Source organism: Leisingera coralii, assembly GCF_049056525.1.
Lineage (GTDB): Bacteria > Pseudomonadota > Alphaproteobacteria > Rhodobacterales > Rhodobacteraceae > Leisingera > Leisingera coralii.
On sequence record NZ_JBHUPT010000073.1, the window covers coordinates 1 to 47,908 of the forward strand.

The 47,908-nt window shown below is 64.0% G+C and carries 41 protein-coding genes and 1 pseudogene; 27 read left to right on the plus strand and 15 right to left on the minus strand.

Going from position 1 to position 47,908, the window contains the following annotated elements:
- Positions 1–135: 135 nt before the first annotated feature.
- Together ACFMBG_RS20445 and ACFMBG_RS20450 are read right to left on the minus strand one after the other, a co-directional pair.
- Entirely contained in the window at positions 136–909 is a 774-nt protein-coding gene (locus ACFMBG_RS20445; protein WP_421056523.1) for an inositol monophosphatase family protein, read from the minus strand.
- A 362-nt stretch (positions 910–1,271) separates the two neighbouring features.
- The gene (locus ACFMBG_RS20450) at positions 1,272–2,069 is read right to left on the minus strand and encodes a helix-turn-helix transcriptional regulator (protein ID WP_421056524.1); all 798 of its coding nucleotides are present in this window, start codon (positions 2,067–2,069) and stop codon (positions 1,272–1,274) included.
- 97 nt (positions 2,070–2,166) lie between these two features.
- Here ACFMBG_RS20450 and speB point away from each other — a divergent pair, with 97 nt between their 5' ends.
- Both speB and ACFMBG_RS20460 read left to right on the plus strand, forming a co-directional pair.
- Positions 2,167–3,138, plus strand: a complete 972-nt coding sequence (speB, locus tag ACFMBG_RS20455) for an agmatinase (protein ID WP_421056525.1) — start codon at positions 2,167–2,169, stop codon at positions 3,136–3,138.
- Between the two features lie 25 nt (positions 3,139–3,163).
- A complete protein-coding gene (locus tag ACFMBG_RS20460) occupies positions 3,164–4,249 on the plus strand; it encodes an extracellular solute-binding protein (RefSeq protein ID WP_421056526.1) in 1,086 nt (361 codons plus the stop codon).
- A 34-nt stretch (positions 4,250–4,283) separates the two neighbouring features.
- On the opposite strand, the gene ACFMBG_RS20465 is transcribed toward ACFMBG_RS20460, so the two are convergent.
- Positions 4,284–4,925: a TetR family transcriptional regulator C-terminal domain-containing protein gene (locus tag ACFMBG_RS20465; RefSeq protein WP_421056527.1), complete on the minus strand. Its 642-nt coding sequence runs from the start codon at positions 4,923–4,925 to the stop codon at positions 4,284–4,286.
- A gap of 249 nt (positions 4,926–5,174) precedes the next feature.
- On the opposite strand from ACFMBG_RS20465, the gene ACFMBG_RS20470 reads away from it, so the two are divergent.
- The 7 genes from ACFMBG_RS20470 to ACFMBG_RS20500 all read left to right on the plus strand — a co-directional run bounded on the left by ACFMBG_RS20470 (position 5,175) and on the right by ACFMBG_RS20500 (position 14,084).
- Positions 5,175–6,038, plus strand: coding sequence for an ABC transporter permease (locus ACFMBG_RS20470; RefSeq protein ID WP_421056528.1), 864 nt, complete (start codon positions 5,175–5,177; stop codon positions 6,036–6,038).
- The gene (locus ACFMBG_RS20475; RefSeq protein ID WP_421056529.1) at positions 6,035–6,886 is read left to right on the plus strand and encodes an ABC transporter permease; all 852 of its coding nucleotides are present in this window, start codon (positions 6,035–6,037) and stop codon (positions 6,884–6,886) included. The genes ACFMBG_RS20470 and ACFMBG_RS20475 overlap by 4 nt, the downstream gene beginning before the upstream one ends.
- A 14-nt stretch (positions 6,887–6,900) precedes the next feature.
- On the plus strand, positions 6,901–8,001 hold the full coding sequence (locus tag ACFMBG_RS20480; RefSeq protein ID WP_421056530.1) for an ABC transporter ATP-binding protein: 1,101 nt from the start codon (positions 6,901–6,903) through the stop codon (positions 7,999–8,001).
- A gap of 19 nt (positions 8,002–8,020) precedes the next feature.
- Positions 8,021–9,091, plus strand: a complete 1,071-nt coding sequence (locus ACFMBG_RS20485; RefSeq protein WP_421056531.1) for an ABC transporter substrate-binding protein — start codon at positions 8,021–8,023, stop codon at positions 9,089–9,091.
- A gap of 74 nt (positions 9,092–9,165) precedes the next feature.
- Positions 9,166–11,241 carry an oxidoreductase gene (locus ACFMBG_RS20490; protein WP_421056532.1) on the plus strand — a complete coding sequence of 692 codons (2,076 nt, stop codon included), beginning with the start codon at positions 9,166–9,168 and terminating at the stop codon, positions 11,239–11,241.
- Complete coding sequence (locus tag ACFMBG_RS20495; protein WP_421056533.1) at positions 11,241–12,440, plus strand: aromatic ring-hydroxylating oxygenase subunit alpha; 1,200 nt, start codon at positions 11,241–11,243, stop codon at positions 12,438–12,440. Before ACFMBG_RS20490 ends, ACFMBG_RS20495 begins: the two co-directional genes overlap by 1 nt.
- 72 nt (positions 12,441–12,512) lie before the next feature.
- A complete protein-coding gene (locus tag ACFMBG_RS20500) occupies positions 12,513–14,084 on the plus strand; it encodes a trimethylamine methyltransferase family protein (protein ID WP_421056534.1) in 1,572 nt (523 codons plus the stop codon).
- Between the two features lie 292 nt (positions 14,085–14,376).
- Here ACFMBG_RS20500 and ACFMBG_RS20505 read toward each other — a convergent pair whose 3' ends face one another.
- Positions 14,377–15,585, minus strand: coding sequence for a mandelate racemase/muconate lactonizing enzyme family protein (locus tag ACFMBG_RS20505; protein ID WP_421056535.1), 1,209 nt, complete (start codon positions 15,583–15,585; stop codon positions 14,377–14,379).
- Positions 15,586–15,597: 12 nt separating this feature from the next.
- Positions 15,598–17,256 (minus strand): GMC family oxidoreductase, encoded by a 1,659-nt coding sequence (locus tag ACFMBG_RS20510; protein ID WP_421056536.1) that lies wholly within the window; start codon positions 17,254–17,256, stop codon positions 15,598–15,600.
- Between the two features lie 104 nt (positions 17,257–17,360).
- On the opposite strand from ACFMBG_RS20510, the gene ACFMBG_RS20515 reads away from it, so the two are divergent.
- Complete coding sequence (locus ACFMBG_RS20515; RefSeq protein ID WP_421056537.1) at positions 17,361–18,251, plus strand: LysR substrate-binding domain-containing protein; 891 nt, start codon at positions 17,361–17,363, stop codon at positions 18,249–18,251.
- Here the strand turns inward: ACFMBG_RS20515 and ACFMBG_RS20520 are convergent.
- On the minus strand, positions 18,223–19,155 hold the full coding sequence (locus tag ACFMBG_RS20520) for a LysR family transcriptional regulator (RefSeq protein WP_421056538.1): 933 nt from the start codon (positions 19,153–19,155) through the stop codon (positions 18,223–18,225). The two genes, ACFMBG_RS20515 and ACFMBG_RS20520, sit on opposite strands and share 29 nt — an antisense overlap.
- Positions 19,156–19,250: 95 nt before the next feature.
- Between ACFMBG_RS20520 and ACFMBG_RS20525 the strand changes: the two genes are divergently transcribed.
- Together ACFMBG_RS20525 and ACFMBG_RS20530 are read left to right on the plus strand one after the other, a co-directional pair.
- On the plus strand, positions 19,251–20,081 hold the full coding sequence (locus tag ACFMBG_RS20525; protein WP_421056539.1) for an aspartate racemase/maleate isomerase family protein: 831 nt from the start codon (positions 19,251–19,253) through the stop codon (positions 20,079–20,081).
- Positions 20,082–20,094: 13 nt separating this feature from the next.
- Positions 20,095–20,847, plus strand: coding sequence for a sulfotransferase-like domain-containing protein (locus ACFMBG_RS20530; RefSeq protein ID WP_421056540.1), 753 nt, complete (start codon positions 20,095–20,097; stop codon positions 20,845–20,847).
- A gap of 61 nt (positions 20,848–20,908) precedes the next feature.
- On the opposite strand, the gene ACFMBG_RS20535 is transcribed toward ACFMBG_RS20530, so the two are convergent.
- The 3 genes from ACFMBG_RS20535 to ACFMBG_RS20545 form a co-directional block, all read right to left on the minus strand.
- Positions 20,909–22,024: a cystathionine gamma-lyase gene (locus ACFMBG_RS20535; protein ID WP_421056541.1), complete on the minus strand. Its 1,116-nt coding sequence runs from the start codon at positions 22,022–22,024 to the stop codon at positions 20,909–20,911.
- Positions 22,025–22,226: 202 nt separating this feature from the next.
- Positions 22,227–23,918, minus strand: coding sequence for a thiamine pyrophosphate-binding protein (locus tag ACFMBG_RS20540; protein WP_421056542.1), 1,692 nt, complete (start codon positions 23,916–23,918; stop codon positions 22,227–22,229).
- Positions 23,919–24,208: 290 nt separating this feature from the next.
- Complete coding sequence (locus ACFMBG_RS20545) at positions 24,209–25,132, minus strand: LysR family transcriptional regulator (RefSeq protein WP_421056543.1); 924 nt, start codon at positions 25,130–25,132, stop codon at positions 24,209–24,211.
- Between the two features lie 152 nt (positions 25,133–25,284).
- On the opposite strand from ACFMBG_RS20545, the gene ACFMBG_RS20550 reads away from it, so the two are divergent.
- The 11 genes and pseudogenes from ACFMBG_RS20550 to ACFMBG_RS20600 all read left to right on the plus strand — a co-directional run bounded on the left by ACFMBG_RS20550 (position 25,285) and on the right by ACFMBG_RS20600 (position 36,645).
- Positions 25,285–26,295 (plus strand): TAXI family TRAP transporter solute-binding subunit, encoded by a 1,011-nt coding sequence (locus ACFMBG_RS20550; protein ID WP_366662885.1) that lies wholly within the window; start codon positions 25,285–25,287, stop codon positions 26,293–26,295.
- 120 nt (positions 26,296–26,415) lie between these two features.
- Positions 26,416–28,641 (plus strand): TRAP transporter permease, encoded by a 2,226-nt coding sequence (locus ACFMBG_RS20555; protein ID WP_421056544.1) that lies wholly within the window; start codon positions 26,416–26,418, stop codon positions 28,639–28,641.
- Positions 28,638–29,903 carry an NAD(P)/FAD-dependent oxidoreductase gene (locus tag ACFMBG_RS20560; protein ID WP_421056545.1) on the plus strand — a complete coding sequence of 422 codons (1,266 nt, stop codon included), beginning with the start codon at positions 28,638–28,640 and terminating at the stop codon, positions 29,901–29,903. Before ACFMBG_RS20555 ends, ACFMBG_RS20560 begins: the two co-directional genes overlap by 4 nt.
- Complete coding sequence (locus tag ACFMBG_RS20565) at positions 29,900–30,628, plus strand: aspartate/glutamate racemase family protein (RefSeq protein ID WP_421056546.1); 729 nt, start codon at positions 29,900–29,902, stop codon at positions 30,626–30,628. Before ACFMBG_RS20560 ends, ACFMBG_RS20565 begins: the two co-directional genes overlap by 4 nt.
- Before the next feature lie 170 nt (positions 30,629–30,798).
- Complete coding sequence (locus ACFMBG_RS20570) at positions 30,799–32,052, plus strand: aminotransferase class V-fold PLP-dependent enzyme (RefSeq protein WP_421056547.1); 1,254 nt, start codon at positions 30,799–30,801, stop codon at positions 32,050–32,052.
- A 520-nt stretch (positions 32,053–32,572) separates the two neighbouring features.
- Positions 32,573–32,827, plus strand: coding sequence for an L-asparaginase family protein (locus tag ACFMBG_RS20575; protein WP_421056548.1), 255 nt, complete (start codon positions 32,573–32,575; stop codon positions 32,825–32,827).
- Positions 32,828–32,842: 15 nt separating this feature from the next.
- A pseudogene (locus ACFMBG_RS20580) lies at positions 32,843–33,202 on the plus strand (asparaginase domain-containing protein); the annotation flags it as partial.
- A gap of 144 nt (positions 33,203–33,346) precedes the next feature.
- A complete protein-coding gene (locus tag ACFMBG_RS20585; RefSeq protein WP_421056559.1) occupies positions 33,347–34,153 on the plus strand; it encodes a hypothetical protein in 807 nt (268 codons plus the stop codon).
- 22 nt (positions 34,154–34,175) lie between these two features.
- Entirely contained in the window at positions 34,176–34,913 is a 738-nt protein-coding gene (locus tag ACFMBG_RS20590; protein ID WP_421056549.1) for a hypothetical protein, read from the plus strand.
- 32 nt (positions 34,914–34,945) lie between these two features.
- Positions 34,946–35,770: a hypothetical protein gene (locus tag ACFMBG_RS20595; protein WP_421056550.1), complete on the plus strand. Its 825-nt coding sequence runs from the start codon at positions 34,946–34,948 to the stop codon at positions 35,768–35,770.
- On the plus strand, positions 35,767–36,645 hold the full coding sequence (locus tag ACFMBG_RS20600; protein WP_421056551.1) for a hypothetical protein: 879 nt from the start codon (positions 35,767–35,769) through the stop codon (positions 36,643–36,645). The genes ACFMBG_RS20595 and ACFMBG_RS20600 overlap by 4 nt, the downstream gene beginning before the upstream one ends.
- Positions 36,646–37,079: 434 nt before the next feature.
- Here ACFMBG_RS20600 and ACFMBG_RS20605 read toward each other — a convergent pair whose 3' ends face one another.
- From ACFMBG_RS20605 to ACFMBG_RS20615, 3 genes are all read right to left on the minus strand, one after another.
- Complete coding sequence (locus ACFMBG_RS20605; protein WP_421056560.1) at positions 37,080–37,601, minus strand: aminotransferase class I/II-fold pyridoxal phosphate-dependent enzyme; 522 nt, start codon at positions 37,599–37,601, stop codon at positions 37,080–37,082.
- An 80-nt stretch (positions 37,602–37,681) separates the two neighbouring features.
- Positions 37,682–38,065 (minus strand): aminotransferase class I/II-fold pyridoxal phosphate-dependent enzyme, encoded by a 384-nt coding sequence (locus tag ACFMBG_RS20610; RefSeq protein WP_421056561.1) that lies wholly within the window; start codon positions 38,063–38,065, stop codon positions 37,682–37,684.
- A gap of 137 nt (positions 38,066–38,202) precedes the next feature.
- Positions 38,203–39,240, minus strand: a complete 1,038-nt coding sequence (locus ACFMBG_RS20615) for a zinc-dependent alcohol dehydrogenase family protein (protein ID WP_421056552.1) — start codon at positions 39,238–39,240, stop codon at positions 38,203–38,205.
- A 140-nt stretch (positions 39,241–39,380) separates the two neighbouring features.
- Here ACFMBG_RS20615 and ACFMBG_RS20620 point away from each other — a divergent pair, with 140 nt between their 5' ends.
- Together ACFMBG_RS20620 and ACFMBG_RS20625 are read left to right on the plus strand one after the other, a co-directional pair.
- Complete coding sequence (locus tag ACFMBG_RS20620; protein ID WP_421056553.1) at positions 39,381–39,860, plus strand: Lrp/AsnC family transcriptional regulator; 480 nt, start codon at positions 39,381–39,383, stop codon at positions 39,858–39,860.
- Positions 39,861–40,540: 680 nt separating this feature from the next.
- A complete protein-coding gene (locus ACFMBG_RS20625; RefSeq protein WP_421056554.1) occupies positions 40,541–42,958 on the plus strand; it encodes a GcvT family protein in 2,418 nt (805 codons plus the stop codon).
- 163 nt (positions 42,959–43,121) lie between these two features.
- Here ACFMBG_RS20625 and ACFMBG_RS20630 read toward each other — a convergent pair whose 3' ends face one another.
- From ACFMBG_RS20630 to ACFMBG_RS20640, 3 genes are all read right to left on the minus strand, one after another.
- Positions 43,122–43,508, minus strand: coding sequence for a type II toxin-antitoxin system death-on-curing family toxin (locus ACFMBG_RS20630; RefSeq protein WP_421056555.1), 387 nt, complete (start codon positions 43,506–43,508; stop codon positions 43,122–43,124).
- The gene (locus ACFMBG_RS20635; RefSeq protein WP_024092785.1) at positions 43,505–43,729 is read right to left on the minus strand and encodes an AbrB/MazE/SpoVT family DNA-binding domain-containing protein; all 225 of its coding nucleotides are present in this window, start codon (positions 43,727–43,729) and stop codon (positions 43,505–43,507) included. The genes ACFMBG_RS20630 and ACFMBG_RS20635 overlap by 4 nt, the downstream gene beginning before the upstream one ends.
- A gap of 80 nt (positions 43,730–43,809) precedes the next feature.
- Positions 43,810–44,697, minus strand: coding sequence for a LysR substrate-binding domain-containing protein (locus tag ACFMBG_RS20640; protein WP_421056556.1), 888 nt, complete (start codon positions 44,695–44,697; stop codon positions 43,810–43,812).
- Positions 44,698–44,907: 210 nt separating this feature from the next.
- Between ACFMBG_RS20640 and ACFMBG_RS20645 the strand changes: the two genes are divergently transcribed.
- Together ACFMBG_RS20645 and ACFMBG_RS20650 are read left to right on the plus strand one after the other, a co-directional pair.
- Positions 44,908–46,260 (plus strand): MmgE/PrpD family protein, encoded by a 1,353-nt coding sequence (locus ACFMBG_RS20645; RefSeq protein WP_421056557.1) that lies wholly within the window; start codon positions 44,908–44,910, stop codon positions 46,258–46,260.
- 30 nt (positions 46,261–46,290) lie between these two features.
- Positions 46,291–47,829: a trimethylamine methyltransferase family protein gene (locus ACFMBG_RS20650; protein ID WP_421056558.1), complete on the plus strand. Its 1,539-nt coding sequence runs from the start codon at positions 46,291–46,293 to the stop codon at positions 47,827–47,829.
- The last annotated feature ends 79 nt before the right edge of the window (positions 47,830–47,908 follow it).

Here is a 47,908-nt window from a genome sequence, read left to right on the forward strand (position 1 = left end):
CTGCCGCCCGGTCAGCAGCCGCTGGAACGAGGCCCCGTAGCTGCGCTCGATCCCGGTGCGCACCATCCGCACCGCGTAAAGCAGCAGCATGGTGGCGCCCGCGAGGCTCAGGAGAAAGGTCAGTATCGCCATCCGTTACCCCTTGATTAGCGCCAGCATTTCGCGGTGCAGCTCAGGCGTCGCCGCCGAGATGACCCGGCCGCCTGTCTCCAGCCCCAGCGGCGCGCCGTCCCAATCGGTGATCACCCCGCCTGCGGCCCCGACCACTGCCGAGACCGGCAGAAAATCATAGGGCTGCAGGTCGTAATCGATCACCGCGTCCGCATGGCCCGCGGCCAGCAAGGCGTGCGGATAGCAGTCATAGGCAAAGCGGCGGGTCTGGCCGGCCTGCATCAGCCGCGAAAATAATTGCGGGTGATCGCGGTGGATCTTGTCGCCCTCGTTGACGAAAAGGACTGCCCTGTCCAGCCGGGTCTGGCCAGATGCGCGGATCCGTTCCCCGTTCAGCCAGGCGCCCTTTCCGGGCAGGCCCAGAAAAGTTTCCCCCAACGCGGGCATCCCAATCACCCCGAGCTGCGGTACGCCGCCCTTCAGATAGCCAAGCAGAAAGCCGAACAACGGATGGCCGGACAGAAAGGAGCGGGTGCCGTCAATCGGGTCGATGATCCACAGCTCCTCGCGGTCTTGGCCGTCAAACCCGTGTTCTTCGCCCAAGATGCCTTGATCCGGAAAATGGCGCTGCAGGTAGGCGCGCACTTCTTCCTCGACCGCCTTGTCTGCCTGGGTAACCGGACTTTCATCCGCTTTGAATTCGACGCCGAGGCGGCCGCGGAAATAGCTGCGGGCGGTCTCGGACGCGATTTCAGCGATCCGCAAGGCGTGATCGGCGTAGTCCTGGGTCTTCGGCATCGGTTCAGGCGCCCTCCGTTTGTATTCTGCCCGGACAACCGCGCGGCGGAGGGCTGGCCTGCCTGCGGCTGCAATGGCACCGGGGGCGGTGCCGGTTCCGGAGTTGTTTCCTTGCCGGACCGCGGCAGCCCGGGGCGGGCGCTGCGAATCCGAGCTTACCGGACAAACTTCGCGAAACTGTGGATTTGGTCAACAAAAAAGTTGGCGAATGCCTGAATGCCGGCCAATGGTGCCGCTAACTCGCACAGGTTTTCGTCCGGAGGCTTGGGTTTCTGACCGGTTTCGGCGGGATATTGAGGGAAACTGCAAAAGGGCCGTATGCGGCCCCCCGCAGTGAGGCGCACCAATGCGCGCAGCTGATGCTATCCTGCCGCCAGGTGCCGGGTGGCCATTGAAAACAGTTCAGCCTGCGAGGAGATCCCGAGCTTGGAATAGGCATGGTGCCGGTGCACTTTCACCGTGCCCTCGGCAATGCCTAGGTAGGCGGCGGCCGAGGGCGTCGAGTGGCCTTGCAGGATCAGCTGCACCACCTCCCGCTCGCGGGGGCTGAGGACGCCGGTGCCAAAGGTCTGCATCCGGTCTTCCCAGCCTTCCTGCTGGAACCCTTGCGCCGCGGTGTCCGCCTGCCCCCACTGCCGCTGGATGGCGGCGGAAATCACCTCAAACACCGCGTTCAGCCGCTCCGTGTCCGCGGCCTCGAACCGCTGCTGGCGGGCAAAGCGGGCCAGCGAGACAATGAACCAGCGTTCCGCTCCGTCCTGCACCAGCACGCCGATCTCGTCGCTGATGTTTATCTTGCGGTAGAAGGCGCGGTAATATTCCGAGCGGTAGAAGGCCTCCGGCGCAAGGTCCATCAGCCGGTAGGCACCCGGCGTGCAGCCGTTTCGGCAGGCCTGATACAGCGGATCCAGCAGGTAAGGGCCGCTTGCATAGAACTCCACCGTGATTGCCGCCTGCAGTTCATCCAGGTCCTGATAGAGCGACACCGGCGGCATCGCGCCTTCATAGCGCGAGATGATCATCGAATCGAAACTGCAGCATTGGCCAAGGATCTGCCGCAGCGCGCCGGGAAAACGCTCGGTGCCGGCCGTCTCAGCCAGGGCAGCCATTGCGCTCACCCATGCGGCAGGCAGCGGCGGGAACTTGGTCTCTGTGCTCATCTATACCTAAAGATATATATCCATTGCTCAGTTTACCGGCATAAGCGCGGATTTCAAACTGGGGCCCAAGAAAATTTCCAACGTAACGGAGCTCCAGATGACCGATACCTCCAGCGTGAACCCCGTGCAGGGCGACCTGGCCTTTACCCGCAGCAGCGACCGCGGGGTGATTGCCGAGGCCAGCTATGCCGGCGCGCTCAGCTTCATGCGCCGCCGCTACACCCGCGACCTGAGCGGCGCGGATGTAGCGGTGATGGGTGTGCCCTTCGACCTGTCGGTCTCCAGCCGCTCCGGCACCCGGCTGGGCCCGCGTGCGGTGCGCTCCGGCTCCAGCCATATCGCCTGGTCGAAACCATGGCCCTGGGAAGCCGACCCCTATGAGGCGCTGCGGGTCATCGATTACGGCGATTGCGAGTTCGACTATGGCTACCCGCACCAGGTGCCGGGGCAGATCGCCCAGGCGGCGCGGGATGTGCTGGCCACGGATACCGCGCTGCTGTCGATCGGCGGCGACCACTTCATCACCTATCCGCTGCTGAAGGCGCATGTGGAAAAGCACGGCCCCCTCAGCCTGATCCAGTTCGACGCCCATTCCGACACCTGGGCGGATGAGGAAGGCCGCATCGACCACGGCACCATGCTGTGGCACGCGATCCGCGAGGGGCTGGTGGATCCGGCCCGCTCGGTCCAGGTCGGCATCCGCACCCACAACCCCGATCCGATGGGCATGAACATCATCAACGCTATCGAGGTGCAGAAAACCGGGCCGGAAGCGGTGGCGGAAAAGATCCGCGGCATCGTCGGCGATCACAAGACCTATGTGACCTTCGACATCGACGCGCTGGAGCCCGCCTCCGCCCCCGGCACCGGCACACCGGTGATCGGCGGCCTCAGCCCCTATCAGGCGCAGGAGATCATCCGCGGGCTGGCGGGCACCGATGTGGCCGGCATGGACGTGGTCGAGGTCGCCCCGGCCTATGACATCTCGGAAATCACCGCCATCGCGGCGGCCACCATCGCCAACGATCTGCTCTGCCTCTACGCCGCCGGAGCCTCCGGCCAGCGCTGAGGCAGCGCACAACAGGGAGGAAAACATGGCCAAATCAAAGACCATTCTCGCAACCACGCTGGCGTCCGCCCTGGCGGCGCCGGCAGCCGCCGGGGAGCTCGCCATCTACAACTGGGCGGACTACTTTGGCGAAACCACCATTTCCGGCTATGAGGCCGCCAGCGGAGCCAAGGTGACGCTGGACTATTTCGACAGCAACGAGGTTCTGGAGACCAAGATGCTGGCGGGCGGCTCAGGCTATGACGTGGTCTTCCCCGCCGCCTCTAATGCCGAACGGCAGTTGCAGGCCGGCGCACTGCATCCGATCGACACCTCGCGGCTGGAAAACTACGGCAACCTGCGGCCCGAAATCCTGGCCTCGCTCGACAAGGTCCCGGGCGGGCGCGAACTGGGCGTGCCCTACACCTGGGGCACCATCGGCATCGCCTACAATCCCGCGCTGGTTTCCGAACGGCTGGGCGGCATGCCCGTCGACAGCTGGGACCTGCTGTTCAATCCGGATTACGCCTCCAAGCTCAAGGATTGCGGCATCGGTGTGCTGGATTCACCGGTCGAGATGCTGTCGGTCACTCTGAACTACCTCGGCGCTGATCCCTATTCCGAGGACAAGGCAGAGATCGCCCAGGCGCAGGACCTGCTGGCCGGGGCGGCTCAGAACATCAGCTATTTCAACAACCAGAAGCCCTCCACCGATCTGCCGGCCGGCAATCTCTGCCTGGCGGTGATGTATTCCGGCGACGCGGGCATCGCCCAGGCGCGCGCGATGGAGGCGGATAACGGCGTCGAAATCCTCTACGCGATCCCCAAGGAGGGCACACTGATGTGGATCGACCTGATGGCGATCCCGGAAGACGCCGCCAATGTGGATGAGGCCTATGCCTTCATCGACTACATGCTGCGGCCCGAGGTGATCGCCGAGGTCTCCAACACCGTCTTCTTTGCCAATGCAAATGCGGCGGCCGACGCGCATGTGCTGCCCGAGGTCCTGTCCGATCCGGGGATCTACCCGGACGCGGCCACCCTGGCCCGCCTGTTCCCGGACAAGAGCCTGGGCGCCAAGGCGCTGCGCCAGCGCACCCGCGCCTGGACCAAGGTGAAATCTGGGATCTGAACCAGGCGGGGGCCGCCCGGCGGCCCTCCCCGGCCTAATTCGGGCGCACCGCGCCCTTGAGCGAGAAATGCGCCGGGAACATCGCCGCAAGGAAGCGGAAGATGATCCGCATCGCTTCCTCCCGGTCGAACCGGTCCGGGTGCAGCAGGTAGTCGGTCCACATCCCTTCCAGCAAGGCCAGGGTGCCGTGGGTCGCATCCCGGGCCGCCGCCGAAGCGTCCGGGGTCCCGGCCTCCCGCACGATCCGGGAAAAGGCGTTGTGGATCATGCCCCGCAGCCGCCCGTCGCGGGTGTCCGAATGCTCTGCGATGGCCTTGCGGTTGCGGGATTCGCCGCGGAACGCGTACCAAATATTGACATTGCGCCGGTTCAGCACCCGCTCGCTGAGATCACCGCGCACGATCATCTCGATCCGCTCCTGGGGGCTGTTGCCAGCCGTCTGCAGCAGCGCCTCCAGCCCGTCGTAATACTCCTCCGACGAGTAATGCGCCGCGGCGTGCACCAGGTTATCCTTGCCGCCGAAATGCAGGTGAATCATGCCGCGCGACAGCCCTGCGCGCTGGATGATCTCGCTGACGGAGGTCTCGGAAATCCCCTTCTCCGCCACCGAATCCAGCACCGCTTCGATCAGCGCAAGTCGGTTCTGCTCACGGTTCTGTTCCCTTTTGCCGGTCATCTGACCCCTATTTTCCAAGCACTTGCGCAGATGACCCGCGCTGTTACGCGGCTCCGCCTGCTGCGGCAAGCTGTGGTGATTTGCCCATCTAGCCACATCGGAGGAATTTATCCAAGCAAAATGGACGCTTGTACATTTTTTGGAAAAACCTGTTGACAGAACGCCCCGCCGGGCCGCAGATTTTGATGGACGATTGTCCATTTTTAATGGCAGCGCCGCGCCCGCAGATCAAGCAAGCAATGGAGTCTCATGGCCGGATTTCTCAGAACGGAGGCTGGAAAAGGCCTGGCGCTCAGCGCCCCGGCATCGCTCTATGTGGGGCTCTTGGTGGCGGCCCCTCTGGGCATCCTGGTGGCCTACAGCTTCTGGACCCAGACCTATGTCGAGATCGACAAGACGCTGACCTGGGCCAATTACCTGGAGGCCGCCACCGACCCGCTGGTGCGCCACCTGATGCTGCGTTCCATCGCCATTGCCGGTGCCGTGACTATGGCGACCGTGGCGCTGGCTTACCCGATTGCCTATTTCATCGCCTTCCGCACCCGCAAGAAAACCCTGTGGCTCCTGCTGATCACCATCCCGTTCTGGTCCAGCTACCTGCTGCGGGTGTTCAGCTGGAAACTGATCCTCGGCTTCAACGGGGTGATGAACTCGGCGCTGATCTCCCTTGGGCTGATCGAGGAGCCGCTGACCTTCCTGCTATACAACGAGTTTGCGGTGGTGCTGACCCTGGCCCACGCCTGGGCGCCCTTTGCGATCCTGCCGATCTATGTCTCGCTGCAAAAGATCGACCGCTCTTTGCTGGAGGCGGCTACCGACCTGGGTCTCAATAAGCTGGAACGGTTCATCCGTGTCACCCTGCCCCTTACCGTGCCCGGCATCATCGCCGCCAGCCTGATCATCTTCATCCCCACCGTCGGCGACTACGTCACCCCCTCGCTGGTCGGCGGCTCGCAGGGCAAGATGGTCGCGAACCTCATTCAGGTGCAGTTCGGCCCAGCCAACAACTGGCCTCTGGGCGCGACCCTCTCACTGGTGGCCATGGCCTCGGTCGGTTTTGTCGCCATTCTCTTTGTCATCCTGGCCACCGCCCTGGGGAGGAGGATCCGATGAGCACACCGATAACCGATCCGGTGAACAAGCCCCTCACCTCTTCCCTGAGCAAACCGCTGCGCAAGCCATTCCGCTTCCCCTGGCTTCTGGCCTATGCGGTCGGCTACCTGATTTTCCTGTACCTCCCGGTGCTGCTGCTGCCGCTGTTCTCCTTCAACGATGGCACCATCGTCGCTTTCCCGATGAAGGGGTTTACCCTCAAGTGGTACGCCCAGCTGGGTGAACAGGACACTCTGCTGCAGGCGATGGTGAACTCGCTGATCGTCGGCGCTGTCACTGCACTGGTCGCCACCTCGCTGGGGCTGTTCGCCGCCCGCGCCTATGTGCGCTACCGCTTCAAGGGGCGCGAGCTGTCGGAAGGGCTGGTGATGCTGCCGCTGGTCATTCCCGGCATCATTGTGGCCTCTTCGATGCTGGTGCTGTTCATCTCGCTGGGGCTGAAGCCGTCGCTCACCACCGTGATCCTGGGCCATGTCTTTGTCGCGCTGCCCTTTGCGGTCTCGATCATGAAATCCGCCTTCGACGACTTTGATCAGTCGCTGGAGGAAGCCGCCTTCGATCTTGGCGAAAGCGTCATCGGCACCTTCCGCCGGGTGACCCTGCCGATCGTGGCGCCGGGGATCGTCGCCAGCCTGCTGGTCACCTTCACCGTTTCGTTCGACGAGTTTGTGCTGGCCTTCTTCCTGTCCGGCAACCAGCCCACCCTGCCGGTCTACATCTGGAGCCAGATCCGCTTCCCGGCAAAGCTGCCGAACACCCTGGCGCTTGGCTCGCTGCTGCTGCTCGCCTCGGTGCTGCTGCTGCTGACCGCCGAATACTTCCGCAGCCGCTCCACCAAGTCCGCCTGATGAAGGATACGCAGATGACCACTCAGAACATCATCGAAATCTCCGGGGTGGAAAAGCGCTTTGGCACCTTTGTGGCGGTGCGCGACCTGAACCTGGAGCTGAAGGAGGGCGAGTTCTTCTCGCTGCTCGGCCCCTCCGGCTGCGGCAAGACCACGGCGCTGCGGATGATTGCGGGCTTCCAGGACCACGACGCGGGAACCATCCGCATCGCGGGGCAGGAGATGGCGCATATCCCGGCCAACAAGCGCCCCACCAACATGGTGTTCCAGTCCTATGCGATCTTTCCGCATCTGAACGTCGGCGACAACGTCGCCTTTGGCCTGCGCAAGCTGAATCTCGGCAAGGCGGAGGTAAAGGACCGCGTCGCCGAAGCGCTGGAAATGGTCGAACTGGGCGGCCTGCAGTCGCGCAAGGCGGATGAGCTGTCGGGCGGCCAGCGTCAGCGGGTGGCCTTGGCCCGCGCCCTGGTAATGCGGCCCAAGGTTCTGCTGCTGGATGAGCCTTTGTCGGCGCTCGACAAGAACCTGCGCGAGGCGATGCAGCTGGAAATGCGCCGCCTGCAGCAGAAGCTGGGGATCACCTTCGTGATGGTGACCCACGACCAGTATGAGGCGATGACCATGTCCGACCGCATCGGCGTGATGTTTGCCGGCAAGCTGGAGCAGGTCGACCGCCCCGAGGTGATCTATGCCCGCCCCTGCAACCGCCGGGTCGCGTCCTTCATCGGCGGCATGAACTTCCTGGATGCGCGGGTGACCGCGGACAATGGCAAATCGGTGAATGTCGACCTGCAGGGCTTTGGCCCGCTCACCATCGACGTGAACCCCAATGTGCTGGCCCGCAGCCCCGACCTGCTGGCAGGCATCCGCCCCGAACAGCTGGAAATCAGCGCCACCCAGCCGCCCGGCTATGACGCCTGCCTGCAGGGCAGTGTCAGCGACATCGCCTTCTACGGCGAGAGCGTCCACTACTACGTGCGCGCCGATGGGGTGGAGGAGCCGATCTCCGTCGCCGTTCCCAACTACTTCCACACGGTGGATCACAAGCGCGGCGACCGCGTCTGGCTGGGGGTGCAGAACGCCTCGGTCATCGACCTCGGCGCGCGGGAAGCATGAGAATAAAGGGAGGAAGACAATGAAACATCTTACTTTGGGACTGACGGGGGCATTGGCCGCCGCCACCGCTTTGACCGTCCCGGCCGGCATTGCCCAGGCCGGGGCCGACAGCCTGTCGGTCTTCGACTGGTCCGGCTATGAGGACCAGGGGTTTTACGGCGACTACGTCGAGAAATACGGCGGCGCGCCCAGCTACACCTACTTCGGCAGCGTCGAGGAGGCCTTCACCAAGCTGCAGTCGGGTTTTGCCGCCGACATCGCCCACCCTTGCACCGACGCGCTGCGCAAATGGGTGGCTGCGGATCTGATCAAGCCGATCGACACCTCCAAGATCGACAACTGGGATAAGCTCCTGCCGCAGATCAAGGATGTCGACGGCGTCACCATCGACGGCCAGACCTATATGGTGCCGTTTGAGTGGGGCAACACCGGGCTGATCTACCGCACCGACCAGATCGACGAGAGCGCGGTCTCGCTGCAGCTGCTGGCCGACCCCGCCTATCAGGGCAAGATCGCCATTCCGGACGCGGCCTCCTCGGCCTATGCGATGGCGGCGCTGGCAACCGGCGCCTCCAGCTATACCGATATGAGCGAGGAGGAATTCCAGAAGGCCTCCGATTTCCTGCGCCAGATCCACCCGAACGTGCGATTCTACTGGTCCGACGCGGGCCAGCTGGACCAAGCCATCGCCAGCGGCGAGGTGCTGATGGGCTGGGGCTGGAACCAGTCGGAGCTGAACCTGATCTGGAACGAAACTCCCGCCAAGATGATGCGCGACGTGGACAAGGGCATCGCCACCTGGGTCTGCGGCTATGTGCATCTGAACTCATCGACCCAGAGCGATGAGCAGGTCTATGACATGCTGAACGCGCTGAGCGCCGAAGGAAGCGGGAAATACATCATCGAGAACTGGGGCTATGCCCATTCCAACGCAGATGCCTTCCAGTCCGCCGACCAGGAGCTCATCAAGACCTATGGCTTCGCCGATGTGAACAGCTTCTTCGAAGGCAGCCTGTTCTTCGACGCGGTCAAACCTGAGCTTGAAGGCCGGATGCTGAAGGAATTCGAGCGCATCAAGGCAGGCTTCTGATCCCGACGCGGCGGGCCCCGCGGCCCGCCGTACCGCCCCTTACCGACAATCTGTGAACAAAAGGATGTGCCAACATGCCAGGCGCAAATGGGTATTCCATTCTGTTTGAACCGGTGAAGATCGGTCCCGTCACTGCGCGCAACCGGTTTTACCAGGTGCCCCATTGCAACGGCATGGGCCACGTGCGCCCGCAGGCCGAAGCGGCAATGCGCGGCATGAAGGCCGAGGGCGGCTGGGCCGTGGTCTCCACCCAGGAGACCGAGATCCACCCGACTTCCGACCTGGGGCCGTATGCGGAAAACCGGCTGTGGGACGCACACGACATTCCCGCGCTGCGGCTGATGACGGAAAAGGTGCACCAGCACGGCGCGCTGGCCGCGGTCCAATTGGCCCATAACGGCCACCACGCCACCAACCATTTGACCCGCGCGCCGGTGCTGGGACCCAGCGAAGGGCCAATCGACACGGTTTTTCCGAAACAGGCCCGCGCCATGGACAAGGAGGACATCCGCAACCTGCGACGCTGGCACCGCGCCGCCGCCCGGCGCGCGCGCGACGCAGGCTTCGACATCGTCTATGTCTATGCCGGCCACCAGATGACCCTGGCGCATCACTTCCTGCTGCCCCGGTACAACAGCCGCAGCGATGAATATGGCGGCTCTTTGGAAAACCGTGTCCGCCTGACCCGCGAACTCCTGGAAGACACCCGCGAGGTGCTCGACGGCCACTGCGCCGTGGCCTTCCGCTTTGCCGTCGATCAGATGATGGGCGCGGACGGGATGCAAGCCAGCGAAGAAGGCCGCGCCGTGGTTGAGATGCTTGCGGATCTGCCGGACCTCTGGGACGTGAATGTCGCCGACTGGAGCAACGACAGCCAGACCACCCGTTTCCAGCCGCAGGACGGCTTTCAGATTCCTTACATCGACTTCGTCAAGCAGGTGACGTCGAAACCTGTTGTCGGGGTCGGCCGCTTCACCTCGCCGGACCTGATGACCTCGCTGGTCAGCAAGGGCGTGCTGGACCTGATCGGCGCCGCCCGCCCGTCCATCGCCGACCCCTTCCTGCCGAACAAGATCAGGGATGGCCGCGTCGAGGAGATCCGCGAATGCATCGGCTGCAATATCTGTGTGTCAGCTGACAATCTGGGCGTGCCGATCCGCTGCACCCAGAACCCCACCATGGGCGAGGAATGGCGCCGCGGCTGGCACCCCGAGAAGATCGCGCCCAAGGGCAAGGAAACCTCAGCCTTGGTCGTGGGCTCCGGCCCGGCGGGCCTGGAATGCGCGCTGCAATTGTCGAACCGCGGCTATGACGTGACCCTGGCCGAGGCCGCGCCCGAGTTCGGCGGCCGCGCCCTGCGCGAATCCCGCCTGTCGGGACTGTCGGCCTGGAAACGGGTGGCCGACAACCGGCTCTGGCAGCTGCAGCAGCGCGCCAATGTGCAGATGTTCACCGGCAGCCCGATGAGCGCCGCCGAGGTCGCCGAGCTGGAGACCCCCAATGTCTTCATCGCCACCGGCAGCCGCTGGCTGCGCGACGGCAGCGGCCGCTCCAGCCACGCACCGCTGCCGCTTGAGGGCCTGCCGGTCTTCACTCCCGACGACATCATGGCGGGCGAATTGCCCCCTGCGGAGGGCCCGGTGCTGATCTATGACGACGACCAGGCCTACATCGGCGGTGTAGTGGCGCACCACCTGGCCGCGGCCGGCCGCCAGGTCATCCTGGCCACCCCCGGCGCCGTGGTCTCAGCCTTTACCGAACTGACGCTGGAGCAGGCACGGGTGCAGACCAGCCTGATCGAGGCCGGGGTGGAGATCATCCCGCTGCATCAGCTGCAATCGGCCGATGCGGGTGGCGCCACCCTGGGCTGCGCCTACACCGGCCGCCCGCGGACCGTGCCCTGCGCCAGCCTGCTGATGGTGACCGCCCGCCGGCGCGACGCGGCCCTGTATGACGAATTGACGGCAAACCACGCGCACCGCTTCACCACGCTGGAGCTGATCGGCGATGCCGCGGCCCCGGGGCTGATTGCCGATGCGGTCTATGCCGGCCACATGGCCGCGCGTAATTTCGAACGCGACCCGGCGGCGGCGGACGCGGACTGGTTCCGCCGCGAATTGATCTCTCTGAACGATATGGGAGGCAGCTGATGCCCAAAGATGACCTGCAAGTGATGCGCGAGCTGATGGAAAGCCACCAGGAAGGCTTTGCGCTCGAACGCCATTTCTACACCTCCCAGGCGGTCTATGAACACGACATCCAACGGGTCTGGAACCGCAACTGGATCTGGGTCGGCCACGTCAGCCAGATCGCCGAGCCCGGCAACTACTTCCTGTTCGACTACGGCCCGGAATCTGTGATCGTGGTGCGCGACCGCGAAGGAGAGGTGCGCGCCCACATGAACGTCTGCCGCCACCGCGGCTCCCGCGTGTGCCTGGAAAAGCAGGGCACCGCGCGGGTGTTCTCCTGCCCCTATCACGCCTGGACCTTCGGGCTGGACGGGCGGCTGCGCGGCGGCCGCGCCATGGGGCCGGATTTCGACCCCTCCGAATACGGGCTGTTCCCGGTGCAGGTGCAGATCTTCCAGGGGCTGATCTTCATCTGCGCCGATGAGAACCCGCCGCCGCTGCAGGAAAGCCTCGCCCGGCTGGCGCCGCTGTCGGCGCCAATGCAGCTGGAGAACCTGAAACTCGCGCATGAGGCCTCCTATCCGGTGCCCGCCAACTGGAAACTGGCGCTGGAGAACTACCTGGAGTGCTACCATTGCGCCCCCTCGCATCAGGACTATTCCCGCAGCCACTCGCTCAAAGATCCCGCCGATGTGGAGAAATACGGCGCAGCCCTGCGCGACCGCTCCGCCTCCGCCGGCCTGCCAACCGATGAGCTGGATCTGACCGGCCCCAATGCGCTGGCATTGGGCGCGGATGTCTACTGGCGGCGCTACCCGCTGTTCCCCGGCTACCAGACCGGCAGCCAGGACGGCGAACCGCTGGCCCCGCCGCTGGGGCAGCTGACGGGCCATGACGGCGGCGCCACTGATCTGGCCATCGGCACGCTGAACTATTTCCTGATCTACGCCGACCATCTGGTGGGATACCGTTTCATCCCCCGCTCCCTGCAGGAAACCGACATTCAGATCGCCTGGTATGTGCGCGGCGACGCCGAGGAGGGGCGCGATTACAGCAAGGAGGCGCTGACCTGGCTGTGGCATGTCACGTCACTCGATGACGAACGCATCATCCGCCACAATCAGGAAGGGGTGAACTCGCATCGTTTCGTCCCCGGCCCGCTGTCGGAGATGGAATGGAGCCTGCCCGGCTTCTACCGCAGCTATTTCAGCATGATCTGAACGCCTTGAACCCTAATTTTGACAGCAGGCCGCGCCTCCGCGGCCTGCCCTGACCTTTCCGGAGACCGCTATATGGTTGACGTCACCAAGACCCGAACCCGGCGCCGCAGCGGCGGCCGCGAGGCGCGCGCCGCCGCCCGCACCCAGGCCGCGCCCTCGCAAGCCATCCGCGCAGGCATCCCCGGCGGCCGCTACAGGCCGCTGTCGGATGCGGATATGCAGAAGATCCACCAGGCAGCGCTGACCATCCTGGCGCAGACGGGCATTGGCGACCCGACCCAGGAGCTGCTCGATCTGGTTCTGCCCAAAGGCGCCGAGCTCAACGCCCATGGCCGCCTCTGCTTCCCCCGCGCGCTGATGGAGGATCTGCTGACCGGGGCGGCCAGCGAATTCTACGTCCACGCCCGCGGCAGCCGCGCGGGCAAGGACGACATGCACTGCACCAAGGAGAAGGTCTATTACGCCAACTCCGGCACCGCGGTCACGACCTTTGACGCCGCCACCCGCAGCTACCGTCCCTCGGTGCTCAAGGACATCTACGATTTCACCCGGCTGGTGGACCGGCTCGACAACCTCCACATGACCGGCGACACGGTGCTGGCCACCGACGTGCCGCAGGATTTCGAGCATGACATGTCGATGCTGTACGCGATCCTGGCCGGCAGCGAGAAACCCTCCTGTCTCACCTTCCGCGACCGCTCCCACATCAAGCCGGCGATCGAGCTGTTCGACATGGCCTCCGGCGGCGAGGGTAAGTTCCTGCAAAAACCCTCGGTGATCTTCGGCGGCTGCCCGATTGTCTCGCCGCTGCGGCTGGGGCGCGAGAACCTGGAGATCATGATCGATACCGCCAAGCTGGGCCTCACCTGCGACCTGGCGGTGCCGCCGCAGGCGGGCGCAACCTCCCCGGCCCCGCTGGCCGGCACCCTGGCGCAGGCGGTGGCCGAAACCCTCGCCTGCGTGGCCATCGTGAACCTGATCAACCCCGGCACGCCGGTTGTGTTCGCCGCCTGGCCGTTCATCACCGACCTGCGCACCGGGTCGTTCACCGGCGGCTCGGGCGAGCAGGCGCTGATCTCCGCTGCCGCCATCCAGATGGGCAACTTCTACAATCTGCCCACCTCGGTCGGCTGCGGCATGACCGACTCCAAGATCCCCGACGCCCAATACGGCCTGGAAAAGGCCCTGACCTTCTCGCTGGCCGCCCACGCTGGCGCCAACCGCCTGTGCGAATTCGGCGGCATGGTCGGCTCGCTGATGGGCTGCTCCTTCGAGTCGATGGTGATCGACAACGAGGCCGCCGGCATGATCTCCCGCACCCTGCGCGGGATCGAGGTCAGCGATGACACCCTCTCGGTCGATGTGATCCACGACTGCGCCATCAGCCCAGGCCATTTCCTGGGCAACAACCAGACGCTTGAATACATGGAGACGGAATACGTCTACCCCGAGCTGATGGACCGCGAACTGTCCGACACCTGGGAGAAGGCGGGCAAGCAAACCCTGTTCGACCGCGCCCATGAGGTCTCGGAGCGCATCCTGGCGGAGCATTACCCGAACTACTTCGGCAGCAAGCTGGACGAGGAAATCCGCGCCAAGTTTCCGATAAAGCTGCCCCAAGGCGCAATGCGCCCCGGCGGCTAAGGCCGGGGCAGCACCGTTTTCCCGATGGCTGGCAGGTCACCGCCTGCCAGCAACAGTCCGGTCAAGGATCAGGGCGCCGATCAGCGATTCGCAGACAAAGGCGGAAAAGGCCAAGACCCTGATCGATATCCACCCGGAGCTGACCACTGTCCACCTGCCCGCCGCCCGCATGGAAGCGGCGGCAGACGCTATCGCTCAGCGGGTGGAAACCCAAACCAGGCCGGACCCCGCCGTGCTGGAGGCCGCGCTGGTCCTGCGCGCGTCCACTGCGCGCGTGGGTTAAGGCCAGCCGCTACTGAACCACCGGCTCTTGCGCCAGCTCCAGATGCAGCTCGCTGCCGGTGTACGGGCTGGCGGCAATCGCCTCGTCATCCAGCTCCACCCCCAGACCCGGCTCGGAGGACGGGATCACATAACCCTCTTCCCAGGTGATCGAGGACTTGAGGCAGGACATATACGGCCCCTCGAACCGGCCAATCGACTCCAGGATCAGGAAGTTCGGGCTGCAAGCGGAGATCTGGATATTCGCCGCCGCAACCACCGGCCCGCAGTAAAGATGCGGCGCGATCTGCGCCTGCCGGGTTTCCGCCATGCTGGCGATTTTCTTGGCTTCCAGCAGGCCCCCGACCCGGCCCAGATCCATCTGCAGGATCGAGGCCGCGCCGGCCTCCAGAACCCGGGCAAACTCATGCTTGGTGCACAGCCTTTCACCGGTGGAAACCGGCACCGAGGTGAAGCGCGCCACCTCCGCCATATCAGCGGGGTTCTCCGGCGGGACCGGCTCTTCGAACCACAGCGGCTCATAGGGTTCCAGCCGCCGCGCCATCCGTTTGGCGCCAGAGACGGTGAACTGCCCGTGGGTGCCGAACAGCAGGTCCGCGCGGGTGCCAACCGCCTCGCGGATGCGCTTCACGAACATCTCGCTGCGCTCCAGATCCTCCATTCGCGGCTGGTGGCCGTCGTAGATCGTGTAAGGCCCCGCCGGGTCGAACTTAACCGCCGTGAAGCCTTCGTTCACCCGCTGCAAGGCAACTTCGGCGGCCATATCCGGGTCGTTATAGACATTCGGCGTGTCCGGGTCCGGATACACATCCCCCTCCGGCGGGTAGAGGTATGTATAGCTGCGCAGCCGCTCATGCACCTGGCCGCCCATCAGCTCATACACCGGCTTGCCCGCGGCCTTGCCGATGATATCCCAGCAGGCCATCTCCAGCCCGCTCAGCACCCCCATCACCGTCACATCGGGCCGCATCGTGTATCCCGCGCCATAGGACTTGCGCCACAACTTCTCAATGTGATGCGGATCGCAGCCCGCAAACTGGCGGGCAAACATCTCCTTGGCCATCGCACAGCAAAGGTCAGGCCCGAAGGTCGCGTTGTAGATCTCCCCCACCCCGGTGATGCCGCAAGCAGTGGTAAGGCGCACAAAGATGAAATAGCGCCCGCCGTGGCGCGGCGGCGGATTGCCGAACACAAAGGTTTCGATGGTGTCGAGTTTCATCTGACTTCCCTGTCATTCCGCCGCCAAGGGCCTGTTTTCGTTGTCTTCCAGCACCAGCTCCGCCGCCCGTGCCGCCAGCATCATGGTCGGCGCATTGGTGTTGCCGGAGGTGACATTCGGAAAGGCCGAGGCATCAATCACCCGCAGGCCCGCCACCCCATGCACCCGCAGCCGCGCATCCAGTACAGAGTCGCCCGCATCATTGCCCATCCGGCAGGTGCAGGAGGCATGGAACACCGAGCCCGCGCGTTCGCGGAAGTTCTCCAGCAGAGCCGCATCGTCCATGTCCAGAATGTCCGGCGCCCGCCGCTCCCGCGTGACGCGCTTGATGGCGGGCGCCGCCGCCAGCGCCTGCAGCAGACGGCTGGCGCGCACGGCCGTTGCCTTGTCCTCTTCGGTTGACAGCGAGTTCGGCTCGATCCGCGGCGGCTGCGCCGGGTCGGCGGACTGGATGCTGATCTGCCCCCGGCTGGTGGGCCGGCCCGGCTGCACGCACAACAGGAAGCCGTTGTCGCGGTCAATCTGCGGCTTGCCCGAGGGACGCGTCGAATAAGACGCCGGGTTGCAATAGACCTGCACATCCGGCAGCGCCGCACCTTCGGTGCGGACAAAACCGCTGCACTGGTTGACCGGCACGCTCAGCGGCCCCTTGCGGGTCAGCACATATTGCAGCCCGGCCTTCATCTGCCCGCCAAGGCTGCCCAGCCGGTCGTTCAGCGTGGCGGTATTGGCCCAGAAGTAATGCGACACCGCCAGGTGGTCCTGCAGCCCCTGCCCGACCTGCGGCAGATCATGCTTTACCGCGATCCCGTGCCGCTTCAGCAGCGCGGCCGGGCCGATCCCCGACAGCTGCAAGAGCTGCGGAGAGTTCACGGCACCCGCGCTCAGGATCACCTCCCGCGCCGCCGTGGCGGTATGCGTCTGCCCCTTCACCCGGAATGCGACGCCGGTGGCGCGCCCGCCGGCGGTCAGCACCTTCTCCACCAGCGCGCCGCTCACCACGGTCAGGTTGCCGCGCCGCATCGCGGGCCGCAGAAAGGCATCCGCCGAGGACCAGCGCCGCCCGTCCTTCACCGTGCTGCGGACATAGCCCATGCCCTCGCCTGGCAGCGTATTGGCACCTGCATCGGCAGCCGCATTCATGTCCGGCAGGAACGGCCAGCCCAGCTCCTGCCCCGCAGCCAGGAAGTTCCTGGCAAAGGGGTGCATCCGCTCGCTCAGGTCCGTGACCCGCACCGGCCCGCTGCCGCGCAGCCGGCGGCGGCCTTCGTGCCATTCGTCGTGGCTCTCCAGCGCCTCATAGCTGCGGCGGACAGTGTCCCAGCCCCAGCCCGTTGCGCCCGCGGCCTCCCAATCGTCAAAATCATGCGGCAGGCCGCGCACATAGGCCATCGCGTTGATCGAGCTCGACCCGCCCAGAACCTTGCCCCGCGGCCAATAGGCCTCGCGCCCGTTCAGCCCCGGATCCGCCGCCGCCGAATAGCGCCAGTTCACCCTGGGATCCGAGAAGGTAAAGCCATATCCCACCGGGATTTTGATCCAGAACCGCCGGTCAGTGCCCCCGGCCTCGATCAGCAGCACCTTGTACCGCCCGCTGGCCGTCAGCTTGTCGGCCAGCACACAGCCCGCCGATCCGGCCCCGACGATAATGAAATCAAATGTTTTCGCCATGGCGAGCCCGAGTCCGTTAATTTCCCGCGACCTTGCACAGCGCCCCTGACATAAATCAAACAATGTGTTTTACCCCTTAGGCCCCACTGTGCTTAAAGGTAAGCATGACCGACCTGCCCCATGTCACCTGGCTCAAGGCCTTTGAGGCCGCCGCGCGGCTCAACAGTTTCTCTGCCGCGGCGGAGGAGCTGGGCCTGACCCCCGCCGCCATCAGCCAGCAGATCCGCCTGCTGGAAAAGCACCTGAACACCCAGCTGTTCAAACGCCTGCCCCGCGGCGTGGCGCTGACGGATACCGGCCAGGCCTATGCCCAGCCGATCCGCAAATCCTTTGACGACATGCAGCGCGCCACCACCGGGCTGTTCAGCAAGAAACGCAAGCGGGTGGTGCGGCTGCGGGCGACGATCTCCTGCGCTGCCCTGGTGGTCGCGCCGCAGCTGGCCCGTTTCCAGGCCGAACACCCGGATATCTTCGTGCAGCTCTCAACAACCGTCTGGGCCAGCCGCTTCGACGAGGAGGCGCTGGACATCGACATCCGCTATGGCTCCGGCGACTGGCAGGAAAGCCAGATCCAGCATCTGGGCCACGAAAACGCCATTCCCGTCTGCAGCCCTGCCTATGCCGCAACCCTGGGCGGCAACCCGTCCATCGAGGACCTGGCACGCGCCGACGTGGTGCAGATCATCGGTTCCGAGACCGACTGGGGCCGCCTGGCCGATCTGCACGGGCTGACCCTGCAGGTGACCACCGACTGGCTCAAGGCCGACTCCTCATTGCTTGCCTTGCAAACCGTCGCCGCAGGCCACGGTGTGACGATGGTGCTGGAAAGCTTTGCCAAGCAGTATCTGGACCAAGGACTGGTCATCGCCCCCACTGCCCACAAGCTCCCGAAACGCCGCTCCCACTACATGGTGATCAACGACCGCGCGGGCCAGCGGGAGGAGGTGAAGGCCGTCGCTGCCTGGCTCACGTCGCTCTATCAGACGCTGACCTGAAGCCGCCCATCCGCAAGATATCCTCCAGCAAAGCCAGACACTTGCGCGCTGCCGGGTTTTGCTCGCCAAAACGGGTGAGCCGCGCGTAGAGGCAAGTGTCGCGGCTGAACCATCCCCCCGGCAGCTCCACCAGCTGGCCCCGCTCCAGGTAAGGGCCGGCAAAGCCGCGCCACCCCAGCGCCAGCCCCCGCCCCTGCGCCGCGGCCTCCAGCAGAAAGACGTAATTGTCAAAACTCTCCGCCTGCGGCCAGCCCTGCACGCCCTCTGCACTGCTTTGCCAGTCCTCCCAGCGCAGCCAGCCAAAATTCTGCTTTTCCAGGTTCAGGAGCCCCGGCGGGCTGCCCCGCCCGGCCATCGCCGCAACCGCCCTTGCAATCACCTCCGGCGTGCCAACGGGCTTCACCTCTTCCTTGCAGACCACCACGTGCTCCCGCTCCGGCGGGGTCTGCGAGTATTCGAAGACGATATCCGCCCCGGTATCAATGGCGGCCCCCAGCAGATTGTACTCGGCCGTCACAAACCGCAGCTCTGTCTCCGCCCCCAGCGCCGCTCGCAGCGCGCTGTGGCGCGGCAGCAGCAACAGGTGCGAAACCTCATAGGAACAGGTGATCGTCACACCGCTCTCGGGCTTCACGAACTCCCCGACCGAGCGCTGTAACCCATCCAAAGCCTGTACCACAGCCGCATAAAATCCCTCTCCCTTCCGCGTCAGCCGGATCTGCCCGCCGCTGCGGTCGAACAAGGGTGCGCCCAGCCGCAGCTCCAGATTGCGGATATGGCGGCTGATTGCAGGCTGCGAGGTGTTCAGCTCCTCCGCCGCACGGGCAAACCCCTGCAGCCGCGCCACCGACTCAAACGCCGCCAGCGCATTGACCGAAGGCAGGTTATATCTCCGCATAGCCATATCAAAATGGATATGCCTGGATGCACGCGAAAGCAATAGACAGACTCGTCCCTCTGGCGCAGCCTCCCAACCAAGCGCAAACAGGGAGAGCCGGAATGCCGGACTACAAGAAACCCGCCCATTGGGCGAACCCCAGGAACAAGCTGTTCCCGCATCAGGTCGGCTTCACCAGCCCGCCGCATGATTTTGATGCAGCCCCGTCGGATTTCTTGCGCATGGCACCGCGCTCGGTCGGGGTGCACGGCCGGATGCTGCATGTGCCGGACTACGCCCACCAGCTGGACCAGCGGCAGAAGAACTTTGGCCTGCTGGAGGAATTTGTCGAGTGCATGGCCAACAACGGCGCCGATGTCTGCGGCCAGGTCGGCTCCAACTGGGTGCACGCCTCGGGCCTCGGCGTCGAGGGCATCCGCCAGCATTGCGAGATGCTGAGCGACAAGTATGAAACCCCCTTCCACATGGCCGGCTGCGCCATGGTGGAGGCCCTGCGCGACCGGAACGTGGAAAAGGTCGCGCTGAATGCCTGCTACCACCCGGACAGCTGGTACCAGGGCACCGTCGGCTTCCTGAAGGAGGCCGGATTTGACGTGGTCTGGGCCGGCAATTTCCACGATCAGGGCTGGTTCGAGACCCAAGAGGACGTCGACAATTGCATCTGGTGCTTTGACGAGGACCTGATCTGGAAATCCTTCGACTATACCGCCGAACAGGCCCCCCAGGCCGACGCCTATCTGATCAACGGCATGAGCAACTACCGCCGCCCCTCCGACGGTATTGCGCAGCGCCCGGTGCATTACGCCGCCGCCCTGGAGGAGCGCCTTGGCAAGCCCATCATCGGCCATGACATCGCGCTCTACTGGCGGATCTTCAAAACCCTGGGGCTGCGGCCCGAGACCCCGCAGGGCTCCCTGCTGTCCTCTCTCTGAAAGGAATCCCTTGATGCACAAGATCATCGCATTGTGGGCCGTGCCCCGCTCCACCTCCACCGCGTTCGAATGGATGATGCGCCAGCGCGGCGACCTCGATTGCCTGCATGAACCCTTTGGCGAAGCCTGGTATCAGGGCGAGGACCCGCTATGGCCGCGCTTCACCGAAGGCCAGAAAACCACCCCCGGCCTGACCATCGAAAGCGTCTGGGAGGATATCAAGGCGCGGGCCCAAAAGGGGCCGGTGTTCCTCAAGGACTTCCCTCATTATATCAACCACATGTGGGATCCTGAGTTCCTTAGCCACTTCACCCACGCCTTCCTGATCCGCGATCCGGCTAAGACCATCACTTCGATGTACAACAAGTGGCCGGATTTCGATGAGCTGGAGGTCGGCTTCCCCGAGCAGCGCGCGTTGTTCGACCTGCTGACCGCCTTGAACGGCACCCCGCCGCCGGTGGTGGACAGTGACGACCTGCTGGAGAACCCCGAGGAGATAACGCAAGCCTTCTGCGAGGCGGTCGGCATTCCCTTCATTAAGGAAGCGTTAACTTGGGAGCCCGGCGGGGACCCCTCGGCACACAGCTGGTGGGACGGCGGCTCTTTCCACGCCAACCTGGCGAAGTCTGCCGGCCTCACCCGGCAAGCGCGCAAATACGTCGAGATCGAAAACACTCCGGAGCGTGTCCGCCGCGTCCACCGCCGGATGCTGCCGCATTATGAAAAACTGCATCAGCAACGAATCCGCGTGCCGCAGATGGCCTGATCCACACAGGGTTTCACAAGGCTGTCCCCGCGGGGACAGCCTTTCGTTATTAGCTCAAGCCTTACCCGCTCAGGGCATCCAGCGAAGCCGCCATGGCGCTCCACAGCTCCTCCGCGGGCTCGGTCCCGACCGAAATTCGCACAAACCCCGGCGCCACCGCATCCCCCCAGCGGGCGCGGCGCTCAGCTGAGGTATGCACCCCGCCAAAAGACGTCGCCGCCCGGATCAGCGGGCAGTTGTTGATGAAGGCATCGGCCTGTTCCGCGCTGTCCAGAGTGACCGAGATCAGGAAGCCGAACCGCGCCATTTGCTGCTTGGCCAGTTCATGCGACGGGTCGGAAGCCAGCCCCGGAAAACGGATCTGCTGCACCAGCGGATGCGCGGCCAGCCGTTCGGCCAGCACCTCAGCGGTGCTGCACATCCGGTCAAAGCGCACCTCCAGGGTCTCCAGCCCCCGGTGCGCCAGCCAGGCCTCTTGCGGGCCGGGGATGCCGCCGCCGAACAGCCGCCACTCCCGCGCGGCTTGCATCACGTCCGCGTTGCGGGTGGCAAGATGCCCCATCAGCACATCGGAATGCCCGCCGGGTGCCTTGGTGTCGGAGGCCACCACCACATCCGCGCCCAGCTCCAGCGGGCGCTGACCCAGCGGGGTCATGGTGGTGTTGTCGACGATCAGCAGCCCGCCAGCGGCATGAACGGCCTCAGAAACCGCGCGCAGATCGCAAAGGTCCAGGCCGGGGTTGGACGGGGTTTCCGCAAAAACAACGTCAAAACCCTCAAACCCGCCCTCGGCAAAGCGGCTGGTTGGGCGCTGCTCGACCTGCACGCCGAGGTTCTGCAGGAACCGTTCGCTGAGGCGGCGGGTCACGTAGTAACCATCCGAGGGGATCAGGATGCGGGAACCTGCCTTGACCGTGGCAAACAACGACGCCGAGATCGCCGCCATGCCGGAGGGGTAAGCCAGCACCGGCGCATCCTCGAGGTAGCCTAGCACGTGCTCCAGATGCTCCCAGGTGGCGTTGTCGGCGCGGCCATAGCTGGGTCCGCCGCTCCAGTCGCCCGGCAGGTGGTACATCGAGCTGTGGGTCAGCGGCAGCGCCACCGGGTCGCCCTCGGACAGCGTGTTGCCGCGCAGGTGCAGCATGGCTCCGGCCTTGGGTGCGGTTGGTTTGTCCATGGGGCGCCTTTCCTGAAACTGGGGGTTTCAGGATTGATAACCGGCTCAGGAAAAAAAGAAAATCGGGAGCAACAGGTTTAGAGCGTTTCGAAACCGAACGCTGAGGGCAGCACCCGTCCGCGGGCGGAAGCGAAGCGCCCGCCCATGGGGGCGGACGGGCGCTGCCCGGCGTTGCCGCCGGGCGGTACAGTATAGAGAGTATTTACCCCATCCAGCGGCGCACTGGCGCGGCGGCTTCTTCCAGCGCCTGGCAGACCACGTCGATCAGGGTCGGGCCGTCATGGGCAAAGGCCTCCTTGATGGCCTGGTCCAGTTCCTCCGGCCGCTCTACCCGCCAGGTCTTGACGCCAAAAGCCTCGGCCACCGCCGCGTGGTTGGTGCGGTTGAAGTCCACGTTATAGTAGCGCTTGCCGCAGTCATCCCGCTGACTTGCCTTGATCCAGCCGAAGTTCGCGTTGGAGAACACCACATAGGTGATCGGCGCGTTGCAGCGGACCACGGTCTCCAGCTCGCCGCAGGTGAAGTTGAAGGAGCCGTCGCCCATCATCCCCACCACCTTGCTGGACGGACGCCCGAACCAGGCGCCAAGTGCTGCCGACAGCGCATACCCCAGCGCCCCATGGGCGCGGTTGGTAATGTACTGGCGGCCCGGGTGCTTCTGCTGCGAGTAGGCATTGTAATAGGGGCAGCTGGTACCGGGATCGGAAACCACGATGGCGTCGTCGGGCAGGTTCCGGTTCAGCGCGTGGATGATCTGCTCCGGCAGGACCTGATCTGTCTTGCTGTTTGCCAGTTCCTCGAACCTGGCGAACTTGCGCTGCTTGATATCGGCCACTTTGGCGGCACCGCCGAAGGACGGCAGATCACCCTCGCGGCTGTCCAGGTAGGCGTTCACCGCCTGCAGCGCCAGTTTCAGATCCGCCACCACGCCCACCTCGGTCGGGTAGTTGGCGCCAATCACCATCGGGTCGTTGTCGAAATGCACGATGCGCTGGCCGGGCCTCGGCGCTTCCCAGCGCGAGGTGGTGGTGGACCCGGCGCGGCAGCCCATGAAGACCACCAGATCGGCCCCCTCCATCATTTCCCAGGTCTCATCGGTGCCGCCGTTGGAGCCCACCACGCCCAGCGACTGCGGGTGGGTGTCGGCCAGCGAGCCCTTGCCGGAGATCGAGGTGCCGACGGCGATGTCGAGCCGCGAGGCCAGCTTGCCCAGCTCATCCATCGCCTGCGCGATCACCACGCCGCCGCCGCAAACGATCAGCGGCGATTTGGCGGTGAGGATGGCCTCGACGGCGGCCTCTGCAGCACCCGGCTCCGGCGCTGCGCGGTAGGACGGGTAACTGTGGTGCTTGGGATCGCCCCAGATGTCGTCCGCCGCCACATCGTCGTACTGGATGTCATAGGGCAGCCCCAGATGCGCCGATCCGGAACGGCCGGTGGTCATCGCCCGGAACGCCTGGCGCACCATGCGCGGGATGTGATCGGCGCGCTTGATCACCGTGTTGAACTTGGTCAGCGGCCCCATCAGGACCTCCTGATTCACTTCGGTCAGCGGGTATTTCCCATAGGACCCCACGGAAATGTCGGTGGTGATCGACAGCACCGCATAGGAGCTTTCGTTGGCTTCAATGAGGCCCGGCAGGATGTAGGTGGCACCGCCGCCCGACGGCCCCTCGCACACCCCGACCCGGCCGGTCACGCGGGAGAATCCGTCAGCCATATAAGCCGCACTGCGCTCGTCGCGGGTGAGGATATGGGTGATGCCATGCTCCAGCCGGTTCATCGCGTCATAGAAAGGCAGCGTGGTGTCGCCGCACAAGCCAAAGATATGGGTGACGCCATGCGCCTCCAAGGAGCGCACCATCGCCTCGGCGCCGTTAAGCGTATTGGTCATCGTGTTTTTCATGGGTGCCCCCAAAAGCCGTTGTGAAACCTGCCCCCGGGAGATTTCCGGGATTCGTGCGCTAAACTGTATACAATTTAGTAGACAGATGTGAAGACCAAATTTTGAGGCGTGCAATTACGGCCAGATCAATGCGCCAAGCGCCCGCCCCGCCGGGGGAAAGAGGCGCTACGGGAGCTTTGCCGGAGGCACTCCCCGCAGGTTAAAACGGGCGGGCGCGGGACGGCTGCAATCACCGCCGGCGCAGTTGGAACGGGACCCCGGATTTTCCAAAAATCCGTCTACCCGGCAGCGTCCGCCAGGATTTCCGTCACATACGCCCTCCAGGCCTCGGCAAAACTGGCGGCCAGTTGCGATAAAGGCCGCTCGCTGGGGGTCAGGATCGAATAGCCAAAGGGGATCTGCGGCTCGAACGGCAGGAAGCGGATCCGCTGCGCGCCCGCGTTGCTGCGGCGGTAGCTTTCGGCGCTGAGCACATCGACCACGGCACAGGCCTGGCCCGCGGCGATGAAATGGAACAGCGGCAGAAAGTACTGCGCGTCATAGCGCAGGTTGAACTCGGCGCCCGCGGCCAGAAACACCTGCGAGGTGGCCTGATAGGTATTGTGATCCGGCTGCAGCGCGCCCATCGGCAGGCCGTTCAGATCGGCCGCCGTGATCACCGCACGGTCTGCCAGCGGGTGGCTGGCCGGCACGGCGCAAAGGCAATTGCTGGGCAATTCCTCCGCCGTATAGAGCTTGCGGTCGCCGCGGAACCGGGTCATGTCGCAGAAGCCGATGTCAAAGCTGTTGGCCGCCACCAGGCTGCGCACCTGCGGCGAGGAGCGGGTGGCCAGCGTCACCCGCACCTCGGGCTTGCCTGCCACGAACCGGCTGATGAATTCCGGCAGCAGATAGGTCGACGGCCCCGGCATCGCCACGATGCGGATCGAGCCCTGCACCCGGTCGCGCATATTGGCCAGGTTCTGTTGCGCGGTTTCCATCCGCGACAGGATCTCGGTCGCCTCCTCCATCAGGTACTGCGCTTCGGGCACCGGCACCAGGCGGCGGCCCTCGCGCAGGAACAGGGTGAGGCCCAGCTCCTCCTCCAGCGTCTTGATGGCAGCGCTGATGGCGGGCTGGGTGCGGTGCAGGTTGCGCGCCGCCTGGCTGACCGATCCGGTCTTCATGACCTCGTGAAAGACCGCAAGCTGGTGTGAGTTCATGTTCCGGCCCCGCAGCGCAAAGCAATCATAAATCTGATCTATGTATACAGTATAATTTTAAATTTGTACTTATGCTTTTCCTTTATCATGATGCAAAAATCGGAGGAGAGAGCTGCCGGGCAAGGCCGCAGCCAAAACCAAGGGAAGAGACAATGGGAATTTTCAAGAAACTGACCGGGGCCGCGCTGGCCTGCACCATGCTGACCGGCGCCGCGGCGGCGCAGGACATGACCTTTTTCCGCATCGGCACCGGCGGCGCGGGCGGCACCTATTTCCCGATCGGCGGCATCATCGCCAATGCGATTTCCAACCCGCCGGGCTCGCGCTCCTGCGACGAGGGCGGCAACTGCGGCGTGCCGGGCCTGGTGGCAATGGCCCAGTCGACCAACGCCTCGGCGCATAACGTGAACGCGATCCAGGCCGGCCAGATGGAAGCAGGCCTCTCTGGCGCCGCAACCCTGCATTTCGCCTATCACGGAAAGGGCAAGTTCGAGGGCAACGCCAAGCCCGACCTGCGGGTGATTGCCAACCTGTTCCCGGAAGACCTGCACCTGGTGCTGCCCGAGGGCCACAAGCTGGAGAGCCTTGCGGACCTCAAGGGCAAACGCGTCGGGATCGCGCAGGCCGGTTCCGGCACCCAGATCGCGGTTGAGCTGATCCTGGGCGACCACGGCGTCAACCGCGATAACATCGACGAGGCTGAGCTGAACAACGCACAGTCCGCCGAGCGCATCGCTGACGGCCAGCTGGACGCCTATTTCTATGCCGCGGGCACGCCTGTCGCGGCGATGATCCAGCTCGACAACACCAAGGGCATGGAGCTGCACAACTGGTCGGCGGAAGAGGTCAAGATGGCCAACACCACCGTGCCCTACTACATCCCCTCGACCATTCCGGCAGGCACCTATCCGGGTGTGGACTATGACGTGAACACCGTGGCGGTCTCCGGCATGCTGGTCACCAATGCCAACATGGACGAAGAGCTGATCTATCAAATCACCAAGGCGATGTGGTCCGATACCGCCCGCAAGCTGCTGGACAACGGCCACCCCAAGGGCAAGGCGATCACCCTGGAAACCGCCCTGGACGGCGTCGAGGGCATCGGCGTGCCGCTGCACCCGGGTGCTGAACGCTTCTACCGCGAAATCGGCATGCTGAAGTAATTCCTCCCCTGAACTGCGGCAGCAGGGTGCGCTCTGCTGCCGCTCTTGTTTCCCGGCGCCCCTGTCCGCAGCGCGGATGAACGGCGCGCGCCGGAAAGGCTCCCAGACTGGAGACCCCCGATGTCCCTGGACACCCATCTCGACAACAAGGCGCTTGAGGAGCTGGAGAAGCAGTATGACTCCGCTCTGAACACGCGCGACAACGGCCCCACGCTGACCGGCGTCATCTATTGGGCCAGCATCGCCTTTGCCCTTTACCACCTGTGGACGGCCGGGTTCGGCACGCCGGTGGACCATGTGCATATGGGCATTCACCTGGCAGGGCTGTTCCTGTTCATCTTTGTGGGCTTCCCAATGATCCGGACCGCGCACAGCCTGGACTGGCGCGGGCCCAGCCTGCTGCGCCCCGGCAATGTGCCGCTCTATGACTGGGCGCTCACTGGTCTCAGCATGGCGGCGGCGCTGTTCCTCTGGGTCAGCTGGCGCGGCTTCGACATGTTCGGTTTCGACATTGCCGAACAGGCGCTGCGGCAGGGCAACCCCTCCGGCCTCGACGTGTTCTTCGGCTCGGTGCTGATCCTGACGGTGCTGGAGATCGCGCGGCGCACCATCGGCTTTGTGCTGCCGCTGATCATCCTGGTCTTCATGGTCTATGCGTTGTTCGGCCCCTACATGCCCGCGCAGATCCTCAAGCACCCGGGCGTCAACTGGCAGCAGTTCGTCAACAACATGTATTTCCCGTCCGAAGGCATCTTTGGCGTGACGCTGTGGGTGGTCTCCACCGTGGTGTTCCACTTTGTGCTGTTCGGCGTGGTGGCGCAGCGGATGGGGCTGGGGCAGTTCTTTGTCGACAACGCCATGCTGCTCGCTGGCCGCTACACCGGCGGTCCGGCCAAGGTGTCGGTGGTGTCATCCGCCTTCTTCGGCACCATTTCCGGGTCTTCCATCGCCAATACGGTTTCCACCGGCTCGCTGACCATCCCCAACATGAAAAAGCTGGGCTACCCCGGCCATTTCGCAGGCGGGGTTGAGGCGGCGGCCTCGGCAGGCGGCCAGATTACCCCGCCGATCATGGGGGCAGCGTCCTTCCTGATGGCGGAATATCTGGAGGTGCCTTACACCACCATCGTGATTGCGGCGATCGTGCCGGCGCTGATGCACTATATCGGGGTGATCTCGATCGTGCATTTCACTGCCAAGAAGCTCGGCCTCACCGCCTACCCCAAGGATCAGCTGCCCAAGTTCCTGCAGGTCTGGAAGGACGGCTGGTACACCATCATTCCGCTGATCGCGCTGCTGCTGGTGCTGTTCTCGGGCTATTCGCCGAACATGGCGGCCTTCATCGGCCTCAGCCTGTGTGTGGTCACCGGTTTCTGCGCCTTTGACAAGCCGGCCACCCTGCTGATCCCCTTTGCCCTGCTCGGCTTCATACTGTGGAAGGCGTCGCCCTATTCCGGCGAAGGCTACACGCCGGTGATGGCCGGGATGCTGGCGGCGCTGACCATCCTTGCCTGTCTGCATCGTAATGAGCGGCAGAACTTCCGCGACCTGTTCGACAGCTTCCACGTCGGCGTGCAATACGCGCTGGCGGTGGGCGCAGCCTCGGCCGCGGTGGGCATCGTGGTCGGCGTGATCAACACCACCGGCGTCGGATTCCGCCTTGGCTTCATGGTCACCGGGGGGGCCGCGGATATGGCGGCGGCGATTGCCCCGTTCCTGGACTGGACCTCGATCGAAGCCTTCAGCCAGCCGTCGATCCAGCAGTTCCTGTCGCTGGTGCTGATCGCCATGGCCTGTATCCTGATGGGCGCCGGCCTGCCGACCACCGCGCTTTATATCATGCTGGTGGCAGTAGCGACGCCGGCCCTCAGCCAGCTGGGCGTGCCGCCGCTCGCCACCCATATGTTCGTGCTCTACTACGGTGTGATTTCCGAGATCACCCCGCCGGTCTGCGCCTCGGCCTATGCGGCGGCAGGGATTGCGGGCTCCAACCCGTTCCGCACCGGCCTCAATGCCTTCACCCTTGGGCTGGGCAAGCTGATGGTGCCGATGGTGTTTGTCTACGCGCCGACCATGCTGATCGTGCTGCCGGAGCACTTCACGCTGCTCAGCTTCACTCAGGTCACCCTGACCTGCGCGGCAGGCGTCTTTGCCATCGCCACGGCTGTCTCGGCCTACTTCCTGGCCCCGCTCAGCGGTATCTGGCGGCTGCTGATGGCCATCGGAGGCCTGCTGCTGGTGGCGCCCTCCGGCGGCTCCGACATCGCAGCGCTGGTGGTGATGGCACCGGTGCTGGTGCAGCAGCTGGGACAGCAGCGCAAACTTCAGGCAGAGGCCGCGCAATGAGCGGCCCCGCCTCCCCCGATGTAACGGTCCTGGGGGCCGGCATCGTCGGCATCTGCTCGGCCCTCTCCCTGGCCGAGCGGGGCCTTCGGGTCCGGCTCATCGACCGGGACGCGCCGGGCCAGGCGACGTCCTACGGCAATGCCGGCATCATCTCCCCCTGGTCGGTGGTGCCGCAATCCATGCCGGGCCTGTGGAAGAAGGTGCCGGGCTGGCTGCTGGACCCGCTGGGGCCGGTGACGGTGAAACCCGCCTACCTGCCCAAGGTCGCGCCCTGGGGCCTGCGGTTCCTGTCGGAGGGGCGCGAGGGGCGGATCCAGCAAATCTCCGATGCGATGGACACGCTGAACCGCAATTGCGTCGAGCTGTACCGCCAGCATCTGGCGGGCACCGGGCATGAGGATCTGGTGCAGGACAGCTATTACGTCCATGCCTTCCGCAACGCGGATGCCGCTGATCTGAACTCGGTGGATTACCGGATGCGCGGCGACCGCGGGGCCGACATGGAGCGGATCGGCGCGGCGGAGCTGCGCGATCTGGAACCGGCGCTGACGCCCGAGTTTCAAGCCGCGATCCTGATCAAGGGCCAGGCCCGGGCGACCTCTCCGGGGCGCATCGGCACTGTGCTGGCCGGGAAGTTCCAGGCGATGGGCGGCGAGATCCTGACCCGGACGGTGCGGGGCATCCTGCCTGCACAAAGCGGCGGCTGGACCTACACCACCGAGGCAGGGCAGGAGTGGACGCCCAAGCTGGTGCTGGCGATGGGGGTCTGGTCCGGCGAGCTGCTGAAACCCCTTGGCATCAGGATCCCGATGGAATCGGAACGCGGCTACCACGTGTCGTTCCGCTCCCCTGGCGTCGCGCTCAACAACTCGATCATGGATATGGACATGAAATTCGTGGCCTCCTCGATGGAGGAAGGGCTGCGGATGGCGGGAACCGCCGAGTTTGCGGGCCTCGACCAGCCCCTGAACCGCAAACGCCTCGACGGGCTGGTGAAACTGGCCAAGGCGCTGCTGCCGGACCTGCGGGCAGACGACATGGACACCTGGTCCGGCCAGCGCCCCAGCCTGCCCGACAGCCTGCCCTGCATCGGCGAGGTCGAGGGCTTCCCGGATCTGATCGCCGCCTTCGGCCACAGCCATTACGGCCTGATGATGGCGCCGAAAACAGGGCGGCTGGTGGCGGATATCGTGAGCCAAACCCCCGTGAATGAAGACCTGTCGCCGTTCCGCGCGCGGCGTTACGAAAGGATCAAGGCATGACCATCCACCCCGGCGGCCAGAACATCTGCGGCGTCTCCATCGGCGTGCTGGCGCTGGAGAGCTACTTCCCCAAGCCCCCCGGCCATATCAAGAACCCCTCCAGCCTGCAGTTCACCACGCTTTACGAGATGCTGGACGGGATCACCGTGCCGAAACTGCTGGCAAACCCGACCGGCGAGATGAAGGACCGGCTGATCGAGGCCGCCAAAAGGCTGGAGGCCAAGGGGGTGCGGGCGATCACCGGCTCCTGCGGCTTCCTGGCGATTTTCCAGAAGGAGATCGCGGCGGCGGTGAATGTGCCGGTGTTTGTCTCCTCGCTGATCCAGGTGCCGCTGGCGCATCAGATGACCGGGCGCACGGTGGGGGTGATCACCGCCTCCGCCGCCAGCCTGACCGATGCGCATCTGCAAGGTGTTGGCGCGGAGAACACACCCATCGTGGTGCAGGGGCTGGACGATGCGGAGGAATTTTCCACCGTAATCCTGCGCAACGAGCGCACGTCGATGGATCTGGCCAAGGTGGAGGCGGAGCTGCTGGCCGCCGCCAAGGGCATGATCGCCCGCAACTCCGGGATCGGGCCAATCGTTCTGGAATGCACCGACCTGCCGCCCTATGCCCATACCCTTCAGGCAGAGCTGAACCGGCCGGTGTTCGACATCATCACGCTCTCGGAGATGGTGCATAGGGCCGCGCTGCGTGCGCCGTTTCCAGGGTTTATCACCTGAAGCCGTGAGGGCAGCGCCCGCCCATGGGGGCGGACGGGCGCTGCCCGGCGTTCCGCCGGGCGATTCCCTACAGAAATTTCCACCCCTCAGCCCCGGATTTTTTTGTATCTCCCTGCCGGGCAATCCCCCTACTGTGACGGCAAATCAAACGCCTTCCGGTTGGACTTGCCATGCCCCAGATCACTGACGCCCTCCTTGACCAGATCCGCGCCCGCTTTGCCCAGGTGGACGAATGCCCCCAGCAGGGGCCGCGCATCTTCTTTGAAAACGCCGGCGGCGCGCTGACGCTGAACGCGGTGGTGGAGACCTCCGCCCGCTATGCCGCGATCCCCGACAACCAGGGCCGCGACAACCCCGGCAGCCATGAGCTGGTGCGGGTGATCACCAAGGCCAAGGACGACATGCGCGTCATGATGAACGCGCCCGGCGGCCAGTTCTTTGCCGGCGAAAGCGGCACCGAGCTCTTGTTCCGGCTGATCATGAACGCCTGCCTCGGCACCGCTGAGGGCGGCACCGTGCTGGGCTCGACGCTGGAGCACCCGGCCACCCGCTCCGCCTGCGCCCGCTGGGCCGGGGTGGCGCGGCAGAAACATGTGCTGATCCCGCATGACGACGCCAGCGGCACAATCACCGCTGAGGCTTACGCCAAGGCAGTCACGCCGGACACGGTTGTGGCAACCATCGTCCATACCTCGCCGGTCACCGGCATGGGCGTGGACGTCGCCGCCTGCGCTGCCGCCATCCGCGAGGTCGCGCCGGAGTGTTATATCATCGTCGACGGCATCCAGCACGCCGCTCACGGGCGCATCGACCTGACCGCATACGGCGTCGATGGCTATGTGATCTCCCCCTACAAGATGTTCTCACGCCACGGCTATGGCCTCGCCTGGATCTCAAACCGGCTGACCGCCCTGCCTCATAACGCGCTGATTGATGGGCCGGAAGACAACTGGGAAATGGGCACCCGCGACACCGGCAGCTACGCCACGCTCTCGGATGTCGCCAGTTACCTGGAATGGCTCGGCGGCGAGGTCAGCGATGCCACCGACAGGCGCGCCAGGTTCGTAGCGGCGGGCGAGGCGATCCATGCCCATGAAAAAGCGCTGACCGATGCGATGATCCATGGCACCGGCAACTTGCCGGGCCTGGCAGAGATGGAGGGCGTCACCATCCTAGGCGGTGCAGACAACCCCGCGCGCGAAGGGCTGGTCTCGCTGACTGTCGCGGGCGTGCCCTCGGTGGAGGTGGTCAAACGCCTGAACGACCAGGGCATCCGCACCCATCTGCGCAAGGCGGACCATTACTCCGGCAACATCCTGGCGCCGCTTGGCATGGACAGCTGTGTCCGCGTCTCCATGTGCCACTACAACAGCGTGGGCGAAGTTGCGAAATTCCTCGGCGTGATGAAAGAGATCACCGGGTGATCAATGCTGAGCGTTTTGCGCAAAGCTAGGCTCTGGCCCCGTTGAATTGATTGCAGTCATCTCAGGGTACTGATTCAAGCCCCTGAACTGCAGGAGGCGTGATGAGCAATCTTTTCTGGCTGACCGAGGGGCAGATGGCTCGGCTTCCCAAGAGCCATGGCAAGCCTCGGGAAAAAGGGGCGGGCTTGGCCATCGGCTCGTCAGTCAGCCAGTAAAGGTCGCTCATGTCACCGCTCCGTTTTCCGAGCCGTGAATCACGCAGCGCACTGAAAATCAATGCATTCCGGCCCTAGGGGCGGTCGACTCTGATCTGAGCTGCCAACTTACTTTGACGAGTGCTCGGTGTCAGAGCCGATGGCAAAGGCATTACCGGGACCGGAGCTCACACCAACACCCGCAAACCGCGTTACTTAAAAAACGAACCTCAATCCGATTGAGACGCATGAAAGAAGATGCGCTTATTGGATGTGTAGTTACGTAATAAATCATCCTATAGATGTAATTTGCGGAGATTGTGGTCATGAAGATTTGCATCATTAACACCGGCGGCACTATCAGCTGTGTTGGCGACCCGCTCGCCCCCATGTCGGCTGCTGATTTCGCCGCTGCATCGCAGTCCATTCTCAACCCGGTCCTGGCGGAAGAGTTCCCGGACACCGCTTTGGTTTACGAGACCGATCTGGTGTTTCCGGAAAGCACAACCGGAACACTCGACAGCACCAACCTGCAGCCAAGCGACTGGTGCCTGATGGCAGGCTATATCCTTGATAACTAAGCTGATTACGATGGGTTCGTCATTCTGCACGGCACCGACTCGATGGATTTCACCGGCGCCGCCCTGCCCTTTCTGCTGAATGTCTTCGACGCCCAGGGTTTTGGCACCGCCCTGCTGTCCAAGCCGGTGATCATCACCGGTTCGCAAGTGCCGATGTTCGCTGAGACCACACCAGGGGATGCTTCGGACCTGACGCTGAACTTCAACACAGATGCCTTTCAGAATTTCTGCGGTGCGGTGGCCTGCGCCCGGCTCGGCATTCCCGAAGTCGGGGTCTATTTCGACAGTTACCTTTACCGCGGCGACCGGGTGCTGAAAGTGAATGCCAGCGAGTTCGTGGCGTTCAATTCGCCCAATTATCCCCCGCTGGCGCAATACGGTATTCGGCTGACGCAATATCCCGACCGGATGCTGCCGGATCCGGTCAGCACCGGCGTCAGCCTGGACAACGCCACTGCATTGGCCGCGGCACAGGCACAACTCACAGCCATCTCTGACGCCATCGATGATTTCCCGGTGATGCAGTTCAACGCCTTTCCAGCCGCCTACAGCACAACCAGCAGCACCGCCATCATCGCCAATCTGATCACTGCAGCGGTAGGCACAGGCCTCAAGGGGCTGGTGCTGGAATCCTATGGAGAAGGCAACTTCCCGTCCGGCAACCCTGATAACGCATCAGAAGGCGCAGTGTACGCCGCGCTGCAGGCCGCTGACGCCGCCAATGTCATAATCGTTGACAGCACCCAGGTGATCGCCGGAACGGTCAATGACTCGGCCTATGCCTCCGGGGCGTGGCTGCCTGATGTTGGCGCGCTCAGCGCTTCGGACATGACCCCGATGGCAGCCTTTGCCAAGACCATGATCCTGCAAGCTGCTGCAGCCGGCAACAGCTGGACGCTGGATCAGGTCAAGGATCTCATCCAGCTCAATCTGTTCGGAGAGATCCAGAATGTCAGCCGCCTGGACAGCCGCACCAACAGTCAGCTGCTGGCCGGCCAGTCAATCATGGCGCTGGATGGCAGCGCGACCCTCAGCAACGATCCCATCTCCGGCCCGGTCCTGAGTGCCAGCGACGGGACTTTCCTGTGGGCCCCCTTCGGAAGCCAGGCCGCGGGCCACCCCGGCAGCCTGATCATGCAAAACGACGGCAATCTGGTGCTGCGCAGCGCCGATAACGAACCCATCTGGGCCTCAGACACCGGCGTGAGCGGCGGTGCTTCATCCGTGCTGATGATCTCCGGCTCCTACGGCAGCGGCGACCTCACGCTCAGCGTCTACAATTATTCCGGCCAGACGCTCTCCGCCACGCTCTACTCGCAAAACTGACCTCAAAACCCGGGAGAAAACTATGACGCCTGCATTCAAATTCAGCGGCCGCGTTGCCGAAGGTGATCTGCGCCACTCCATCAGGGAGGAGGCGCCGGACGGGGCGCTGATTGCACCGAACTACGTCGAGACCGCCTGGGGCAGCGTGCCGCAGTATGCCGCCACCGTCCGCGACAGCAATACCGGCTATGACCCGGCAGGCGACTGCCAGGGGTCCTTCATGTCGGCGAAATACCAGCCAAACAACAACTGCTATGCCTATGGCTGCAATATCGCCTCGAATTCCTTCCCCCAGCCCGGCCGCGCCAGCGGTGCGCCGGCGCTTTCGGAAAACTTCACCGCCGAGCATGTGCGCGACAATGCCGTCAGCGACGGGCTGGTCTATATCGGCACCACGCTCGCCGATATCGAAAAACATGCGGCCACCGCAGGTGCGGGCGGGCATTACGTCGCCCTGATGTTCTCGCCCCCGGAAAACGCGATCGGCGGCGATCCCGAAGCCAACTGGCCCGGGGATTACCACTGGGCCCGTTGCGATACGCTGTCGCCAATGTCCTGGTCGCAGAAGGATGGCGGCGATCAGGTGACGAACTTCGACTTTGCCGGCAACCCGATCACCGACCCGGCAACTGCCAATTGGCGGGTCAACCAGGGGCCAATCAAGACCACCGGCACCGGTAAGGATTACAATGAGTACGCCGTTACCTACGGGTTTTATTGCTACATGTACGTGCCCGATGGATCCGTGAACATCATCTGAACCGTCCTGGAATTTCAGCGAAAGGCACATCCATGTGTACCATTGGAACCGTTTTTGACGGCCAGACCATTCACACCTTCAAGCAATGCGACCTGATCCCTGTCACCGAATTCAACGAACCGCAGACCAGGACCGGCAGCAATGGCGTTGTCAGCTATACCGCCCTGACACGGGGCGACGGCAGCGGGCGGCTCTGGGCTGGCAGCAACAGTTCGGGCGTGTCCTTTGTGGCCGCCGACGCCTATACCACGTCCGCCAATTACTATGTCACTGATGCGCAGACCGACGCCTTGTTCGCGGCTTATGAGAAGAGCATCTCAGACTTCACCACCGCCACCGCCGCCGCGGACTTCCTGGCAGGTTTCTACGAGGATATGGGCAGCGGAACCGGATTCCCGGCGCCCGATATCAGCCTGCTGACAGGATGGGCGGATGAGGCGCAGACCCAGCCGGTTTCGATCTTCCTCGAATACATGCCGCGCCCCTATCTGCACGCGCCGGTGCGGAGGATCATCCGCCATGCCGGGCATTTCGCCTCGGCCAACCATTTCCGCATTCAGCCGGAAGCCATCCACTACCCGGCCAACCACTCGACCTATCTGCGGCTGTCACGGGCCGAACTCCTGCTGCAGCAGGACCCGACCCATGCCGGGATCATGTCGGTGCTGACCGATCAGTATTATGGCCGGTGCGAGCTCTCGATCTGCCGTGAAACCGGCTATCCGAACGAGGAATTTCAGACCCAGGCCACGGCGCTGTTCTCAGCAAACCCCGGCCTGGCGCCGGTCTGCGAATACCAGGTCAATGGCAACCCGCTGACCAATCCGCTGCAAACCTATGAGGGGGCCGCCGCATGATACCTGTCACCATAGACCGCAACAGCAACCCGCCCGCCCCCAAACCCGATGGGGATTTCCGATTTGTCGACCAGGGCAATTACCTGAAATCTGCGCTGGTTCCCGGGCTGACCCTGTATTCGGACAGTGCAACTTCCTGCATCATCACCATCGTTGTTGCCCAGAAGGGCGAGGAGATATCGGCCACGCTAGCGCATCTGGACAGCCCCGATTGCATCAAGGCCTTTTTCGAGGTTGTGACAGCGGAAAACTACGACAGCGTCCAGGTCTATGCCCAGGGCGCCAACCCGCCGGACAATGAAACTGCAAGGCAGAACGCCGCCCAGCTCAAAGCATCGGTTGAAAGCCTTGGCAGCAGGCTGGCGGCAGCGGAGCTGTACCTGCTCGAGGGCAGCCCGCGTGACGACAACCGCGGCGATTTCGGCATCAGCATCGGCGCAGCGAATGGCATAGTCGTCTCGAACCAGCCCTATGCGCTCCAACTCACCGACCGCGATCCGACCTGCGGCGGGCAGACCGTTTACTGCATCATGCGCCGCCAGGAGCATCCGCCGGTCGAGATCCGCAACGCGGCGCTGCCCTTCACCCATGCCGAACTGGTGGAGCTCTCCTCCATCGCTCTCAGCTACCGCAAGACCCCGGATGATCCGGCTTCCGCGTTCACCAATATCGTCAACATGCAGAATGCGGCGATCCGCGAAAGCTGGTCGACGACCCCGCAATATGAGGCGCCGTGGTTTTCGGATCAGTTGAAACAGGGCGCCTGCTTTGCCCTCTCCATGGCACCGGTCACTTCTCTCAGCAGCTACTATCTGAGCAAGGACCACGAGCGCCCGTTCGGCCGCCTGCGCCGGGCAATTTTGCCGGCAGATTGATGTAATTCAGTGGCAATGCCGCTCCTTGCTGGCGGACGGTATAGGGTCCGCTGGGGGCTGTGTCAGGAAATTGTGCGGCTGTGCTCTCTATTTGCATAGCCGCATGGAGGCCGGCCTCAGTTTCTGACGACAAAAAGTTCCAAGGAGGATTTTTATGCCGGAGACCTCAAAGACCCGAGGGTGTGGAATGCAATGATCAATGCAATTCAGCACAGGACAGGTCAATTTCCAGCACTAAGCGTGACCTGCTACCGGAAAACCGGACATTCCGTGCGGGAAGTCAGCCAGGTTGTCCGTGCCTCTGACGACTTTTCTGAAACTTGGTATCGGCCTTCACGACCGGCACTCAGGATAGCGCCGGCTACCCACGCCTCATCACACCCCGCATGGCACGGGTTAGCCACCCGATATCCTCGGAGCCGAGGCGCGCGACGTTAACCCGGCCTCCTTTGACGACACGAATGCCGTGAACACGGGTCAGCGCTGCTTCTTGGCACTCTGTGAGCGGCAGCAAAGAAAACATCCCGGGTTGCCTGGCGAGGCAGGCAAGGTCCTGCGTGCCGGACCATCCAGTTCGGTTTGTGCGATTTCTGCGCGGACCTGCGCAACACGGACGGGCCATGATCCGGCGCATGGGACTCGCCCGAGCGCACAATGGCAGACACGGCCCTGTGCATGCGGCCGCGATCAGACTTGCGTGTTTTCACGAACAGCGCCCCGGCGCGGTCGCGGTAGATGCCAAACGATTTGCAGAGCATGATGCAGACGATGCATTCGGGGAAGCGCGCGGCAATCTGCCGGGCCATGGTGCAATCAGCTTCAAAGCTTTGGGCAAAGCCGAGGCAGGCGGGATCGATCCACGGGAAGATGCCACGCGCCTCCAGCGCCTCAAGTACGGCGCGGAACCGTTCTGGCGTCCTGTCCGTGCCTGTCGGGTTGTGGCATACCCCCTGCATCAGGAACACTTCACCTGTTTGGCTTCTCTCAGCCCGTCGAGCATCTGATCGAAGGTGATCTCGCGCGGGATCGGATCGTATTACGGCACTTGGGCGGATTTGGCGCCCGCGGCCGTCAGGATCGGAACGTAATTGCCATAGGTCGGTGTTTGCAGCCAGACCGTTGGCGGATCAGGCATTTGCGCCGGCAGGCCCGCCATGACCCGCAACGCCACCGCCCCGCCTGAGGTCTGTGCCGCAACCCAGTCAACGCCCCAGGTCTCACCCGGAATTTCCTGGCCCGACACTGCGCGGTATTCGGCGCCGCCAGTCAGGGCGAGGCAGGATTTGGTTGTCCGCGTCACCACCAGCCGCCGCTCCGCTTCCTTCACGGCCTGAAGAACCGGTGTCTGCCCGTTCGCGTCCTGATAGATCCCGACGGTCAGGTTGAGCTTGTCTGCGCGCGGGGTCCTGGGCGAAGTAATCCGCCCCGATCATGATTGGGTCGACAGGGTAGTCCTCGACTCTCTCGAATATTTTCGTCCCTTTTCCAATTAGGTGGAGCCGCTCCGGCAAGCTGCCATGCTGCCAGCGCGGATATCCACGCAATCCCGCCCATAGCTCAGAACCGGGTGATGACTGTGGCGCCGACGGACTGGAATTTGTCCATGCTCATCAGGGCCTCGGGCGCATCCGCAAGGCTGATCTGGGCGCCCACCAGCCGCGCCGGATCGAGCTTGCCGCTGGCGACCATGTCCAGCATCGCGCCATAGCGGTGCGCCTGCATCCCGTGCGAGCCGAGAAGCTCGATCTCCTGGCCCACGATCTTGGGCATGGGGACGGCGGGGGCGGCGTGCTCACCGAGCATCAGCCCGACCTGGATGTGTTTTCCCCGCGGCCGCAGGCAGAGGATGGAGTTTGTCATGGTCACAGGATGGCCAAGCGCATCGAGCGAGACATGCGCGCCGCCCCGCGTGATCTCCTTGATCGCTTCGGGAACATCGGCCTCGCCCCCGTTGATGACGGTCACAGCACCGAGGTCTTTCGCGAGGTTCAGTTTGGCCGGATCGAGATCCACGCCGATCACATTGGCCCCGGCAGCTGCCGCGATCATGACGGCCGACAGCCCGACACCGCCGCAGCCATGCACAGCCACCCACTGGCCCGCGCTCACCTTGCCCTGATCGACCACCGCGCGGAAGGATGTCGCGAACCGGCACCCGAGGCTGGCTGCGGTCGCAAAGTCCATGTTCTCAGGCAGCGCCACGAGGTTCAGGTCGGCCTGGTGAATGCCGACATACTCTGCGAACGAGCCCCAGTGGGTGAAGCCGGGCTGCTCCTGGTGCAGGCACACCTGCTGGTGGCCCGCGTGGCATTCGGAACAGCTGCCGCAGCCGCAGATAAAGGGCACGGTGACCTTGTCCCCAACCTTCCAGTTGGTGACATCCTTGCCCACCGCCTCGACCACGCCCGCCAGTTCATGCCCCGGAACATGCGGCAGGTCGATGTCGCTGTCGTGTCCCATCCATCCATGCCAGTCGCTGCGGCAGACACCTGTAGCTGCGACCTTCAAGACGACACCATGCGCTTGGGGCCTCGGGTCATCCACCGTGACCAGTTTGGGTGCTTCTTGGAACTTTTCAAACAGGACAGCTTTCATGGCAGTGTCTTTCCGTTTCGGTTTTGATTTGAGAAGATCATAGCGTTCAGCGTGGAAACAACTTTGCCAATCTTGCACGATTTCTCTTAATCTTGAGTGGGAACCCCTCCCGATCTGCAATTCTCGAAAGGTTTCTGCCCTTGTCTGACGTCGATGCCGTAAATGCCCAGATCCTGTCCCTGCTGCAAAACGACGGCCGCATGACCAACGCGAAGCTGTCCGAGAACCTGGGCATGAGCGAAACGCCCTGCTGGCGCCGCCTGAAACGGCTGGAGGAAAACGGCATCATAGAGGGCTACCAGGCGAACCTGAACCGCCGCAAGCTGGGGCTGGGCGTCATGGCATTTGTGCAGCTCCGCTGTTCGGAACACGATCAGGCTGCCACGGCAGAATTCCAGCGGATCGTTGAGACGACCCCGAACATTCTTGCCTGTCACAACACGACCGGCGCGGACGATTTCCTGCTGATCGTCGTGGCCCGGGATCTGGACGACTACAGCACCTTCGTCGACAGCACCCTGCGCCGCCTGCCGGGAGTGACCAGCATTCGCTCGAACCTTTCTCTGAAAGAGATGAAAGCGTCCAGCAAATTGCCAATAATACCGCCTGCCGCATCATGACTGTGAAACACCAGTCAATGTCCGCAGTTGTGATGGGATTTGCTTGAAAGGCACCTGCAGCGGACGGCCGCTTCGGGCCGGTTCCGTGGAAAACACCCGTTCGCGGGCGCAGAAATCCGGCGCTTGAGAAGGGCGCGTGCGCCGTCCCGGTCAGGCGTTCCGCGTTTGCTGCGGTACGGGAAGGATCTTGGCGGGTTTCCGGCGCGCCGCGCCGTCTGACTCCCGATTGCACACAGTGCGTCAGGAAAAATGGAGGAAAGAACCTGGCCAGGTTTGAGATTTAGTCCTGCTCAATACGGCCGTTTCGGTCAACGGGTAGCGCTGATCTTCTGAGGGGAAACGAGCTCCCGCGGCAGGCAAAAGGCAAGCACGATCTAAGTCACTGTTTTAAAACAAAACCACCGGCCAAAGATCGGCCGGTGGCAATTAACCTCGTGTCAGAATGGCAATAAACTCCCATCAATGGCAGTTATTACTTGGGTCCGACACACACCCAAGGTCAGGCACCGACCTGCCGCTGGAACACTGCCCAATGACCCCACAAATCCGGGGCCTTTGGGTTTGAATTCTTCACGGGTCATCCCCTGCTTCCGCCGCTAGGGTCGCCGGGAAGGATACAGCGGCCCTCTCCAGCCTGCAGGGAGCGCCGTTTCAGGCACGCAGGCAAGGGAACATGACGCATGAAAACCCATGCACAGGCAGTTGTCATCGGCGGCGGGCTGGTCGGCTGCTCGATCCTCTACCACCTGGCGAAACTCGGCTGGAAAGACGTGGTTCTGCTGGAGCGCGACGAGCTGACCGCGGGCTCCACCTGGCATGCGGCGGCCAACATCCACGGGCTGCACGACAACAACAACGTGACCCGCATCCAGCACTACACGATGAACCTGTACAAGGAACTGGAGAAAGAAACCGGCCAGGGCTGCGGCGTGTTCCAGCCCGGCTCCCTGTATCTGGCCAAGACCGAGGAGCGCGAGCACCAGTTGCGCCTGCAGGAGGCCAAGGCGAAATACTACGGCCTGAACTTCTATGAGGTCAGCCGCGAACAGGCCAAGGAGCTGCACCCGCTGGCGCAGTTCGACGACATCCGCTGCATCATGTTCGAACCCGACGGCGGCAACGTCGACCCTTCGGGCGTGACCATGGCCTATGCCGCCGGCGCCCGCGCCATGGGCGCCCAGATCGAACGTTTCTGCCCGGTGATCGGCACAGAACAGCAGCCCGACGGCAGCTGGATCGTGAAAACCGAAAAGGGCGACATCCACACCCAGTGGGTGGTGAACGCAGGCGGCCTCTGGGGCCGCGAGGTGGCCGCGATGGCGGGCCTCACCCTGCCTTTGCAGCCGACCGAGCACCAGTATTTCGTCACTGAATCCATCGACGAGGTTGCCAAGCTGGGCCGCCGCCTGCCCTCGATCGCCGACCGCGACGGCGAATATTACTTCCGCCAGGAGGGCAACGGCTTCCTGATTGGCGCCTATGAAAAGGACATGCGGTTCTGGGCCGAAGAAGGCACCCCGCTGGACTTTGCACATGAGCTGTTCCCCGACGATCTGGACCGGATCATGGAAAACGTGATCCGCGCCACTGAACGTGTTCCTTGCGCCGAGACCGCAGGAGTTAAGCGGGTGATCAATGGCCCGATGATCTGGTCGCCGGATTCCAACGCCATCTGGGGCCCGGTGCCGGAGCTGAAAAACTACTTCTGCTGCACAGGCATCATCCCCGGCTTCTCGCAGTCCGGCGGCCTCGGCCTGCTGGCCGCCCAGTGGATGATCGAGGGCGAGCCGCAATACGACATGTTCGCCTGGGACCTGGCGCGCTTTGGTGACTGGGCCGACAAAAAATTCACCAAGGCCCGCGTCGAGGACCAGTACGCCCACCGCTTCGCGATCCATTTCCCGAACGAGGAACGCAGCGCCGGCCGCCCGGCCCGTGTGCGCCCCGCTTACGAGATGCAAAAGGAAATGGGCTGCGTTTTTGGCCTCAACTGCGGCTGGGAGCACCCGCTGTGGTTCTCCGGCGTGCCCGGCACCACAGACACCAACAGCTTCACCCGCCAGAACTGGTGGGAGCCGGTCGGCCGCGAGGTGAAGATGCTGCGGGAAAACGTCGGCGTGATCGACATCTCGAACTTTGCCAACTACGTGATCAAGGGCCCGGGCGCGTTTGAGTGGCTCGACAAGCTGGTTGCGAACAAGGTGCCGACCGAAGCGGGCCGTTCCTGCCTGACCCCGCTGATTTCGGTCCGCGGCGGCGTCGCCGGCGACTTCACCATCACCAAGGTGGCGGATGACGAATACATGATGGTCGGCTCCGGCATGGCGGAACGCTATCACCAGCGCTTCTTCAACATGATCGAGCTGCCCGAAGGCACCACCTTTGAAGTCGCCACCAACCGCATCGCGGGCTTCAACGTGGCCGGTCCGAAATCCCGCGACATGCTGCAGCGGCTGACCAATGCGGACCTGTCGAATGAGGCTTTCCGCTTCATGCGTTCGCGCACCATCGAGGTGGCCGGCGTGGAATGCCTGGCGATCCGCGTGTCCTTCACCGGCGATCTGGGCTGGGAACTGCACTGCGCCGAAAGCGATCAGGTCAAGCTGTACTCCGCCCTGCTGGCGGCAGCCGCAGAGTTCGACGGCGGCCCCGTTGGCGGCCGTGCGCTGGGGAGCTTGCGGATCGAGAAGGGTTATGGCTCCTGGGGCCGCGAATACAGCCAGGAATACTGGCCGCAGGAGGTTGGCCTGGCCGGTCTCATCAAGCTGGACAAGGACTTCCTCAACAAGGAGGCCTATCTGAAGGTCAAGGACAACGCCCCGCGCGAAGTTCTGTCAGCCTTCGAGATCGACGCGGTGAACGATGCCGATGCCTCGGGCGGCGAGCCGGTCTTCACCCCGGACGGCAAACCGGTGGGCCGGGTGACGTCTGGCGCCTATGGCTACTCGGTCGGCAAGTCGCTGGCGCTGGGGTATGCCAACCCGGCGGTTGCCAAGCCGGGGGATGAGGTCGAGGTCTTCATCCTGGGCAAACCGCACAAAGCGCGGATCCTGGAAGCGGCGGCCTTTGATCCTTCGGGTTCACGGTTGCGGGCCTAAGGTCAGTCCAGCACTGCAGCGGGCCGCCTCAATTGGCGGCCCGAATTGAATCGAGAAGGGCAGTGCCCGACCGCGGGCGGAAGCGAAGCGCCCGCCCATGGGGGCGGTCGGGCGCTGCCCGGCCTTCGTCCGGGCGGGACGTTTGTGCAAGGGTGCCGAAGTACTAAATCGGCTGCATCCCAGCCGTCAGCCACTCCGCAAATGCCCCCTCGTCCACATCCCCGGTGGCGAGGTCCTCCATCATCCGCATGCCCTCCACCGGGTCCGGGCGGAATTGGTAGCCGTTCAGCCGCAGAAAGGTAACGGCGGTCACAAAGGCCGTGCGCTTGTTGCCATCGACAAAGGCTTGCGCCTTGGCGATCCCGAACGCATAAGCCGCGGCAATCTCCGCCACACCCGCATCCGAATAGGCCGCCAGGTTCATCGCCCGGGCACAGCCCATCTCCAGCAATGCCCTGTCGCGCATCCCTGCCGCCCCGCCGTGGCGGGAAATCTGCCGGTCATGAATGATAGTAACGGCTGCCAGCGGCATCCATTTATAGCTGCTCACGCCAGGGCCTGAAGCAGGTCGCGGTTCTCATCCATCACGATCTCAGCCGCGGCCAGCGCCTCGGCCACCGAGGGGTCATGCGCCATCACCCTAAGGCTGCCGTCATCGCCGCGCACCACAAACAGCGTGTCGCCTTCCTTGGCGTCCAGCATGGTGAGCATCTCCGTCGTCAGCGTGATGACGGCAGAGTTTCCGACTTTCCTGATCTTGGTCTCAATCATTGGCAGGCCTCATGTATATATACCCGTATATACGGCAAGGGCCGCCGTAATTCAATGTCCGCTGCAAAAGCGGTATGGTCCTACAGCTCCATCTCCGCCGCCGCTTTCAGCAGCCAGGTCTTGAAATGCTTGACCGAGGGCGTTGCTGCCTTGTCCTTGAAGGTGGCGAAATAGGTCCAGGGGCAGTCGAGGTCGAACTCGAACGGCTCCACCAGCCGCCCGCTGGCCACCTGCTGGCGCACCAGCGATTTCGGCAGCACCACGCATCCCAGCGCGTTGACCGCAAATTCCAGCCCCATGTTGGAGGAATTGGTCTGCAAGCCGCCCTTATGCTCAATGCCGGTCAGCCCGAAGTGCTTGGCGATCTTCTCCCAATAGACCGGGCGGCCCAGGATGTGGATCAGCTTGGCATCCGCCAGCTGTTCCGGCCGGGTCAGAGGCTCACCGCCCACCCGGTAGTCCGGCGCGCAGACCAGCGCCAGCTTCTCGTCCCACAGCTTCACCGCGGGCCCCATCACATCATCCACATGGTTAATGGTAATCGAGATGTCGGAGACGTTGGTTTCCACATCCACCCAGATGGTGCTGTGAATGGTCAGATCGATATCCGGATGCGCCTTGGTGAATTCCTCGATCACGTTGATCAGCCATTTCTCCGCCAGGCTGACCGGGCAGGAGATCACCACCTCCCGCTTGTGGCTTTGCGAGATCAGGAGCTGCGTGGCGCTGTCAATTTCCTGCAGCGCATGGCGGACCGAGGGCAGATAGGCCTCCCCCACATCCGTCAGCGACAGCGACCGCGGATGGCGCACGAACAGCGGCCGGCCGATGAATTCCTCCAGGCTGCGCACATGGTTGGAGACAGCGGACTGGGTGCAATTCAGCTCATCGGCCGCCGAGGTAAAGCTGAGATAGCGCGCGGCGGCCTCGAATGAGCGCAGGAATGTCAGGTGGGGGAGATTCTTCATCAGGCAGTCCGCTGGCGGTTTCGGGGCCATGTTCACATGCTTTGGAATGCGCGGCAATTCCCAAGGGTTAGCGGCCCGGAATGGTCAGAAAACGACGTCTATCACGCATTTCACGAAATAAAGCAGGCCTATGACCCCGGTTTATTTGCGGGTCACTTGACCCCGGACACCCTAGTTTGACGCGGAAAACGCCCCTGCGAGAGATCCGCCATGACCGCCACCTTCGACCGCGCCGCCGACTTCACCTTCGGCCTCACCCCCGCCGCCCTGCCGGAAACCACCCGTGAGGCGGCGGCACTGATGTTCCTCGACACCCTGGGCATCACCATCGGCGCCACCCCGATGGAGGCCGGCCGCATCGCCCGCGATACCGCCGTGGCGCTTTATGGCTGCGGCGAGGAGGGTTTGGCCGCGCGCATGATGTTCGACGGCCGCAAGGTGAGCGTCGCCGGGGCCGCCTATGCCGCCGCCACCGCCACCGACAACCTGGACGGCCACGACGGCTATTACCCGACCAAGGGCCATATCGGCGTGGTGGTTATCCCGGCTATCGCCGCACTTGCGGAAACCGTGCCGGACTTTTCGGGCCCCGAGGCGCTGGCCATCACCACCCTGGGCTATGAGCTGGCAGGCCGCGCCGCCCTGTCGCTGCACGCCACCGTCAGCGACTACCACACCTCCGGCGCCTGGAACGCGCTGGGAGTGGCGGCGATGGCCGCCCGGATGCGCGGCCTCAGCCGCGCCCAGCTGCGCGAGGCGCTGGGGATCGCCGAATTCCACGGCCCCCGCAGCCAGATGATGCGTGAGATCGCCAATCCCTCGATGCTGCATGACGGCTCCGGCTGGGGCGCGATGGTTGGGATGTCGGCGGCGGTTCTGGCCGAAAAGGGATTTACCGGCGCCCCCGCCATCACCATCGAGGAAGACCGGGTGGCGGAGCACTGGGAGGACCTCGGCAGCTTCTGGCAGATGGAGCATCAGTACGTGAAGCCATACCCGATCTGCCGCTGGGCCCATGCCCCGATCGACGCGCTGCGGCAGGTGATGCTGGAGCACGGTCTGACCCACGAACAGCTTGCCCGCATCCACATCAACACCTTCCACGAAAGCGCCTGCCTCTACCCGGGCATTCCCGCGACCACCAGCCAGGCGCAGTATTCGCTGGGCTTTGCGGTGGCGGTGCAGGCGGCCTATGGCCGGATCGGGGTCGAGCATATCTCGGGCGAGGGCCTCGCGGATCCGCTGGTGGCCTCGATCCACGAGCGGATCTCGGTTGCGGAGGCCGCGCGCCATTCCGTCCGCTTCCCGGCCTGCCGGGTCGCCGATGTGGTGGTGACGCTGACCGACGGCCGGGTGATCGAATCCGGCGATGTCCACGCCCGCGGCGGCCCCGAGGCGCCGTTCTCGCAAGCGGATGTGGTGCGCAAATTCATGGAATTCGCCGCCCCCGTGCTGGGCGAGACCCGCGCCGGCGCAATCCGCGATGCGGTGCTGGGGTTCACCCGCGACGGCAGCAAATTCTCCGATCTGAGCCGTCTGATCTATGACGCGCCGGAAACCTAAGCCGGAAATCTGACCAGAAAGATGAAAGACATGGCACGCGAAAGGCGCAGCGGCGGACGCCGCGGCAAATCCACCCGCTCCGGCGGCAGTATCGAACAACTGCCCTGGAGCCAGGTGAAGAACACCTACCCGGCGTTCGAGCTTTTGAACCCGGAGCAGATGGACCAACTGCACGCCACCTCGATGCGGATCCTGTCGGAGGCAGGCATCCGGGTGATGGGCGAAAACGTGATGGATCTCTTCGAGGCGGCCGGCGCTATCGTCGACCGGGATACCAAGACCATCCGCATCGACGAAAGCATCGTCGCCGCGGCGCTGGAAACGGTGCCGTCTGAATTTACCCTGACCGCCCGCAACCGCGCCAAGCGGATCACCCTGGGCGGCAACAACGTGACCTTCGGCCTGGTGGCCGGCCCGCCCAACGTGCACGACTGCATCAACGGTCGGCGGCAGGGCAACCTGACCGACTACCAGAACTTCATCAAGCTGGCGCATCATTTCAACGCCATCCACCTGATCGGCAACCAGGTGACAGCACCGCTGGAGCTGCCCGCCAACAACCGCCATCTGGACACCTATCAGGCCAACCTGACCTATTCGGACCTGTCCTTCCACTGCTCCGCCATCGGCCGCGGCCGGGCGCTGGACGGGATCAACATGATGGCAATCACCCGCGGCCAGACACCAGAGGAGATGAAGGGCGATCCGGGCGTGATCACCATTATCTCGGTGAACTCGCCGCGGCTGTTCGACGACGCGATGGGCGACGGGCTGATCGCCATGGCCGAATACGGCCAGCCGGTAACGGTGACGCCCTTCACCCTGATGGGAGCGATGACGCCGGTGACCCTGCCCGCAGCCCTTGCCCAGCAAAACGCCGAGGCGCTGTTCGGCGTGGTGCTGACCCAGCTGGTGAACCCGGGCACGCCGGTGATGTACGGCTCCTTCACCTCCAACGTCGACATGCGCTCCGGCGCGCCTGCGTTCGGGACGCCGGAAAACGCCAAGGCCAATATCGTCGGCGGCCAGCTGGCGCGGCGCTATGGCATCCCCTACCGGACCTCGAACGCCAACGCCTCCAACGCGGTGGACTTGCAGGCGGCTTATGAAACCATGATGGCCACTTGGGGCGCAGTGCTGGGCGGCGCCAATATCGTCTATCACGCGGCCGGCTGGCTGGAGGGCGGGCTGACCGCGTCTTATGAGAAATTCATCCTGGACGTGGAGATCATCCAGAACATGATCGAATTCCTGAAGCCGATGAAGTTCGACACGGATGAACTGGGCTTCGATGCCATCCAGTCGGTCCCCACCGGCGGCCATTTCTTTGGCGCCGAACACACGATGGCGCGGTATGAGACCGCGTTCTACCGCCCGATGCTGTCGGACTGGCAGAATTACGAGAACTGGGAAGCGGCCGGCGCCAAGGACGCCTTGCAGCGGGCCACCGGCCTCTGGCAGCAGGCGCTGCGGGATTACGAGGAACCGGCGATGGAACCGGCAATCCGCGAAGAGCTGGAGGCCTATGTGGCCATGCGGAAGGAAGAAATCGGTTCCGGTGAACCTTGAGGGGGCAGGAGCGAGGGGCCGGCCCGCCGTCCATTGGCCGGTCAGGCCAATGGCGCAAAATAATCGTGCGAGGGGCCGG

What these genes read in the sequence shown, in the direction of transcription:
- ACFMBG_RS20560 (WP_421056545.1), top strand. Translation starts at nt 28,638, where the DNA reads ATGAGCGGCCCCGCCTCCCCCGATGTAACGGTCCTGGGGGCCGGCATC.
- ACFMBG_RS20635 (WP_024092785.1), bottom strand. Translation starts at nt 43,729, where the DNA reads ATGATTGAGACCAAGATCAGGAAAGTCGGAAACTCTGCCGTCATCACG.
- ACFMBG_RS20535 (WP_421056541.1), bottom strand. Translation starts at nt 22,024, where the DNA reads ATGGACAAACCAACCGCACCCAAGGCCGGAGCCATGCTGCACCTGCGC.
- ACFMBG_RS20500 (WP_421056534.1), top strand. Translation starts at nt 12,513, where the DNA reads ATGGTTGACGTCACCAAGACCCGAACCCGGCGCCGCAGCGGCGGCCGC.
- ACFMBG_RS20475 (WP_421056529.1), top strand. Translation starts at nt 6,035, where the DNA reads ATGAGCACACCGATAACCGATCCGGTGAACAAGCCCCTCACCTCTTCC.
- ACFMBG_RS20470 (WP_421056528.1), top strand. Translation starts at nt 5,175, where the DNA reads ATGGCCGGATTTCTCAGAACGGAGGCTGGAAAAGGCCTGGCGCTCAGC.
- ACFMBG_RS20485 (WP_421056531.1), top strand. Translation starts at nt 8,021, where the DNA reads ATGAAACATCTTACTTTGGGACTGACGGGGGCATTGGCCGCCGCCACC.
- ACFMBG_RS20520 (WP_421056538.1), bottom strand. Translation starts at nt 19,155, where the DNA reads ATGGCTATGCGGAGATATAACCTGCCTTCGGTCAATGCGCTGGCGGCG.
- ACFMBG_RS20640 (WP_421056556.1), bottom strand. Translation starts at nt 44,697, where the DNA reads ATGAAGAATCTCCCCCACCTGACATTCCTGCGCTCATTCGAGGCCGCC.
- ACFMBG_RS20490 (WP_421056532.1), top strand. Translation starts at nt 9,166, where the DNA reads ATGCCAGGCGCAAATGGGTATTCCATTCTGTTTGAACCGGTGAAGATC.
- ACFMBG_RS20450 (WP_421056524.1), bottom strand. Translation starts at nt 2,069, where the DNA reads ATGAGCACAGAGACCAAGTTCCCGCCGCTGCCTGCCGCATGGGTGAGC.
- ACFMBG_RS20570 (WP_421056547.1), top strand. Translation starts at nt 30,799, where the DNA reads ATGCCCCAGATCACTGACGCCCTCCTTGACCAGATCCGCGCCCGCTTT.
- ACFMBG_RS20545 (WP_421056543.1), bottom strand. Translation starts at nt 25,132, where the DNA reads ATGAACTCACACCAGCTTGCGGTCTTTCACGAGGTCATGAAGACCGGA.
- ACFMBG_RS20575 (WP_421056548.1), top strand. Translation starts at nt 32,573, where the DNA reads ATGAAGATTTGCATCATTAACACCGGCGGCACTATCAGCTGTGTTGGC.
- ACFMBG_RS20625 (WP_421056554.1), top strand. Translation starts at nt 40,541, where the DNA reads ATGAAAACCCATGCACAGGCAGTTGTCATCGGCGGCGGGCTGGTCGGC.
- ACFMBG_RS20550 (WP_366662885.1), top strand. Translation starts at nt 25,285, where the DNA reads ATGGGAATTTTCAAGAAACTGACCGGGGCCGCGCTGGCCTGCACCATG.
- ACFMBG_RS20510 (WP_421056536.1), bottom strand. Translation starts at nt 17,256, where the DNA reads ATGGCGAAAACATTTGATTTCATTATCGTCGGGGCCGGATCGGCGGGC.
- ACFMBG_RS20555 (WP_421056544.1), top strand. Translation starts at nt 26,416, where the DNA reads ATGTCCCTGGACACCCATCTCGACAACAAGGCGCTTGAGGAGCTGGAG.
- ACFMBG_RS20595 (WP_421056550.1), top strand. Translation starts at nt 34,946, where the DNA reads ATGTGTACCATTGGAACCGTTTTTGACGGCCAGACCATTCACACCTTC.
- ACFMBG_RS20565 (WP_421056546.1), top strand. Translation starts at nt 29,900, where the DNA reads ATGACCATCCACCCCGGCGGCCAGAACATCTGCGGCGTCTCCATCGGC.
- ACFMBG_RS20530 (WP_421056540.1), top strand. Translation starts at nt 20,095, where the DNA reads ATGCACAAGATCATCGCATTGTGGGCCGTGCCCCGCTCCACCTCCACC.
- ACFMBG_RS20505 (WP_421056535.1), bottom strand. Translation starts at nt 15,585, where the DNA reads ATGAAACTCGACACCATCGAAACCTTTGTGTTCGGCAATCCGCCGCCG.
- ACFMBG_RS20465 (WP_421056527.1), bottom strand. Translation starts at nt 4,925, where the DNA reads ATGACCGGCAAAAGGGAACAGAACCGTGAGCAGAACCGACTTGCGCTG.
- ACFMBG_RS20590 (WP_421056549.1), top strand. Translation starts at nt 34,176, where the DNA reads ATGACGCCTGCATTCAAATTCAGCGGCCGCGTTGCCGAAGGTGATCTG.
- ACFMBG_RS20645 (WP_421056557.1), top strand. Translation starts at nt 44,908, where the DNA reads ATGACCGCCACCTTCGACCGCGCCGCCGACTTCACCTTCGGCCTCACC.
- ACFMBG_RS20480 (WP_421056530.1), top strand. Translation starts at nt 6,901, where the DNA reads ATGACCACTCAGAACATCATCGAAATCTCCGGGGTGGAAAAGCGCTTT.
- ACFMBG_RS20615 (WP_421056552.1), bottom strand. Translation starts at nt 39,240, where the DNA reads ATGAAAGCTGTCCTGTTTGAAAAGTTCCAAGAAGCACCCAAACTGGTC.
- ACFMBG_RS20585 (WP_421056559.1), top strand. Translation starts at nt 33,347, where the DNA reads ATGCAGTTCAACGCCTTTCCAGCCGCCTACAGCACAACCAGCAGCACC.
- ACFMBG_RS20605 (WP_421056560.1), bottom strand. Translation starts at nt 37,601, where the DNA reads ATGCAGGGGGTATGCCACAACCCGACAGGCACGGACAGGACGCCAGAA.
- speB (WP_421056525.1), top strand. Translation starts at nt 2,167, where the DNA reads ATGACCGATACCTCCAGCGTGAACCCCGTGCAGGGCGACCTGGCCTTT.
- ACFMBG_RS20650 (WP_421056558.1), top strand. Translation starts at nt 46,291, where the DNA reads ATGGCACGCGAAAGGCGCAGCGGCGGACGCCGCGGCAAATCCACCCGC.
- ACFMBG_RS20445 (WP_421056523.1), bottom strand. Translation starts at nt 909, where the DNA reads ATGCCGAAGACCCAGGACTACGCCGATCACGCCTTGCGGATCGCTGAA.
- ACFMBG_RS20600 (WP_421056551.1), top strand. Translation starts at nt 35,767, where the DNA reads ATGATACCTGTCACCATAGACCGCAACAGCAACCCGCCCGCCCCCAAA.
- ACFMBG_RS20495 (WP_421056533.1), top strand. Translation starts at nt 11,241, where the DNA reads ATGCCCAAAGATGACCTGCAAGTGATGCGCGAGCTGATGGAAAGCCAC.
- ACFMBG_RS20460 (WP_421056526.1), top strand. Translation starts at nt 3,164, where the DNA reads ATGGCCAAATCAAAGACCATTCTCGCAACCACGCTGGCGTCCGCCCTG.
- ACFMBG_RS20525 (WP_421056539.1), top strand. Translation starts at nt 19,251, where the DNA reads ATGCCGGACTACAAGAAACCCGCCCATTGGGCGAACCCCAGGAACAAG.
- ACFMBG_RS20540 (WP_421056542.1), bottom strand. Translation starts at nt 23,918, where the DNA reads ATGACCAATACGCTTAACGGCGCCGAGGCGATGGTGCGCTCCTTGGAG.
- ACFMBG_RS20515 (WP_421056537.1), top strand. Translation starts at nt 17,361, where the DNA reads ATGACCGACCTGCCCCATGTCACCTGGCTCAAGGCCTTTGAGGCCGCC.